We start from the raw sequence: 56,230 nt of genomic DNA, 5'->3' as shown, positions 1-56,230 counted from the left end.
GGCAACGGTTCCGGACCCGGTTCTGCAAGCTGGACGACGGGCACGCCGCCGAGCGGGTGGTCCGCCGGGTCTTCCTCGACGAGCGGGCCTGAGCGGTCCGCGTCGGCGTCGGATCGGCGACGTGCAGCGATCCGGCGAGGTCGATGCGCCGTAACAGGTCTGCCACGAGACGAACATGGCACGTTTACCCGATGTGCTGATCCCGTGATCCTGGTCACAGTCAACTCCGGGTTCCGCCGACGAGCTGGGGGAGGAGACGGTGACCACCGTCGCGCTCAAGGATGTGACCAAGGTGTTCCCGGACGGGACAGTCGCGGTCGACACCATCAATCTCGACGTCAACGACGGCGAGTTCATGGTGCTGCTCGGCCCGTCGGGCTGCGGCAAATCCACCGTGCTGCGGATGGTGGCCGGCCTGGAGGATCCCACCACCGGCGCGGTGATGCTCGACGGCGAACTGGCCAACGACCTGTCACCCCGGGAGCGGAAGATCGCCATGGTCTTCCAGGACTTCGCGCTCTACCCGCACATGACGGTCGGCGACAACATCGCCTTCCCGCTCCGACTGGCCGGGGTGGAGCCGACGCCCCGCGGCGAGCGGGTCGCCGACGTGGCCAGTGCGTTGGGCATCGGCGACGTGCTCGGCCGGAAACCGAGCCAGCTCTCCGGCGGCCAGCGGCAGCGGGTGGCGATGGGGCGGGCGATAGTGCGCCGCCCCGGGGTGTTCCTGATGGACGAGCCGCTCTCCAACCTGGACAGCGGGCTCCGTGCGGAGCTGCGGGCGGAGATCTCCGGTCTCACCCGGGAGCTCGGCGTCACCACCATCTACGTCACCCACGACCAGGCCGAGGCGCTCACCATGGCCGACCGGGTCGCCATCATGCGCAAGGGCGTACTCCAGGACGTGGGCACCCCCACCGAGGTGTACGGCCGGCCGGCCACCCTCTACGTCGCCGCGTTCCTCGGCAGCCCGCGGATGAACCTGCTGGAGGCCTCGGTCTACGTCCACCTCGACCGGTACGTGACGCTGAACCTCGGCGAGCAGGCGCTCTACCTGCCCTGGGACGACATCCGCAGCCGGGCCGTGGCGCACTACCACGGCGCGCGGATCGTGGTGGGGCTGCGGGCCGACGCGCTCACCCCGGTCGCCCCGGATACCCCGGGCGACGTGCTCCAGGGGCGCATCCGCTACCTGGAGCACCACGGGCACGAGTCGCTGGCCTTCCTGGACATCGGCGCCACCGCGATCATGGTGGACGAGATGGGCGGACCGGTGGAGACCGGCGAGAACGGCCAGCGCGGCCTGCGCCGGTTCGGTCAGGTCATGCAGCGGCTGGCCGGCCGGGCCGCCGAGGCGCCGGTCTCCGCGCCCACCAGCGGCGGCAACCGGACCAGCGTGCTCAACGACCCGGGGCGGCACCACCGCCGCCCGGCCGAGCTGGCGGTCCGGCTCGCCCCGTACCCGGCCGTGTCGGCGGGGCACCCGCTGGCCGTCCAGGTCCGGATGGACGCCCTGCACTTGTTCGACGAGCGCGGCGACCGGATCGACGTCCGCTGGCGGTGAGCGTGACGCCTGGCCAGCCGGGTCTTGCCCGGGAAGTTACCGACGAGTAGCGTCTGGGCATGTCCATCGACTCTCGCCAGGTGGCCGCCGGTCTGCTGGAGGCCGTGCCGTTCGCCCGCACACTCGGAATCGAATTCGTCGAGGTCGCGCCCGAGGCGGAGGGCGGGGTCCGCGCCGTCGTCCGGCTCCCCGACTCGCCGGCCACCCACAACCACGTCGGCGGCCCGCACGCCGGGGCGATGTTCACCCTCGGGGAGACCGCCTCCGGCGCCGTGGTGCTCGCCGCATTCGGTCAGCTGCTGGACCGGGCGGTGCCGCTGGCCGTCCGCGCGGAGATCGCGTACCGGAAGGTGGCCATGGGTCCGGTGCTCGCCACCGCCCGGCTCGGTCGCCCGCCGGCCGAGGTGATCGCCGAGCTGGACGCCGGCACGCGGCCCGAGTTCCCGGTCGAGGTCGAGGTGAGCACCGAGGACGGGACCGTCACGTCCGTGCTGACCGTGGTCTGGACCCTGCGCCCGAACCGCTGACCCGCCCGCCGAATCGGGTTTGCCCGGCCGGTCCACTGGATAGATTCGTACCGTGCTGGGCCTACCTGCTCATGTGACCGCCTGTCTCTTCGATCTGGACGGTGTGCTGACGCAGACCGCCAAGGTGCACAACGCCGCCTGGACCGAGACCTTCGACGCTTTCCTGCGGGACCGCGCGGCGGCCACCGGCGAGCCGTTCCGCCCGTTCGACCCGGGACCGGACTACAACCGGTACGTGGACGGCAAGCCGCGCGCCGACGGGGTGCGTTCCTTCCTGGCGTCCCGCGGGATCACCCTCCCCGAGGGCACGCCGGACGACCCGCCCGAGGCGGACACGGTGCATGGGGTGGGCAACCGCAAGAACGTCATCCTGCTCAAGCGGATCCACACCGACGGCGTTGAGGTCTATCCCGGCTCGGTGGCCTACCTGGAGGCGGCGGCCGCCGCCGGGCTGCGCCGGGCCGTGGTCTCGGCGAGCGCCAACTGCCGGGCCGTGGTCGCCGCCGCCGGGCTGGACCGGCTGCTGGAGGCCCGGGTCGACGGGGTGGTCGCCCGGGAGCGGGGGCTGCGTGGCAAGCCGCACCCGGACACCTTCCTCGCCGGCGCCGAACTGCTCGGGGTCGCCCCGGCGAACGCCGCCGTCTTCGAGGACGCGCTGGCCGGGGTGGCCGCCGGCCGGGCCGGCGACTTCGGGTACGTGGTCGGCGTCGACCGGGTCGGCCAGGCCGACGAGCTGCGCGCCCACGGCGCCGACGTGGTGGTCACCGACCTCGCCGAGCTGCTGAAGGAGCCAGCGGCATGATCCGCGAACGCGCCTATCCGGTCGAACCCTGGCACGTCCGCGAGGTCCGCCTCGACATGGACGTGCTGGCCCAGTCCGAGTCGGTCTTCGCCCTCTCCAACGGGCATGTCGGGCTGCGCGGCAACCTCGACGAGGGCGAGCCGCACGGCCTGCCCGGCACCTACCTCAACTCCTTCTATGAGCTGCGCCCGCTGCCGTACGCGGAGGCCGGCTTCGGCTTCCCCGAGTCGGGCCAGACCATCGTCAACGTCAGCAACGGCAAGCTGATCCGGCTGCTCGTCGACGACGAGCCGCTCGACGTCCGGTACGGCGAGCTCCTCTTCCACGAGCGGATCCTCGACCTGCGCGCCGGCACCCTGCACCGGGAGCTGCACTGGCGCTCCCCGGCCGGGCGGGAGGTCAAGGTCCGCAGCACCCGGCTGGTGTCGTTCACCCAGCGGTCGGTCGCCATGATCAGCTACGAGGTGGAGGCGGTCGACGGGCCGATCCGGCTGATCCTCCAGTCGGAGCTGGTCGCCAACGAGAACCTGCCGGCGCAGAGCCGCGACCCGCGGGTGGCCGCGGTGCTGGAGTCGCCGCTGCAGGCCGAGGAGGAACTGACCACCGACGACGGTGGCCTCCTCATCCACCGCACCAAGGTCAGCGGGCTCCGGGTCGCCGCCGCCATGGCGCACGACGTGCACGGCCCCGAGCGGACGACCGTCGAGTCCGAGGGGTACGAGGACTGGGTCCGGACCACCGTCGGCTGCGTGCTCAAGCCCGGCCAGACGCTCCGGGTGGTCAAGTACCTGACGTACGGCTGGTCCAGCCGGCGGTCCCTGCCGGCGCTGCGCGACCAGGTCGGCGCGGGCCTCGCGGCCGCCCGCCTGGACGGCTGGGACGGACTGCGCCGGGAGCAGCGGGAGTACCTCGACGAGTTCTGGGACGCCGCCGACGTCCGGGTGGAAGGCGACCCGGAGGTCCAGCAGGCCGTCCGCTTCGGGCTGTTCCACGTGCTCCAGGCCGGCGCCCGCGCCGAGCGGCGGCCGATCTCCGCGAAGGGGCTGACCGGCCCCGGCTACGACGGGCACGCGTTCTGGGACACCGAGATGTTCGTCCTGCCGGTGCTCACCTACACCCAGCCAAGCGCGGCCCGGGACGCGCTGTACTGGCGGCACTCCACCCTGGCCCAGGCGCACGAGCGGGCCCGGACCCTGAACCTGACGGGCGCCGCCTTCCCGTGGCGGACCATCGATGGCCCCGAGTCGTCGGCGTACTGGCCGGCGGGCACGGCCGCGTTCCACATCGCCGCCGACATCGCCGACGCGCTGCGGCGGTACGTCCTGGTCACCGGGGACGAAGGGCTGGAGCAGGAGATCGGCCTGGAGCTGCTGGTGGAGACCGCCCGGCTGTGGCGCTCGCTGGGGCACCACGACCGCAACGGCCAGTTCCACATCGACGGGGTGACCGGCCCCGACGAGTACACCGCGGTCAAGAACGACAACATCTACACCAACCTGATGGCCCAGCGGAACCTGCTGACCGCCGCCGAGTGCGCGATGCACTATCGGGACCAGGCGGCCGACCTCGGGGTGAGCGAGGAGGAGGCGGCCGCCTGGCGGGACGCCGCGCACGCCATGCACGTCCCGTACGACGACGACCTCGACGTGCACGAGCAGGTCGAGGGCTTCACCCGGTTGCAGGAGTGGGACTTCGAGCACACCCCGCCCGAGAAGTACCCGCTGCTGCTGCACTACCCGTACTTCGACCTGTACCGCAAACAGGTGATCAAGCAGGCCGACCTGGTGCTCGCCATGCACTGGCGGGGGGACGCCTTCACCGGCAAGCAGAAGCTGCGCAACTTCCTCTACTACGAGCGCCGCACCGTGCGGGACTCGTCGCTGTCGGCCTGCACCCAGGCGGTGATGGCGGCCGAGGTGGGTCACCCGGAGCTGGCCCACCGCTACCTGCGCGAGGCCGCCCTGATGGACCTGCACGACCTGAACGAGAACACCCGCGACGGCGTGCATATGGCCTCGCTGGCCGGCGCCTGGATCGCCCTGGTCGCCGGCTTCGGCGGCCTGCGCGACCACGACGGGACGCTCTCCTTCTCGCCGCGGCTCTCCAGCCGGCTCAGCCGACTCGAGTTCTCGCTCCAGTGGCGGTCGATGCACCTGCGAGTGGACGTCCGGCCGCACCAGACGACGTACTCGCTGCGGCACGGCGGGCCGGACGCCGTGCTGGAGCTGCGCCACCACGGCGAGGCGATCCGGATCACCCGAGACCGGCCGGTCACCGTGCCGGTGCCGGCGGCCCACGCGTCCGGTCCGCCGCCGGAGCAGCCGCCCGGCCGGGCGCCGCTGCTGCACCTGCCCGAGGACGCCAGCTGAGGGACGCGGCGCGTCCCGGCCCGGGCGGGCGGGGACGCGCCGGCGCGGTCAGAACTGGCGGCCGTTGGACGGGCGACCGCCCGCGTCCCGGGGCGCCACCGCCCGCGGGTCCTCCGGTGTCCGGGCCTCGGCCGCTTCGTCCCCGAAGTCCCGGGCGTGCTCGGCGTCCTTTTCCTGCCGTTCCAGCTCGGCGATCTGCTGCCGGGACCTGTCCTGCTGCTGGGCCATGACGATCCTCGCGATCCGTCGGGGCGCGGCTGCGCCGATCTACGGTCCCTCCGCGCCTTCCCGCTCGACCCGGCCGCAAACGGCTGCTCACCCCTCGAGGTGTCGCGCGAAGCTCAGCCGGAGGTGGTTCTTCGGGCGGGCGCCGACGATCGAGACCGCCCGGCAGGGCGACGCGCAGCTCAGCCTCGTCGTGGACCCGGTAGCCGTTGGCGCACCGGCGTGGTCGTACCAGTCCCTGGGTTGTCGTCGGCGTCAACGCAACAGGTGAAGACGAGTGCCATCGGGGTATGCGCGGTGATCGGCAAGGTGTGGAGGTCGGAGATGCGGACGCGCGAGGTGACTGTTCCGGTGGTAGAGGGCGGCCTGCCCGCCGACCTGATCGTGCCGGACCGGCCGGCCGGGGTGGTGCTCTTCGCCCATGGCAGCGGCAGTTCCCGGCACAGCCCGCGCAATGTGGCCGTGGCCCACGTGCTCAACGACCGGTCGCTGGCCACCGTGCTGGTCGACCTGCTCACCCCGGCGGAGGACGCGGTGGACGCCCGCACCGCCGAGCTGCGTTTCGACATCGGGATGCTGGCCGAGCGGCTGGCCGCGACCGTCGACTGGATGGCCACCGATCCGGACCTCGGCCCGCTGCCGGTCGGCCTCTTCGGCGCCAGCACCGGTGCCGCGGCCGCCCTGGTCGCTGCGGCCGCCCGTCCGGAGCGGGTCGGGGCGGTGGTCTCCCGGGGCGGCCGGCCGGACCTGGCCGGTGCCGCCCAGTCGACGGTCCGGGCGCCGACGTTGCTGCTGGTGGGTGGGTTGGACGAGCAGGTGATCGTGCTCAACGAGCAGGCGCAGGCGGCGCTGGGTGACGTGGCCGAGCTGCGGATCGTCCCGGGTGCCACCCACCTCTTCGAGGAGCCCGGCACCCTCGACCAGGTCGCCGACCACGCCGCCGAATGGTTCGCCACCCGGCTCGCCGTCCCCGCCTGACCCGCCGAGGTTGATCATGGTCTAGCACCGAGGTGGATCGCGGAACCTGCCCCAACTCCCTGACTCAGGCCGGGGTGGAGGGCGGCCCGGCGGCCGGCTCGCGGTGGCGTTGGACGGTGTCGATGATCCGCCAGGTGACGGCGGCGATCGGAACCGACACGAAGGCGCCGGCGATACCGGCGATCAGGGTGCCGGCGGTGACCACGATCAGGATGATCGCGGGGTGCAGCTGCACCTGACGCTTCATGATCAGCGGTTCCAGCAGGTTGCCCTCGATCTGCTGGACGGCGATCACCGCGGCCAGCGTGAGCAGCGCGGTGGTCGGGCCGTTCGCGGCGAGGGCGACGAGTACCGCCACCGCGCCGGCGACCGTCGCGCCGATGATCGGCACGAACCCGCCGAGGAAGGTGATCAGCGCCAGCGGCAGGGCGAGCGGCACCCCGAGCAGCACCAGCGCCAGGCCGATGCCGATCGCGTCGATCGCCGCGATGAGCATCGTGCCGCGGCTGTACGAGCCGAGCGTCCGCCAGCCGACCCGGCCGGCCTCCGCGGTGACCGCCCGGTTCGGGCCGGTCATCCGGCGCAGCACCCAGCGCCACATGGACCGGCTGTCCTTGAGCAGGAAGAAGAGCAGCACCAGCGCCAGCAGCACGGAACCGGCCACCTCGGCGGCGGTGCGCGCCCCGCCGACCGGGTCGGGGGCGCTGCCGCTCAGCCCGTCCCGGGTCTGCTGGACCAGCCGGTCCAGCTGGGCGTCGGTGATCGACAGGGTGGAGGTGACGAAGTCGCGGCTGCGTTCCAGGCCCTGGTCGAGCTGCTGGCTCAGCTCACCGAACTGGCTCGCGGTCAGGTTCCAGACCAGCACGCCCAGCCCGACCAGGACACCGAGCAGCAGCAGGATGGTGAGCAGGGCGGCGGGCGCCGCCGGCACCCGGAGCCGGCGCAGCAGGAGCAGCACCGGGTCGAGCAGCGCGGTCAGGAAGAGCGTCCCGGCCAGCGCGATGGCCAGCGGCGCCAGCAGCACCGCGACCTTCCCCAGCAGCCACAGCCCGGCGATCACCACCACCAGGCAGGCGCTCCACGTCACCGCGGTCCGGACCGGCCAGGGCAGGCCCGCCCAGGCCTGTCGGGGTCCCGCCGCGCGGGTGCGCTCCGCCGTCACCTCGGGCGTCCGCCCGGTACCGTCCTCAACCACGTTGGCCCTCCTCGATCGTGGCCGCTCGGTACCCGCCCGGCACGGATCCGACACCCCAACCCGGACCGCCCGCCGGCGGCCACGCCGGGTACCGAGCCGGCGCCGTCGTCGATGACGATCGTCCACGTGGTACGCCGCCGCAGGTCCGAAGTGAAGAGCAGCCCCGGCGGCATGGTGGGTCCCCTCCGGCGGGAGATCCCACGGTCCCCCGCCGGACCGGGGCACGGACGGTGTCCGGGTGCGTTTGCGCCCCCGGCCCGAGGGAAGGCATCAAGGCAACAAGGGAGATCCGCAGATGAGTGACTTCATGGATAAGGCCAAGGACTTCGCCGACCAGCACGACAAGCAGGTCGACCAGGGGTTGGAGAAAGCCGGCGACACGGCCGACCAGCGCACCGGCGGCAGGTACGACGAGCAGATCGACAAGGGCGTCGACATGGCGCAGCAGCGGACCGGCCAGGGCGACAGCGACCGCTGACGTCGCCGCGCTCCCGGGTCGCCGCACCGCCGGTGGCCCGGGAGCGGCGTCTCCGCCGCCGGAAATCCGGGCCGGCCTCTGGTCTGGATCGACCGATCCCGCCACGATCCGCAATCGGGGCATGACTCAACGTCGAGTCCCGCGGAGTCGACCCGCACCGCCCGGCGGTGCCGCGGACGAGAGCGAGCCAACCGGTGATCGACACCTCCGAGGCAACCATCCCGCAGCGCTATCCGTTCAGCGCCCCCGAACGACTCGACCTGGATCCGCGCTACGCGCGCCTGCGCCGCGAGCAGCCGCTCACCCGGGCCCAGCTGCCGTACGGCGAGCCGGCGTGGCTTGCCACCTGGCAGCAGCAGGAGACCGGGATCCTGGCCATGGACCCGCCGGACCACACACGGCCGCGCCGCCTGGTGGCCAAGGCGTTCTCCGCCCGCCGGGTGGAGGAGCTGCGTCCCTGGCGGACGAGCTGGACGGGCTGTCCCCGACCGTCGGCCGAGCGGATCGTGCCGGAGGGGTGACGGGTCCCACAACTCGGTCCTGACCACGACGAAGGGCCGGTCTCCCGCTTCGGGGAGACCGGCCCTCGGTCGTGTGCTCGTGGATCAGGAGCTGTAACCGCGGCCCGCGATCCAGTTGGCCAGCTCGGTCACGTCCATCCAGTACTCCGGCTCGCCCGGGTTGGCCGGGTCGGCGATCATCACGGTGTTGCCGTCGTCCTTGTACTCCACCACGTTCAGGTAGTGGCCGGGGTAGTTGTGCTCCACCCCGTCGACGTCGAGCGCGCCGCCGAGGATGTTGGCCACCACCGGACGATCCTGGTCGACCGCGGCCTTCACATCGGCCCGCAGCCGCTCCACCTGCTCCTTGGTGGCCACGTCGTCCCGGATCTCGGTGGTCTTGTACTTGCCGCCGGTGTACTCGTTGAGCACCCGGGTGATGTCGATGGCCGAGTCGGTGCCGTTCTCGGTCGTGCCGAGCTTCTTGGCCAGCTCGTCCTGGCTGACCGCCTTGCCCTCGGCCGAGAGCGCGATCCGGGTCGACGCCGGGCCGCAGTAGAAGTAGTTCGGCTGCGCCTCGTACTCGTAGCCGGCGCGGCGCTCGCCCTTGTCGGCGGCGCCCTTGCCGTTGCCCTTGTCGACGGTTACCGAGGTGACCGGCTTGGCCTGCGCCGGGGCGGCCTGCGCGGCCACGGCGGGACCGGCGATGACACCACCGGACATGATCAGACCGGCGGCGGAGAGCATGCTGTTACGGAAGATCGTGTTCATCTCGAAGCTCCATTCGGGGGTTGGCACCTCCGGGGTACGGAGACACAGCACCGGAGTGGCGCTCTGCTTGTCTGGGGAATCGGTGGGCCGGTGCTGCTCGGTCACACGGAGGATGTAACGACCGGGGCCCGGCCACGATTCCGCCGGCGATGTGACGCTGGTCCTCAGAGAACCGGACATTCAGGCGAAATTGTCGCGCCGGGGTGCAGCGCCCCCGATGCGTGTGTGCCTGATGAGCGGTATACCTGACCGGCATATTTATGACTGACAGTCATGTCGCTCGCCGCACACCTGCCCGTGGGGGGTACATGCCCGAACAGGCGATCAGCTGATCAGGCGCTGGCGGGCCGGTCGGCGGCGGGAAGGCTGCCCAGCAGGCGGGTCACCGCGATCTCGATGACCACCCGCTCCGGGTTGGGACGCGGCTGCCGGTACCGCTCGGCGTACCGGCGCTCGGCCTCGGCCACGGATGCCGCGTCGCGGCGGAGCACCGCCCGACCCTCCACGGTCAGCCACCACCGCCCGTCGACCTGGCAGACCGCCACCGGAACGCCGTCCGGGCCGGCCGCCGCCACGTGCCGGGCCTTGGCCGAGGTCCCCGAGGTGATCACCCGGGCCAGCCCGGCGTCCGCGTCGAAGGTGACCCCGACCGGTACGACGTGCGGGGTGCCGTCCGCGCGCAGGGTGGTCAGCGTGGCGAGGTGCCGCTCCCGGAAGAACGCGCCGACCCGTTCGTCCTGCGGGTCCAACCGGTGGTCGCCCGCCATGTCCCGTCCCCTGTCTGCCCGTCCGGACCGGCCGCCGGCCCAATCCCGATCATGACACGGGACGACGGAGCCGGCCTTGTTCCGGTGGAGACTCCGGCTGACCGGGCAGCCGCCGCTGCGCCGCTCGATGCTTGTGGGCCAGCCGGGTGAGGTAGATCAGGGCGCCGGCCAGGACGCCCATGTCGTCCAGGTAGATCGGATCGGGGAGCACGTCGACCGGGAGGATCGTGTAGATCAGCGCGCCGTAGAAGGCGACCTTGCCGCCGGCCCCTAGCGCGCCGAGCAGCCGGCGGGCACGCACCAGCCGGACGGCGAGCAGCACGGCCCCGACCAGCGTCGCCAGCGCGACGATGGCGACGAGCACGACCAGGATCCACATCTGGCGGGACACCAGGTCACGCTAACCCAGTCCGACCAACCCCGCGAGCGGCCCGGCCGGGTCGCCGCCGGCGTCAGTACGCCGCCGCGGCCGCCCGACCGCGGGCCACGGTCGCGGTCTCCCGGGTGGTCTCCGCCGCCGCCCGGGCCACCGGCGCGGACTCCCGGGTGGTGATCGCACCGCTCAGGTCCATGGTGGAGAGCAACGACTGCACCTCGGGTGCCCGGCCGGTCGCCGTGTACGCCTCGTCGCGGAGGCTGCGGGCGGAGGCGGCCGCCAGCTCGGCGGCCCGCCAGGCGGCCTGCTCCCGCTCCCGGGCGGCCCGCTGCCCGGTGAGCAGGTTCTCCCGGACCAGCCGCTTCAGCAGCAGCTCCTGCTCCACCGGGTGCCGGCTCGGGTCCCAGCCGCGGTGGCCCAGGATGTCGCTGAGCTGCTCCACCGTGATCTCCTGCCGCCACTGGCCGTCGAGCGCCGCCCGGTGCAGCCAGCGCTCCCGGTCCACGTACTCGGCGGGCGTCCGGGCGGTACGCGGCAGCGGCAGCGCGGCGGCGGCCGCCAACCGGCGGACGTCCTCCTCCGCCACCTCGTACGCCCGCCACGCCTCCTCGGCCTCCTCCTGGGCGGCCAGCCACCCGGCGCGTCGCCGCCCGGCGGTGGCCGCCGCGCCCTTCGCGGCCACCCCAACCTCCTGCGCGTAGCGGGCCCGTTCGCGAGCCTCCTCGGCCAGCTCGAAGCTGCTCGGCATCGCGGCCTCGCTGATCCGGTCGCCCAACACCGACCGGAAACGGTCCGGGCGCACGATCAGCGCGGCGACGGCGATCGTCGCCACGGCGAGCAGGGCCAGCCAGATCCCGGCGGCCTGGGGAACGTCCGGCAGGACGGTGGAGAAGACGGTCTGCATTACCAGCACCTCTGGTGGAACGGTTGGATCGGACGGTCGTGGCCCTGACGACGGGCGGAGGGTGTGCAAACGCGGCGCGACGGTGGCGCGGAACGATCCGCGGGACGTACCCGGTCGGGTCGGCGGGGTTCGCGGCGCGGCGGGGAATCGGCGGGCCCGCGCGGTGGCGGCCGGCCGGATCAGATGCGCGGGGGACCGCGCCGGCCGACGGCGTCCCGGCCGGGGTCGGCGCAGGCCGGGCCGGCCGCGGCGACCGGCCGGGTGGCGGACGTGCACCGGACCGACTCGGAGCGGGCCCCGGCCGGGCGCCCGCTCGGCGTGCCGGTCACCCGCTCGGCGGCGGTGACCCCGCTCAGGGCGACGGTGACCCGCTCGGCGGCGGAGCCGGGCCGCTGATCGGCGGACGCCAGGGCGACGGAAGCCGGGGAGACCCAGAACGCGGCCGGCCGACCGGACTCCCCAACCGGCCGGGGCAGCTCCGCGAAGGCGGGGCCGGCGGTCGTGCCGCCGAGCCCGACGACGAGCACCAGGGCCGTCACCGCCAGACGGGTCAGCTCCCGCAGGGTGCGCAGCGTCGCGGCCCAGAGGTGCGGGGCGAACGCTACGGGCAGCATCACCTCAACCTATCGGTCAGGTCCGTCTCATGCATCTCGACGATCTCCCGGTCGAGGTGACCCGTCCCACGGATGCGCTGACGTCCCCACCCTCACCCCAGGCCATCTCGTCCTCGGTCAGCCAGGTCAGCCGCTCGTCCGACTCTCCACATCGGGCTCGCCGCGCCCGTCGAGAACGCCGTTGCGGCGGCCGGGGTCAGGAGCCGGTGGCGGGTTCGGCGGCGAAGAGGGCGAGCAGGGCGCCGACCTGCTGGTCGGCCTCGGCTGGGTGTCGGAAGTGGCCGCTCGGGTTGACCGTGTACTCGTTGCGCCGCCCCACCCGGGTGCGGCTCAGGTAGCCGCCCGCCTCGAGGTCGGCCACGATGGCCTGTGCGGCCCGCTCGGTCACCCCCACCTCGTCGGCGACGTCGCGCAGCCGGGCGGTGGGGTTGCGCGCGATGGCCAGCAGCACGTGCCCGTGGTTGGTGAGAAACGTCCAGTTCCGGCTGCTCCCGTTCTGGCCTGCTGTCGTCGCCATGTGCGTCATCGTATGGCCCTTCGTTCGCGTTTCCGGCCCTGCCCTCGCCGGGGCGGCGTCGGGCCGTCCCGGCAGCGGTGGCGCGCCGGTCCCGTGGTCAAGTCTCGCTCAATGTATGAAATCCGTATCACGTAAATCTTGACGTATCTTTGGCTGCGTGTGACGGTTGGTGGCGAGGCGGCCTGCGCCGCCGGCCCGGCTGACCAGGTCGTTCCGCGCGAGGACGAGGTGAGGGAATTGACCCCGACCACTCCCGAGCAGGCGCTCGTCGAGCTGAACGCCGGAAACCGACGTTTCGTCACCGGCGTTCCGCGCCACCCCAACCAGGACGCCGGCCACCGCGCGGCGGTCGCCGACGGTCAGCACCCCTTCGCGGTGATCGTCGGCTGCTCCGACTCCCGCCTCGCCGCGGAGATCATCTTCGATCGCGGTCTGGGCGACCTCTTCGTGGTCCGGACCGCCGGCCACACGGTCGGTCCCGAGGTGCTCGGCAGCGTCGAGTACGCCGTTACGGTGCTCGGCACGCCGTTGGTGCTGGTGCTCGGGCACGACTCCTGCGGCGCAGTGCAGGCCGCCCGGGAGGCGGTCACCACCGGCCGGCTCCCCGCCGGGCACCTCGGCGCGTTGATCGACGCCGTGGTGCCCAGCCTGCGCCGGGCCGCGGCGCAGGGCGTAGAGGAGATCGACGGCATCGTGGACATCCACATCGCGCAGACCGTCGAGGCGCTGCTGGCCAATTCCGCCGTCCTGGCCAGCGAGGTGGCCGCCGGGCGGTGCGCGGTGGTCGGCATGTCGTACCAGCTCAGCGCCGGTCAGGTGCGGACGGTGACCACGGTCCCGGCGGGTGCGGTGACTCTGCCGCCGCCCGCGCAGCCCGGCCGCGCCGCGCGTGCCGCCGTCGGCGGCTGACCCCGACCACCCACGACAACGGCCGAAGGGCCGCCCCGCGGGTCGCGGGGCGGCCCCTCGGCCGGGGTACGTCGTCGGTCAGAGCAGCGACATGTGCACGTGGTCGGTGTGGTTGGAGGGCCCGCTGTAGGACTTCCAGCCGGTCGCCGGGAACCAGATCTGCCGGTTCCAGATCACGTAGTAGATGCCGAGCTGGTCCGCGTTGCGGATCAGGAAGGCGGCGACGTTGTTGCCGTACATCCGGGTGTCGTTGTTGTGCCAGGGGGCGAACCCGCTGTTCTGCAACGACCAGTCACAGGCCCGGCCCTTCGGGTGCTCCCACGGCCCGCCGGACCGGTAACAGCCGACGAAGCGGTTGAAGCCCGCCCGCTTGACCTCCTTGTACGCGTGCAGTGTGCGCGGCGTGATGCAGCCGGAGGTGGTGGGGTCGTTCTCGCTGCAGGACTCGGGCTTCCAGTCCCCGTCCGCGGTGCGACCGGGACCGATCCGGGCGACCGGTGAGGTGGCCGAGACCAGACCGCCAGTGAAGCCCTTCCCGCCGACCAGGGCGAGCGCCTTCTCCGTCTCGACCTTCTCCCGGGCCATCGCGTTCGTCAGCGTCTGCTGCGCGCGCACCTCGGCGTCGAGCGCCAGCTTGGCCTGCTCGGCGCGGGTCTTGATCGTGTTGACCTCGGCGAGTTTCTGCGCGTTGACCATGTTCAGCTCGTCGAGCGCGGCGGCCCGCCGGACGAACGAGTCCGGGGTGTTGCTCTCCAGCAGCATGGCGACCGCGCCGATCCGGCCGGTCCGGTACGACTGCGCCGCGATCTGGGTCACCTGTGGGCGCAGGGCGTCCAGTTGGCTCTGCGCCCCGCGTACCTCCGCGGCGCGCTGGAGCTGGCGTTGCTTCGACTTCGCCAGCTTGGTCTTCGCCTGGACGTAGTTGCGGTTGGCGGCCTCGATGGCGTCGGTGATGAGCGGCTTCTCGGCGTCCTCCTCGTGCCCCGAGGGGGTGGGAGGTGTCGTCGGCGCCGCGATCGCCGGGGCGGGGCCGACGACGATGGCGAACGCGGTGAGCACGGCCACCACGGGTGTCAACCAGCGGCGCAGAGGTGCCGTCACAGTGTTCCCTTCCATCGACCGCCGACCGAGTTAGCTGACGGGTTCGGGACGGAAGTGGCCCCTACCGCTCGCGCGGATTCACCCCATGTACCTGGTTCCCCGGCTCGCCGTGCGGCGATTGGGCGGCGGTACCGCAGGCGCCGCTGCGCGCCTTCGGCGGTGACCGGCAGCGAGGTTACCCGAGAGTGCTCCCGAGGATCTACGTCCGGAAGCCGACTAAAAGTGGTAATCCGGCGTGCCGCTCCGTGACCAGCATCGCGTTTGGCGCGGGCGGTCACGCTGCGCAGTTTCACCATGCGGTGTCCGTGCTCCTTTCCGGTCCGGCCCAGCCGTCGGGGGCGCCCGGTGCGGCGCCGGTGCGTCGTGCGCTGAGCGCCGCAAGCGCGGCGGCGGGTTCCGCGCGGGGACGGGACGCCGGCGCGGCGGACCCCGCCGCCGCGCCCCGACCGGCGGTGGTCACCAGGGCGGCCAGACCGGTGGTGAGGGGGACGGCGGCGATCAGCCCGATCGTGGCCACCGCGCTGCGGACGATCTCCTGCGCCATGAACTCGCTGGTGAGGATCTCGCTCACCGCTCGCGAGTCGGCGACGAGCAGGAGCAGCAACGGCAGCGAGGCGCCCGCGTACGCCAGCACGATGGTGTTGACCGTGGAGGCGATGTGCGCCCGGCCGACCCGGGTGGCCGCCCGGTACAGCTGCAACCGGGACAGCCCCGGGTTCGCGTGCGCCAGTTCGGTGACGGTGGCCGCCTGGGTGACCGTCACGTCGTCCAGCACGCCCAGCGAGCCGATGACGATGCCGGCCAGCAGCAGCCCGTGCAGGTCGACGTCGTGCTGGAACATCGACAGGGTGGTGGCGTCCTCGCTGCCGAACCCGGTCAGGTGGGTGGCCGCGGTGGCGAGCGTGCCGAGAATGCCGGTCAGCACCAGGCTGCCGAGGGTGCCGAGGACCGCCACCGAGGTCTGCGCGGTGATCCCGTGGGTCAGGTACAGCACCACGAACATGATCAGCGCCGAGCCGACGATCGCCACCAGCAGCGGCGGCTGGCCGGCGCCGATCCCCGGCAGCACGAAGCCGAGCAGGATCGCGAAGCTCGCGGCCAGGCCGCCCAGCGCGGCCAGCCCCCGCCAGCGGCCGAATGCGACGATGGCGACGGCGAAGAGCGCCGCCAGCCAGATCAGCGGCTTGCCCCGCTGGTGCTCGGCGATGTTGTAGCTCTTCGTGGCGGGATCGGCCGGATCCACCAACTCCACCAGGATGATCCGGTCGCCGACCTCGACCGTGGGCGCGCCGGGGCCGGCGGGGATCGGCGTCTCCACCTGGCGGCCGGCGTCCGGGCCCTGTTCGACCGCGACGCCGACCCTGCCGCAGGGCCCGGTCGAGCCGCCCGGGGTGCCCTCCGGCACCTCCGCCGCAGGCGGGCACGGCTCGGTCACCACCCGGCTCACCGTGCCGTGGTACCGCGGCACGTCCGCGGCCCGGTCCGGTGCCGGGGTGTCCCGGGGCCAGAGCACCAGGGCGGCGAGCACGGTGAGGACGAACAGCGGGACCACCGTCCCGACGAGGATCCGTCGTACCCGCGGCGGGGCGGACGGAGCGGGACCGCTGTGGTCGGCGCCCATGGTGTGTCTCCCAACGATGCTCACGGCGGAGTACGTGTCCCCGGGCCGGTCGGTTCACCGGACCGGCGGGGGGCGCCCGCGGCGCGGCGGTCGCCGCGGCCGTCGTCGGGAATGCTAGTCAGCCGCGCTTCATCAGCCGGCCGACGGCGGCCATCATCTCGCTGGCCATCTCGTCGGCCCGGCCCTCGGCGGCGCCCTCGTGCATGCAGTGCCGGGCGTGGCCGTCGAGCAGGCCGAGCGCCACCTTGTCGAGGGCGGCCTGGATGGCGGAGATCTGGGTGAGCACGTCGATGCAGTAGCGGTCGTCGTCGACCATCTTCTCGATGCCGCGGACCTGGCCCTCGATGCGGCGGAGCCGTGCGAGGAGCTGGTCCTTGCTGGCGGTGTAGCCCCGGGTCGGGGTCGTCGGTGCGGTCATGACGCCCAGGATAGCGTACCCCTCGGGGGTATGGTACGGTGCTGATCTGCTGATACCCCAAGGGGGTACCGGTAATGCGAGATAGCATGGGACCGGCGGAAGGGGAGTTGCGATGGTCACCACCACCTACCAGGTGCAGGGCATGACCTGCGGGCACTGCGTCAACTCGGTGAGCGCCGAGGTCGGCGCGATCCCGGGCGTCAGCGACGTCCAGGTCGACCTGGCCTCCGGCCGGGTCAGCGTCACCAGCGAGAGCCCGTTGGACACGGACACCGTCCGCGCCGCCATGGACGAGGCCGGCTACGACCTCGTCGGGGCGTGACGGGTCCGCGGACCCTAAGGAACCGAGGTATCACGATGAACACGGCGACGAAGCTGAGTGGCTTCGCCCTCGGCCTCGCGGCGGTGTTCGGCGCGGCGTACGGGGTCGGCCAGGTGGCCGGCCCTGACACCCCCGCCGTCGCGACCCGCCACGACGCCGCCAACGCCGGTCACGCCGACGGTGACCACGCGACCGGCGCCGCCCCCACCAGCCACCTGCCCGGCGGACTGCTCGTCTCCGACCGCGGCTACACGATGCAACCGGTCACCGAGCCCGCCGGGGAGTTCGCCTTCCGGATCACCGGCCCGGACGGCGCGCCGGTCACCCGCTACGACGTGGCGCACGACAAGCGGATGCACCTGATCGTCGCCCGCCGGGACCTCTCCGGCTTCCGGCACGTCCACCCGGAGCTGGCCGCCGACGGCACCTGGCGGGTCGCCTCGCCGCTCGCCGGCCCCGGCGTCTGGCGGGCGTTCGCCGACTTCACCCCGACCGGCGGGGAGCCGCTGACCCTAGGGGTCGACGTCACCGTCCCCGGCGCCCTTGAGGAGCGGCCGCTGCCGACGCCGGCCACCAGCGCCACCGTCGATGGCTACACCGTCACGCTCACCGGCACCCCGCAGCCCGGCCGTACCGCCCAGCTGACCCTGACCGTCAGCCGGGACGGGAAGCCGGTCACCGACCTTCAGCCCTACCTCGGGGCGTACGGGCACCTGGTGGCGCTGCGGCAGGGCGACCTGGCGTACCTGCACGTCCACCCGGACGGCGCACCCGGCGACGGGCGCACCGCGGCCGGGCCGGCGGTGACCTTCTTCGCCGAGGTGCCCTCGGCCGGCAGCTACCGCCTCTTCCTGGACTTCCGGCACGGCGGCGCCGTGCACACCGCCGAGTTCACCGTCGTGGCCGGCGACCCGGGCGTCCCCGCGACCACGGCCGCGCCGGCCGCCCCGGCCTCCCCGACCGCCGACGCCGGGCACGGCGCCCCCGGCCACGGGCACAATTGACAGGAGGTGCCGCGATGACATCGACCGCCAAGTCCCTACCGGTCGCCCCGAACCTGATCGAACTGGCGATCGGCGGCATGACCTGCGCGTCCTGTGCCGCCCGGATCGAGAAGAAGCTCAACCGGATGGACGGCGTGGAGGCCACGGTCAACTACGCCACCGAGAAGGCCACCGTCCGGTACGCCGACGCGGTCGCCCCCGCCGACCTGATCGCCACCGTGGAGAAGACCGGCTACACCGCCGTCGTGCCGCCCCCGCCGAAGCCGGGCGGGGCGGAGCCGGCCGGCGAGCCGGTGGACCAACTGCGCGGACTGCGTACCCGGCTGTGGGTGTCGGTGGCGCTGACCGTACCGGTGATCCTGCTCGCGATGGTGCCGGCCTGGCAGTTCGACTACTGGCAGTGGCTGTCGCTGACCCTGGCCGCCCCGGTCGTGGTCTACGGCGGGCTGCCGTTCCACCGGGCCGCCCTCATCAACCTGCGGCACGGCGCCGCCACCATGGACACCCTGGTCTCGCTGGGCACCCTGGCCGCGTTCGGCTGGTCGCTCTGGGCGCTCTTCCTCGGCGACGCCGGCATGCCCGGGATGACCCACCCGTTCCGCTTCGACATCACCCGCACCGACGGCGCCGGCAACATCTATCTGGAGGCGGCGGCCGGGGTGACCGTCTTCATCCTCGCCGGCCGCTACTTCGAGGCCCGCGCCAAGCGGACCGCCGGCGCCGCCCTGCGCGCCCTGCTGGAACTGGGTGCCAAGGACGTGGTGGTGCGCCGCGGCGGCCAGGAGATCCGCGTCCCGGTGGAACAGCTCGCGGTGGGGGACCGGTTCGTGGTCCGGCCCGGCGAGAAGATCGCCACCGACGGTGTCGTCGAGGAGGGCGCCTCCGCGGTCGACGCCAGCATGCTCACCGGCGAGTCGGTGCCGGTCGAGGTCCGACCAGGCGACACCGTGGTCGGCGCGACCGTGAACGCCGGTGGCCGGCTGGTCGTCCGGGCCACCCGGATCGGCGGGGACACCCAGCTCGCCCAGATGGCGAAGCTGGTCGAGGCGGCGCAGACCGGCAAGGCGGCCGTGCAGCGGCTCGCCGACCGGATCTCCGGGGTGTTCGTGCCGATCGTGATCGCCCTGGCCGTCGGGACGCTGGGCTGGTGGCTCGGCACCGGGGCGGGCACGACCGCCGCGTTCACCGCCGCGGTGGCCGTACTGATCATCGCCTGCCCGTGCGCCCTCGGCCTGGCGACGCCGACCGCGCTGCTGGTCGGCACCGGGCGCGGCGCCCAGCTCGGCATCCTGATCAAGGGTCCGGAGGTGCTGGAGTCGACCCGCCAGGTGGACACCGTGGTGCTGGACAAGACCGGCACCGTCACCACCGGAAAGATGACCCTGGTCGACGTGCTCCCCGCCGCCGGTCAGGACGCCGAGGAGCTGCTCCGGCTGGCCGGGGCGCTGGAGGCCGCCAGCGAGCACCCGATCGCCCGGGCCGTCGCCGCCGGCGCCGCCGAGGCGGGGGCGCTGCCCACGGTGACCCGGTTCGGCAACGTCGAGGGGCTCGGCGTGACCGGGTCGGTCGACGGCCGCGAGGTGGTGGTCGGGCGGCTCCGGCTGTTGCGGGAGCGGGGTCTGGACGTACCGGAGGAGGTCGTGCGGACGGTGACCGACGCGGAGGCCGCCGGACGGACGGCGGTCCTCGCGGGCTGGGACGGTCGGGCCCGTGGGGTCCTCGCGGTGGCCGACGTGGTCAAGCCGACCAGCCAGACGGCGGTCGCCCGGCTGCGCGGGCTGGGACTCACCCCGGTGCTGCTGACCGGGGACAACGCCACGGTCGCGAAGGCGGTGGCCGCCGAGGTCGGCATCGACCAGGTGATCGCCGAGGTGCTGCCGGCCGACAAGGTGGACGTGGTCCGGCGGCTCCAGGCCGAGGGGCGGACGGTGGCGATGGTCGGTGACGGCATCAACGACGCCGCCGCGCTGGCCCAGGCCGACCTGGGGCTGGCCATGGGGACCGGCACGGACGTGGCGATCGAGGCGTCCGACCTGACCCTGGTCCGGGGTGACCTGACCGCCGCCGTGGACGCCATCCGGCTCTCCCGGCGGACTCTCGGGATCATCAAGGGCAACCTGTTCTGGGCCTTCGCCTACAACGTGGCCGCCCTGCCGCTGGCCGCCGCGGGCCTGCTCAACCCGATGATCGCCGGGGCCGCGATGGCCTTCTCCTCGGTCTTCGTGGTGGCCAACAGCCTGCGGCTGCGCCGCTTCCGCCCGGTCGGCTGATGCCGGCGCCGGGGGCTCACTTCCTCACCGTCGGGTCAGCGCCGTTGGTGACGGAGGGTTGAGCAACCGGACGTGGGGGTACTTCGAGGGCGTAGCGAAAACCGCTGAGTGGAGGTTCGCATGGGTATCGACGACAAGATCGACAACGCGTCCGAAAACACCGCCGGCAAGGTCAAGGAAGGCGTCGGCCGGGCCACCGACGACGAGCGCCTCGAGGCCGAGGGTCGCAACGAGCAGGCCAACGCCAACCTCAAGCAGGCCGGCGAGAAGATCAAGGACGCCTTCAAGAGCTGACGTACCGCTCTCGCACGCCGGGCCGGCAACCGCCGGCCCGGCGTGCTGCGCGCCCCCGGTCGACGTCCCGGCCGGGGCGCGGCCTGCCGAGGCGCCACCTCGCTGGCAGGATGGTCTGTCGCCGCTCGATCTGTTGGGGCGCGGGCGGCAGCACGACAGTGAGCCCCATCACCGAGGGCCGTCCGTGGACGGCCGCCGACCGTACGGGGAGAACGATGTCCGGTACCACCGCGATCCGTACCGCCACCCTGGTGACGTTGACCGCGCTCGCCGCGGGCTGCCAGTCCACGGGGGAGGAGAGCGCCGCGCCGGCCGGCACCACGGCCGCCGCGCCCAGCGCCTCCGCCCCGGCCGCCGGGACCCCCGCCACCGCCGCGCCCTCCCCGGTGACGGCGGCGAACACCGCGACGGTGTGCGCCGGCGTCGACAAGCTGATCATCGCGAGCAGTCGGAAGATCGCCGACGACTCGGCGGCTGCGACCCGCCGCGAACTCACCCCGGAGCAGGTCAACGCGCAGCTCAAGGGCAACCTCACCGACCTGGCCGACGACGTACGCGGGCAGGCCACCCGGGCGCAGGACCCTGAGATCAAGGCCCTCATCGCGGCCACCGCCGACCGGATCGACGCGGGTGCCAGGTCCGCCACCCCGGTGAAGTGGCTGACCTCGACCTTCGTCGGCATCCCGCGGCACCTCACCGACGAGTGCCACGCCTGACCGTCCGTCCACTCCGATCAGCGCGGCACCCGCGCGCGAACTCATCGGTCGGCGGCCAGCCGGGCGGCGCGTACCTCCAGATAGCGCCGCTCCGGCAGGCTGGTGGTGCCCCGGGCGGCGGCCAGGTACGCCGTCCGCGCCGCCGCCCCGTCGCCGGCCAACTCCAACAGGTGGGCGCGGACGGCGGCGAGGCGGTGGTGTCCGGCCGTCCGCTCGTCGGCGTCCAGCGGCGCCAGCAGGGCGAGCCCGGCGCGCGGACCGTCCACCATGGCCACCGCGGCGGCCTGGTTGAGGGTGACCATCGGGTTCGGCGCGATCCGGGCCAGCAGCCGGTAGAGGGCGACGATCTGCGGCCAGTCGGTCTCCGCCGCCGAGGGCGCCTCGGCGTGCACCGCGGCGATCGCCGCCTGCACCTGGTACGGCCCGGGGGGCGACCAGGTCAGGGCCTCGGTCACCAGGGCGATCCCCTCCTCGATCGCGGCCCGGTCCCAGCGGCTCCGGTCCTGCTCGGCCAGCGGGACCAGCTCACCCGTGGGACCGGTCCGGGCGGCCCGGTGCGCGTCGGTGAGCAGCATCAGCGCGAGCAGTCCGCCGACCTCGCCGTCGTCGGGGAGCAGCCGCCGCAGCTCCCGGGCCAGCCGGATCGCCTCCCCGGTCAGCTCCGCCCGGTGCAGGTCGGGCCCGCTGGAGGCGGTGTAACCCTCGTTGAAGACCAGATAGAGCACGTGCAGGACGGCACCCAGCCGGTCGTCGCGGTCCGCCGCCGACGGCAGGACGAAGCGGGCGCCGGTCGCCTCGATCCGCCGCTTGGCCCGGCGGATCCGCTGACTCATGGTCGCCTCCGGCACCAGGTACGCCCGGGCGATCTGCGCGGTGCTCAGGCCGCCGACCGCGCGCAGCGTCAACGCCACCTGCGCCGGGACGGTGAGCGCCGGATGGCAGCAGAGGAAGAGCAGCGTCAGCGTGTCGTCCCCGGCCGGCGGCTGTTCGTCGGCGGGCGGCGCCACCGCCGCGTACCCGGGCTCGCGGAGCGCCACCGCGACCTCGCGGTCCCGGCGGGCCCGTTCGCTGCGCCACGCGTCGGTGAGCCGCCGGGTCGCCACGGTGACCAGCCAGGAGCGCGGGTGCTCCGGCAGGCCCTGCTCGGGCCACTGCACGGCGGCGGCGAGCAGCGCCTCCTGCACGGCGTCCTCGCAGGCGTAGAACTGGCCGTGCCGCCGGACGAGGACGGCGAGGACCTGCGGCGCCAGGGTGCGCAGCAGGTCCCCGACGGCATGGTCGGCAGCGGTCACATCTCCGTCCCGGCCTCGTCCATGACCGGCCGCACCTCCAGCACCCCGACGCCCCGCCGGACGTCCGGCCAGCTCGCGGCGATCTCGGCGGCGCGCTCCGGGCTCTCGCAGTCGACCATCAGGTAGCCGGCGAACTGCTCCTTGCTCTCCATGAACGGGCCGTCGGTGATCTCGGCGCGACCGCCGACGGCCCGGACCGTCCGGGTCTGCGACGGGTCGGCGAGCGCCTGCCCGCCGACCAGCTCACCGGACTCGGTCAGCTCCTTCATGATCTCGTCGACCTCGCCGAAGATGGCGTTCCGCTCCGGCTCGGAGAGCTCCTCCACGAAGCCGGGACGGTTCCAGATCAGCAGCATGTACTTCACGGTGCACTCCTCGGGTACGGGCCACAGGTGTGGGCGCCACTCGGTGAGGGGTCGGAGCCGAGGCGCCGTACCCGACATCATCGCCCGAGGAAATCAGGAGAGCTGTCAGGGCCGCCCGCGTACCGACCGGCGGGCCGGGGCGCCGGCGTCGAGCGAGGCCCGGTCGGCGGCCGAGGTCCCGGAGTTCCAGCCCTCGGCGTCCCGCACCTGAAGGCGGTGCCGGGTGACCCCGGGGAAGAGGGTGTCCAGCCGTTCCCGGACGGCGTCCGAGCGGGCCGCGAGCACCGGCAGCAGCCGGTCGTCGCCGCGCTCCTCGGCCGCCTCCCGGTTCGCCGTCTCGGTGGCCGCCCGCAGTCGCTCGCCGATCCGTAGCGCGAAGGCGTTCAGGAACGACTCGTCGTAGCCCTTGGTGCGCCGGCTGCCGGTCTTCGTCCGCCGCTCGCCCCGGCCGCGCAGCATCGCGCCGGTGGCCTGCACCAGCAGCGAGGTGTGCAGCAACTCGACCGCCGCCAGCTCCGCCGGGAAGCCGAGCACGGTGGCGAAGCCGAGGTCGTCGGACCAGATCGACTCGCACCGGTTGGCCGCCGCCACCTCCTGGATGAGCAGCGCCTTCGCCGCCGCGTACGGGGCGTCGGTGCTCAACCGGACCCCGCCCGGCTGGTCCGGCCGTTCGGCGGTCGCGTCGAGCAGGGCGGCGTCGATGCTGTGCCGGGCCATCAGCTCCTGGGCCTTGCCGGTCAGCGCCTCCGCCTCGGCCGGGAAGGTGGTCGACTCGGCCTTGGCCAGCAGCGCCCGCACCCGGTCCAGCATCCGCGACCCGGACACCGGGGCGGCCACCCGCGCAGTGGCGGCCGGACCACCCGGCGGTGGGCGGAGCACCGCGATCGGGGGGAGTCCCTCGACCAGGCCGAGGGCGTCGACCGCGTCGCGCAGCGCGCTGATCCGGTCGACGCCCGCCCGGGCCGCCCACCGGTTCAACCAGTCGACGTCGGTGTCCCACCCGGCGTCCAGCTCGGCCACCTGCTCGTCGAACCACTGCGGAACGGGCCCGGGCAGGGCGGCGCGCTGGGCCGCGACCGCCTCCCGGACCAGCCGGGCGGCGTGCGGGTCGAGCCGTCGGACGGCGATCCGGTCCAGGTCGGCCGGCTGCCAGCCGCGCCGCCAGAGGCGGCCGGCGCCGCGGACCAGCCGGGCGAGCAGAGCGGCGTCGACCGCGGGGCCGTCGCCGACCACCAGCCGGTCCAGCGCGCGTTCCGCCGCGCGTACGTCGGTGCCGCGCGCCCCCACGAGGGCGTCAGCGACCAGGTTGTCGGCGTCCGGCACGGCTTTGGCCCCTTCTCCACGGTCGTTCCGGTGCGGCCGACCCCGGGTGGCGAGGTGCGCACCCGCCCCGAACGGTACCGGCGCCCCGGGCGCCGCGACCCGTGAGCGACCTCACCATCACAGGGTCCGCCGGGATTCCGGCCCGGTCGGTCAACCGACCGGGCCCGCTGTCCGTACTCCTGGGCGGATCAGGGCCGGCGCGACGGACGGAGATCGATGTGGGCGGGCGTACCACGCGGGACGGCGGCCTGCACCGCCGGCTCCGGGCGTTCCGCGCCGGCTCGATGACCCTGCTGGCGGTGGTGGTGGCGGTCGGGCTGGCCACCGCTGGCGCGTACGCCGCCCGGCGCGGCGGCCCCGAGCTGCTGGCCACGGCCGGTGCCCGCCCCGCAGGCCCGGCCCCGGCGCGCCCGGCGGCGTCGACGCCCGCGCCGGCCGTGCCGGCGGCGGGCCGGGTCGCCCACCCGCCCGAGCCGGCCATCAGCTACCCACCCCGGGGTACGGGGAGCTTCCGCACCGCCACCGCCCTCGGCGCGGTGGCGGGCCGCGGCGGCCGGCTGCTCCGCTACCGGGTCGCGGTCGAGGAGGGCATCGACGAGGTGGACGTGGAACGCTTCGGCCGGGAGGTCGCGGTGATCCTCGCCGATCCGCGGGGCTGGACCGGCGGCGGCGAGTGGCGGTTGCAGCGGGTGGGCCCGGACACCCGGGCCGACTTCGCCGTGCTGCTGGCCACCCCGGTGACCCGGGGCGAACTCTGCGCGGACCCGACCGACCACTACACCTCGTGCCGCAACGGCGATCAGGTGGTGATCAACGTCGGCCGGTGGGCCCGCGGCGTCCCGCAGTTCGACGATCTGGGCAGTTATCGGCAGTACCTGCTCAACCACGAGGTCGGTCACCGCCTGGGCCGGGGCCACGAGCTGTGTCCCCCGGCCGGCGGGCCCGCGCCGGTGATGGAGCAGCAGACGCTCGGCCTGCACGGCTGCACGCCGAACGCCTGGCCCCGGGTGGCCGGCGCCCTGCACACCGGCCCGTCCGGCCAGTACGACGACCCGATCCCCGCCGAGGGCTGACCGGGTCGCCGGGCGGCGGGTGAATACTGGGCGGGTGGAGAGCGTCCGACCCCGCCTGCTGCTGGTCGAGGACGACCGTGCCCTGACCGGGCTGCTGGTCGACCTCCTCGACGAGGAGGGGTACGCCGTCGACGTGGCCGCCGACGGACACAGCGGCCTGCACCACGCGCTGACCCGCGACTACCAGCTCCTGGTGGTGGACCGGGGGCTGCCCGCCCTGGACGGGCTGTCGCTGGTCACCCGGCTGCGCGCCCAGGGGGTCACCTGCCCCGTCCTGATGCTCACCGCCCGGGGTACCGTGCAGGACCGGGTGGAGGGGTTGGACGCCGGGGCCGAGGACTACCTCGCCAAGCCGTTCGACGTGGCCGAGCTGCTGGCCCGGCTCCGCGCGCTGCGCCGTCGCCACCCGGACGCGGCGGGTTGGCTGCCGCTGGGCCGGCGCCGGCTGGACGTGGCCAACCGCCGGGTGCTCGACGGGCCCGCGGAGATCCCGCTCTCGGCCCGCGAGTTCGCCGTCCTGCACGCCCTGGCCGGCCGGCCGACGAAGGTCTTCACCCGCGCCGAGCTGCTCAGCGCCGCGTTCGACTACGCCGACGCGCCGGGCACCGTGGACGCCTGCGTCCACCACCTGCGCCGCAAGCTGGGCCGGGACACCGTCCGGACCGTGCACGGGCTGGGCTACCGGCTCGGCGCGAGCTGAGCGAGGCGGGGAGCGGCGTGGACGAGGCCCGGCTGGCGCACGCCCGCCGCCGCAGCGTCGCCCAGACGGCGGGCGCCATCGGTTTGGTGCTGCTGCTGGTCGGCGCGCTGACGTTCGTGCTGACCAGCCGACAGGAGTCCCGGGCCCTGGACGCCGGGATGGCCCAGGTGCTGGCGATGGCCGAGGACGTGGACGACCCGCCGCCGGGGCAGTTCCTGGCCCGGCAGCGGCCCGGCGTGGACGCCGGGCCCGAGGTGACCCCGAGCGCGTCGCCGGAGCTGGCGCGCGCGCTCGACGATGCGGTGCGGGGGCGTCCGGGCCGGTTCGACACCAGCGCCGGTGACGACCGGCCGATCCGGGTGTTGGTCGCCCGCCGGGCGGACGGCAGTCGGTGGGCGGTCGCCGCCGACCTGGGGCCGCTGCGCCGGCAGCGGGGGGAGCTGGCCGTCGCGTTGCTCCTGGCCGAGCTTGCCGGGCTGGCCGGCGCGCTGGTGGCCGCCGCGCTGCTGGCCCGCCGGGCCGTCGCGCCGCTGGCGACCGCGCTGACCCTGCAACGCCGCTTCGTCGCTGACGCGTCGCACGAACTGCGCACCCCGCTGACCGCGCTGCACACCCGGGCGCAGCTGCTGGCCCGGCGGGCCCGGACCCGGCCGGCGGAGGCCCTGACCAGCCAGCTCGACCAGCTCGTCGCGGACACCCGGGCGCTCGGTGAGGTGGTCGAGGACCTGCTGGTCTCCGCCGCCGCCGAGCACCAGCCGCTGCCCGACACGGTGGTCGACCTCGCCGAGGTCGCCCGCGAGGTGGTGGCCAGCATGACCGACCACGCCCGGAGCCGGGAGGTGGAGCTGCTGGTGGCGGCCCCCGACCCGGCGCCGGTGCGGGGCGCCCGGACGGCGCTGCGCCGGGCGTTGACCGCCCTGGTCGACAACGCCGTGGGCCACGTGCCGGCCGGGGGCCGGGTGCGGGTGAGCGTGGACCGGCAGGACGGGCGGGTGGCCGCGGCGGTGGCCGACGACGGGGTGGGGCTCGACCCGGCCGAGGCCGACCGGCTCTTCGACCGGTTCTCGCACGGCGGGTCGGGGGCGGGGCGTCGCTTCGGGCTGGGGCTGGCGCTGGTGCAGCACGTCGCGCGGGCGCACCGGGGCGCCGTCGAGGTCGCCGGCGCGCCGGGGCAGGGTGCGACGTTCACCCTGGTGCTGCCGGCGGCCTGACCCCGGCCGCGCATCCCGGGGCCGCCGCGGGCCGGTGGCCGGTGCAAGAACTTCGCAAGAAACGGTGGGCACTGTGGGGCCGGAGAATGAACCCCGACCGCCGAGGAGAGATCGTGCCCGACACCGTCAACGGACTGCCCGTGCACCCGCTCGTGGTGCACGCCGTCGTCGTCCTGCTGCCGCTGGCCGCGCTCGGCGTGGTCGCGCTGGCCGTCCGTCCGTCGTGGCGGGGCCGCTTCGGCGTGCTCGTCGTGGTGATCGCCGCGCTGGCCGCTGCCGCGATCCCGCTGGCCACGGACAGCGGCGAGAGCCTGGAGCGCCGGGTCGGCGACCCCGGCCGGCACGCCGAACTGGGCGACACGCTGATCTGGTTCGCGCTGCCGCTGCTGGTCGCCGCGGTCGCCCTGGTCTGGCTGCACCGCCGGGCCGGCCGCCCGGCCGACGGCGGAGCGGAGACGACCCGTCCGGTGCGCCCGGGGACGGTGGGCGTGGTGGTCGCGGTGCTGGCGGTGGCCGTCGCGGCGGCGAACCTGGTGCAGGTCTACCGGGTCGGCGACTCCGGTGCGAAGGCGGTCTGGGGCGACACCCCGGCGCAGACCGCCGCCGGCGGCGGGGACGGCGACTGACCCGCCCCGCACCGGCCCTGCGCCGCGCGTCCGACGGTGGTGAGATGGACCGCGGACACGTGGCGCGGGGCAGGGGTGTAGGCCCCCGGGAGAGGGGACGGCCGATGAGTCGGGTCGTGGTCACCGGAGGCAGCGGGAAACTCGGCCGCGCGGTCGTGGACGAGCTGCTCGCCCACTCGTACGACGTGGTGAACCTGGACCTGGTCGCGCCGGCCCCGCCGCGCTGCCCGTTCACCCGGATCGACCTGACCGACCAGGGGCAGGTGCTGGAGGCGTTCACCGGCATCGACGAGCGCTACTCGGGGGTGGACGCGGTGGTGCACCTGGCCGCCATCCCGGGGCCGGGCGTGGCCGGGAACGCGGTGACCTTCCGCAACAACATCACCGCCAGCTACCACGTGTTCTCCGCCGCCCGCGCGGTCGGCATCACCAACGTGGTCTGGGCGTCCAGCGAGACGCTGCTCGGCCTGCCGTTCGAGACCCCGCCGCCGTACCTGCCGGTGGACGAGGAGTATCCGGCCCGGCCGGAGACGTCGTACGCGCTGGCGAAGCATCTGGAGGAGCAGATGGTCGCCCAGTTCTGCCGCTGGGAGCCCCGGCTCAAGGCGATCGGGCTGCGCTTCTCCAACGTGATGGAGCCCGTCGACTACGCCGCCTTCCCGGGGTACGACGCCGATCCCCGGCTGCGCTCGTGGAACGCCTGGGGCTACATCGACGCGCGGGACGGCGCGCAGGCGGTCCGGCTGGCGCTGGATCACGAGGCGACCGGGATGGACGTCTTCATCATCGCCAACGCCGACACGGTGATGAGCCGTCCGAGCGCCGAGCTCGCCGCCGAGGTCTTCCCGGACGTGCCGCTGCGGCGGGAGCTGACCGGCAACGAGACGCTGCTCTCCATCGACAAGGCCCGTCGGGTGCTCGGCTACGAGCCGAAGCACGGCTGGCGTTGAGGAGGAGGTCCGGGTGGAGTACGTGAAGTTCGGGTCCACCGGCCTGGAGGTGTCCCGGCTCTGCCTGGGCTGCATGAGCTACGGCGATCCGGCCCGCGGCCCGCACCCGTGGTCGCTGCCGGAGGAGCAGAGCCGGCCGTTCATCCGGCAGGCGTTGGAGCTGGGCGTCACCTTCTTCGACACCGTGAACGTCTACTCCGACGGCACCAGCGAGGAGATCGTCGGCCGGGCGCTGAAGGACTTCGCCCGCCGCGACGACGTGGTCATCGCGACCAAGGTGCACGGTCGGATGGGGCCCGGGCCGAACCGGGGTGGGCTGTCCCGCAAGCACATCATGAGCGAGATCGACGCCAGCCTGCGCCGGCTCGGCACCGACTACGTGGACCTCTACCAGATCCACCGGCTGGACCCGGGCACGCCGATCGAGGAGACCCTGGAGGCGCTGCACGACCTGGTCCGCGCCGGCAAGGTCCGCTACCTCGGCGCTTCCTCGATGTACGCCTGGCAGTTCGCGAAGGCGCTCTGGGCGGCCGAGCGGCACGGCTGGACCCGCTTCGTCTCGATGCAGAACCACTACAACCTGCTCTACCGCGAGGAGGAGCGGGAGATGCTGCCGCTCTGCGCGGACCAGGGTGTCGCGGTGATCCCGTGGAGCCCGCTGGCCCGCGGGCGGCTGACCCGGGACTGGGGTGAGCGCACCGAGCGGGCGGAGACCGACGAGTTCGGCCGGGGGTTCTACGCGCGCACCGAGGAGCCGGACCGGCGGGTCGTCGAGGCGGTGGCCCGGATCGCCGAGGCGCGGGGCGTGCCCCGGGCGCAGGTGGCGCTGGCCTGGGTGGCGCGCCACCCGGCGGTGATCGCGCCGATCGTCGGCGCGACGAAGCCGCACCACCTGACCGACGCGGTGGCCGCGCTGGAGCTGGAGTTGACCGAGGACGAGGTGGCGCCGCTGGAGGCGCCCTACGTCCCGCACCCGGTGGCCGGCTTTTAGCCGGTCGTCGGGCCGGGCGGCGGCTCGGGCCCGGGGTCCGGCGGCCCGGTCCAGCGGACCAGCAGCACGGTCGCGTCGTCGGAGAGCTTGTCGTCCTGGTACCCGAGGATCGCGTGCACCAGCCGGCGGGCGGTCTCCGGCAGCGGCAGGTCGTCGGCGAGGGCCCGCAGGGTGAAGTCGACCAGCCGGTCCATCCCGAACGGTTCGCCGTCGGCCGACCGGGCCTCGCTGATGCCGTCGGTGTAGAAGAGCACGTCGTCGCCGGGTTCCAGGGCCTCCTCGATGACCACGGGGGGCCGCTGGTCACCGAGGGTGACCGGCAGGGCGGTGGGGGTGGGCAGCACCGTGGCGACCTTGCCCCGGCGGATCACCAGTCCGCTGGGGTGCCCCGCGGAGATCACCCGCAGGTGGCCGGTGCGCTGGTCGAGCTCGGCGAGCACGCCGGTGATCAGGCCGCGCCGGTCGTGTTCGCGGACCGCGGTGTCGATGTGGTGGTAGGTGTCGACCAGGTCGAAGCCGGCGCGGCGGGCGTTGCGGTAGGCGGCGAGCGCCAGGCTGGCCAGGATCACCGCCCGCATCCCGCCCGCCGACCCGTGGCCGACGGCGTCGAAGAGGGCGAGGTGGGCGGTGTCGCCGTTGACCGCGTAGTCGAAGGCGTCGCCGCCGACGTCGTAGCTGGGTTCCAGGATGCCGCTGATCACCATGCTGCCCGTGGAGAAGGTCAGTGGTGGCAGTTGGGCGCGGAGCATCTCGGCGGCCAGTCGCATCGGCGCCCGGCGGCGGATCCGCTCGACGGTGTCGCTGTAGAGCGACCGGGTGACCAGCAGGTCGGCGATCAGCGAGGCGGCGGCCTGGTACGCCGGCATCCGGTCGGTCGGCACCGGGGCCGGCGCGAGCACCTCGGCCACGCCGAGGCGTTCCAGGCCGTCCAGCAGCGGCAGCCAGAGCCGGGTGGCCGTCGTCGTCCGGTCCTCGCCCGCCGCGTCGGTCCGGCCCTCGCTCGGGTACGCCCGCAGCAGGCTGAACGCGCGGCCGGGAAGCGTGCCGTCGATGGTGATCGCCTCGCGCGGCGGTGAGTCGGCGGCGAGCATCGGCAGCAGTTCGCGCTGCTCGTGGTCGACCAGATACAGGATCATGTCGGTCCCGCCGAGCTGCGCGGCGGCCCGCCGGGCCAGGATCGGCAGGTCCTCCGGGCGGGCCTGGTGGGAGTGCCGGAGCAGGTCGTGCAGCGCTTCCCGCTCGCTCATGCCGTGTCCTTCCTGCCGTGCGATCCGTCCCCCAGGCCTTCCCCGTCGGCGGGGGCGGCAACGGCCGGCGGGTCAGCGGGGGAAGGAGGCCCAGATGTTCTTGGTGTGTTCGGCCGCGTACCAGCCGACGGCGAGGGAGGTCGCCTGGGCCAGCAGCAGCCCGCGACCGCCCGAGTCGAGGGGGCGGGTCTCGGCCAGTTCGGGCACGGTGGTCAGGTCGTGATCGGCGACGTCGAGGATGAAGCAGTCGTCGGCGGCGAGCAGCGTGACGATGGTCGGGGGGATGCCGTGTCGCAGCGCGTTGCTCGCCAGCTCGGTGGCGACCAGCACGACGAGGCCGGGCCCCTCGTCGAGTTCCTCCCCCTGGGCCAGGCCGTAGCGGGTCAGCGCCGCGCACAGCGAGGCCCGTAGCTCGCGCAGTTCCGCGGCGGTGTCGAGGTCCCACCTCTCGAGTTCGGTGGCCTGCGGCGGTGGCGGCGAGATGCGCAGCTGTCCCATGATCCTGCTCTACCCTGCGTAGCCACCAGCTAAGCGGGTGGGCGCTGACACATCATGTTCGCGGAAGAAAGAGGTGAGTCGAGGGCTTCCGGCCCCCTCGGCCAGAGCCCGCTCAGCCGGGGCCCGCTGACCTCCCGGCCGCGGCAGATCACCCCCGACAGCAGGGTCAGTTCGGTGGCCACCCGCACAGGTTATGCAGTGGCCGCGCCCGCGCCCGGCACCCGCATCCGCAGCGAGGACGCGGCGGGGCGCGACAGTCGGACGGGACCGTGGGCCGGTCACGATCCGGTTGCCGGGCGGTGCGGGTCGGCCCCCTGGTGAGATACCGTCGCCCTGTGATCGTCGAGGAGCACTGGTGGAACGGGGACGCGACGGTACGCGGCCGTCGTGATGTGTACATCCGCACAGATGGGCAGCGGTGGGAGGTTCAGGCGCAGATCGGTGGCGCTCTCGGCCGGTCGAAAGTGCAGGAGTGCCCCAGCCGTGGTTCGGCGAGCATCCTGGCCGGGGCGTGGCGCGGCGGCGACCCGTCCTGGCGCGAACTGCGCCGCTGACCGCGTCGCCGCACGCCGCCTGACGTCGGCCGGCCGCTGATGTCGTCGGCGGCTCCCGGTCAGGCAGCCGGCAGGCTGTGGGTGCCCGCGTGCGGGAAGTGCAATCGGATGCTGCTGCTGCGCTCCCCGGAGTGCAAGGTCACCACGTCGGCGAGCTGTCGGGCCAGCCAGAGACCGCGCCCGCCGACCCGGTCCGCGCTGCCTGGCCGGTGGAAGCCGGCCGCCGGGGGAATCCGCCGACCGCCCGAGTCGTCGACCTGGACGATGAGCATGTCCCGGTGGTGCCAGCCCCGGAGGCGTACCGGGAGCGCGCCGTGGACCAGGCCGTTCGTGGCCACCTCGGTGACCGCGACGACGACGTCACCCGTCGCGTCGGCGTCGAACGATCTCCCCTCGGCCCATCCGCGCAGCGCGCCGCGGAGCGGGGTGAGCTGATCGAGGTCCACCAGGCCGATGTCGAGGTCCACCACCGTCGGCGCCGCTTCGAGCGGGATCTCGCTGCGCGCCCGGAGGTAGTCGGCCGACGCGACGTGGCCGGCGTTGGGCTGGCAGCCGCTCTCGGTGAGTTCATGGTTGTGCAGGTCCCGCACGCTCTTGATGAGAACGGTGGGGTGGCGCCGACTGTCCCAGAGGCAGGTGACCGCGCAGCCGTACTCGGCGTACTCGTCGCCGCACGCCGACTCGTACGACAGGTGGGCGGTGGCACGGTCCACCGGGGCGTCCGGCCCGGGGTCGGCGGACACGTCGGGTTCGGTGATGACGTGGACGCGGCTGCCTGCGGCGTGCTGGCTGGCGAGATACCGGCGGAGCCGCTCGTAGGCGAAGCCGAGCCGGAGGTGGAAGCTGGCTCGTTCGCCCCATTCGAGCCGGTCGGCCAGTGCACCCAGGGCATCGCGGACGACCCGTTCGACGTGCGCGCCGACCAGCAGGTAGACCCGTTCGTGCGCCGCGATCGACCGCCGCAGCGCGGGGACGAGCCGGGAACGCAGGGTGTCGTCCGAGTCGACGATCAGGGCGGCGTGCACGAAGGGCCGCGCGACGGGTGAGGCGTGGCTCGTCATGGGGTCTGCCCGGGCGCCGTCGTGCCGCGCAAGCCGGCGGTGCCGACCCACCTCGTGCCGTCGGCGCGGCCGAGGGGAGTGGGTACGCGGGCCGGAGGCCGGTCCACCATGTGACACCACGCCTTCCGGGAAGAAGGGACAAAGCCCGGGGCGGTACGGCGTCGGTGTGGGTGTCGAAGAGCGGTGATGCCCTATGGGAGCCCCGTGAGACGAGCCTAGCGCGGTCCCCCGACCCCCGCTCAGCTCCACGGTCATCGTTTCGGGGCCTCGACGGGGCTGCTCTCGTTCGTCGATGTGCTGCAGCGGGTGTCGGATAACGTGGTAGCCCTGGTGTGCCGGGAAGTCTGGTCGGCGATGGATGACGCGACCCCTGTCGACGAGGAGACCCCGTGACCGACGCCGCCCGGCGCCGTGCCAGCCTGTTCGCCCGCCGCTCCTGGGGCGAGACCAGCCGCATCTCCGCCATCCTCCGCAAGGAGACGGTCGGCGGGGTGCTGCTGCTCATCGGCGCGGTGCTTGCCCTGGCATGGTCGAACTCCCCCTGGTCGGACGGCTACCAGTCGTTACGCGACCTCCGCTTCGGTCCGGCGTCGCTGCATCTGGACCTCAGCATGGCCAGCTGGGCCGCCGACGGCCTGCTGGCGATCTTCTTCTTCGTCGCCGGGCTGGAGCTGAAGCGCGAGTTCGTCGCCGGCGACCTGCGGGACCCGCGCCGGGCGGCGGTGCCGGTGGCGGCGGCGGCGGGCGGAGTGCTCGTACCGGCCGGGCTCTACCTGCTGATCGCGGGCGCTGACGGTGCGAAGGGGTGGGCGATCCCCACCGCGACGGACATCGCCTTCGCCCTCGCCGTGCTCGCCGTGGTGGGTCGCTTCCTACCGTCGGCGCTGCGTACCTTCCTGCTCACCCTGGCGGTCGTCGACGACCTGCTCGCGATCGTGATCATCGCCGTCTTCTACACCGCGCACCTGTCGGTCGTCCCGCTGCTGGGCGCGCTGGTCCCACTCGCGATCTTCGCCGTGCTGGTGCAGCGGCGGGTCCGGTCCTGGTGGCTACTACTGCCCCTGGCGGCGGTGACCTGGGCGTTGGTGCACGCGTCCGGGGTGCACGCCACCGTGGCCGGGGTCCTGCTGGCCTTCACCGTCCCGGTGATCCGCAGCGACGCCGCGGGCGGTCCTGACGCCGGCCGGGGGCTGGCCGAGCACTTCGAGCACCGGTTCCGGCCGATTTCCGCCGGCATCGCGGTGCCGGTCTTCGCGTTCCTCTCCGCCGGTGTCACCATCGGCGGTGTCGCCGGCCTGGCCACCGCGCTGACCGACCGGGTCGCGCTCGGCATCGTCCTCGGCCTGATCGTCGGCAAACCGGTCGGCATCATGGCCGCCACCTGGCTGGTCTCCCGCTTCACCCGCGCGGATCTGGACGAGGGTCTCAACTGGCTCGACGTGCTCGGCCTGGCCCTGCTCGGCGGCATCGGGTTCACCGTGTCGCTGCTGATCGGCGAGTTGGCCTTCGGTCTGGGCAGTGAACGGGACGGTCACGTCAAGGTCGCCGTGCTCACCGGGTCGCTGCTCGCCGCGACGGTGGCCACGGTCATCCTGCGCGCCCGCGGCCGCCTCTACCGCCGGGTGTACGAGGCGGAGACCGTGGACCACGACCGGGACGGCGTGCCGGACATCTACCAGCCGGGGCCGGACCGGCCGACCGGCTGACCCGGCCCTCCCGCGCCGCGTCCCGTTCCGGCGGCGGTCAGCCCTCCCGGCGGTGGCCGAGGTCCGCCCAGAGACGTTCCTCCGCCGGCGACATCGGCAGGTGGGCCGCGAGCCGCTCGGGGTGCCCCGATGCCGGGGCGGTGGCCGCCGGGGTCGTACCGCCCGGGCCCGGCGTGGCGGCGTGCGGCGGCAGGATCAGGCCGGTGTAGCTGGCACCGCAGTGTTGCAGGCCCAGCCACAGGGTCCGGGACACCGTCCGGAGCCATCGCACGTAACCAGCCGGCACCGACCTCACCACCCACACCCATTCTGCCCGCATCGCCCCGACGCCTGATGGTGTCGGTGCTGCCATGGTCGGTGCACCGGCTCGAGGAACGCTCGACGTGGACGGGTGGCCGGAATCGGCGCCGCCCGCCATGTCCGGGCGGTGCGGCCCGCCGCCTGCCCGCCCGGCACCGCCCACCGCCTACCGCCCGCCGGCACGGCAACCGCCCGCCCGAACCCCCCGCCACTCCGGCAGCGAGCGGGGCGACACCCTGGTCATCGGTCACCACCTCTTCGCCACCGACCAGGATCCGGCCCGGACCGAGCAGGCCTGGCAGAACGAGGGACATCCCGGAACGGCTTCGGAGGCGGCTGCCGGCGGGCCGTCAAAGCGATGTCAAGAATCCTTCGCCGGGCGTAGCGAACGCGTGAAAGCCATCGACGGCGGTTGCCGGCCGGGACTGGTATATGGCCCAAGGCGGGCCTGAGGTGCGAGCCCTCGCTGTCGCCGGAGGCGTGCCGTGGGTGTCGATCGAGATCAGGGAACCAGGACGTACGGGGAGCCGACGCCGACCGGGATCAGCGTCGCGGTCGGCTGGGCGGGGATGGTCGGGACGGTGCTGTTGGGTGCCGCCGTGTTCCCGCCGGTGGACCTCCCGGCCCGGGCGCTCCTCGTCGCCGTCGCCGCCGGGGCGTACGCGGCATTGGTGGCTGACCAGCGGGCGGTCGCCGCGGTGACGGCTTTGGCGATGGCCACGTTCGTCGCGGTCCTCGGCGCCGGTTACCGGCACCTGCGCGCGATGGCCCCGACCCATGGCCAGGATGCAGATTGGTACCCCTCCGTGGTCAGGTCCCGTACCAGCGTGGTGGCGCCGCCGGACGACGCGCCGGGCGGTCCCGGTGCGGCGTGAGCCCGCCGAAGCCGCCCAGGACGGGACGACCGGTGCGGCCGGCGCCGGCCTGTCGATCGCCGTGGAGCTGGTGACCGGGCGTGGCCAGGACTGGTGGCCACGCCCCGGTCGCGTCTTCGCGGCCAGCTCGGCGCACACCTTCGCCGACCTCGCGACCTGGGCGAGGACTGGACCCACCTGTGCACCGCCCGTCGCGCCGACGACCGTCGGCTGCAGCCCGCGCGGAAGCCGTACCCGCTGCCGGTCGCGTGCTGTGACCGCCTTCACCCGACAAGGGGCCTGCGTGAAAAGCGCGTCAAATATCGACGGTTCCCCGTGATGGTCGTGTTATAGCCCCTGTCCGTTCCGGGGGTGTGGCGTTTTGATTGCCCGGCGCGACCGGAAGGCGGTCGTGACGAACGAGTCCGCGATGAGGAGTCAGCTGTGTCTGACGTGGTGTTCGTGCTGGTGACGGTGGCGCTGTTCGCGGCGCTCGCCCTGGTGGTACGGGCGGTGGAGAAGCTGTGAGTGCCGTCAACGCCGTCGGCCTGGTGCTGGCGATCGGCCTGGGTGTGTTCCTGGTGGTCGCCCTGCTGTTCCCGGAGCGCTTCTGATGACCATGACAACAGCCGGCGTCATCTTCATCCTGTCCCTGATCGCGGCGCTCGTCGCGGTCTACAAACCCTTCGGCGACCACATGTACCGGGTGGTCTCCGGCACCCGGCAGTCCCGGGTGGAGCGGGGGATCTACCGGCTGGTCGGGGTGAACCCGGCCGCCGAGCAGTCCTGGGGCGTGTACGCCCGCAGCGTGCTGGCCTTCTCTGCCGTCTCGATCCTGTTCCTGTACGCGTTCCAGCGCCTGCAGAACCACCTCTGGCTGTCGCTCTGCTTCGACCCGGTGGTGCCGCACGGCGCCTGGAACACCGCGGTGTCGTTCGTGACCAACACGAACTGGCAGTCGTACTCGGGTGAGTCGACGATGGGCCACCTGGTGCAGATGGCCGGCCTGGCGGTGCAGAACTTCGTCTCCGCCGCCGTCGGCATCGCCGTCGCGGTCGCGCTGGTCCGTGGCTTCGCCCGTAGCCGCACCGGCGAGCTGGGCAACTTCTGGGTCGACCTGATCCGGACCACCCTGCGGATCCTGCTGCCGATCGCGGTGCTCGCCACGCTCGCCCTGATGATCGGCGGCGCGGTGCAGAACCTCTCGGGCGGCACCGACGTGACCACCCTGACCGGCGGCGCCCAGACCGTCACCGGTGGCCCTGTCGCCAGCCAAGAGGCGATCAAGGAGCTCGGCACCAACGGCGGTGGCTTCTACAACGTCAACAGCGCCCACCCGTTCGAGAACCCGACCACCTGGACCAACTGGCTGGAGATCTTCCTGCTCCTGCTGATCCCGTTCAGCCTGCCCCGGGTCTTCGGCCGGATGGTCGGGCAGAACCGGCAGGGCTACGCGATCGCGGCCGTGATGGGGATCCTGGCGTTCGTCAGCGTCGCCCTGACCAACGTCTTCGAGCTCGCCGGGCACGGGACCGTGCCGCAGGCGGTGGGCGCGGCCCTGGAGGGCAAGGAGGTGCGGTTCGACGTATCAAACTCGGCCACCTTCGCCGCCGCCACCACGTTGACCTCGACCGGTGCGGTGAACTCGTTCCACGACTCGTTCACCTCGCTCGGCGGCATGATGACGATGGTCAACATGATGCTCGGCGAGGTCGCGCCCGGCGGCACCGGTTCCGGCCTCTACGGTCTGCTCATCCTGGCGGTGATCACCGTCTTCGTCGCCGGCCTGATGGTCGGCCGCACCCCGGAGTACCTGGGCAAGAAGATCGGATCGCGGGAGATCAAGTTCGCCTCGCTGTACTTCCTGATCACCCCGGCGCTGGTGCTGGTCGGCACCGCGGCCGCGTTCGCGACCGGCAACAACTCGACGGCGCTCAACGTCGGACCGCACGGGCTGTCCGAGGTGCTCTACGCGTTCACCTCGGCGAGCAACAACAACGGCTCCGCCTTCGCCGGCATCACGGTCAACACGACGTGGTGGGACACCGCGCTCGGGCTGTGCATGCTGCTCGGCCGGTTCCTGCCCATCATCTTCGTGCTCGCGCTGGCCGGCTCGCTGGCCCGCCAGGCACCCACCCCCGCCTCCGAGGGCACCCTGCCGACCCACCGACCGCTGTTCATCGGAATGGTCGTCGGCGTCACGGTGATCCTCGTCGCGCTGACCTTCCTGCCCGCACTCGCTCTCGGCCCGCTGGCCGAAGGACTGTGACCACCATGAGGAACAAGGACATGTCCGTCACGCCAGTGACATCCGGGACCGAAGAACAGCCGACCGCCGGCACTCCGGCCACCCACGGCGACCGGGTCGGCGGGGGCCTGCTCGACCCCAAACAGCTCATCAGGTCGCTGCCGGACGCGCTGCGCAAGCTCGACCCGCGCACCCTGTGGCGCAACCCGGTGATGCTGATCGTCGAGATCGGCGCCGCGTTCACCACCGTCCTGGCGGTGACCGAACCGTCGGTGTTCGCCTGGGCGATCACCGTCTGGCTCTGGCTGACCGTCCTCTTCGCCAACCTGGCCGAGGCGGTCGCCGAGGGCCGGGGCAAGGCGCAGGCCGCCGCCCTGCGCCAGGCGAAGAGGGACACCATCGCGACCCGGCTGATCGGCTGGACGCCCGGCGCCGCGGCGAACACCTACCGTGACGAGGCCGTGCCGGCCCCCGCGCTGAAGCAGGGCGACGTCGTCCTGGTCGAGGCGGGCGGGATCATCCCGGGCGACGGCGACGTGGTCGAGGGCATCGCCAGCGTGGACGAGTCCGCCATCACCGGCGAGTCCGCGCCGGTGATCCGCGAGTCGGGCGGCGACCGCAGCGCGGTCACCGGCGGTACGAAGGTGCTCTCCGACCGGATCGTCGTCAAGATCACCCAGAAGCCGGGGGAGAGCTTCATCGACCGGATGATCGCCCTCGTCGAGGGCGCGAACCGACAGAAGACGCCGAACGAGATCGCGCTGAACATCCTGCTCGCCGCGCTCACCGTCATCTTCCTGCTGGCCGTGGTCACTCTCCAGCCGCTGGCGATCTTCTCCAAGGGGTACCAGGCGGCCGCGCCGGACAGCGGCGCGATCACCGACGCGGGCGTCACCGGCGTCGTCCTGGTGTCGCTGCTGGTCTGCCTGATCCCCACCACGATCGGCGCGCTGCTCTCTGCCATCGGCATCGCTGGCATGGACCGGCTGGTGCAGCGCAACGTCCTGGCGATGAGCGGCCGGGCCGTCGAGGCCGCCGGCGACGTCAACACCCTGCTGCTCGACAAGACCGGCACGATCACCCTGGGCAACCGGCAGGCCGCCGAGTTCCTGCCCGTCGAGGGCGTGACCGCCGAGCAGGTCGCCGACGCGGCCCAGCTGTCCAGCCTCGCCGACGAGACCCCCGAGGGGCGCTCCGTCGTCGTCCTCGCGAAGAACGCCTTCGGGCTGCGGGAGCGCGAGCCCGGCCTGATCCCGCACGCCACGTTCGTGCCGTTCACCGCGCAGACCCGGATGAGCGGGGTGGACCTCACCCCGGACGCCAGCGTCGACGGCGGGGCCACCGGGCCGATGCGCCAGATCCGTAAGGGCGCCGCGACCGCGGTCATGAAGTGGGTCCGGGAGAACGGCGGTCGCCCGACCGAGCAGGTCGGCCAGCTCGTCGACGAGATCAGCGGCATCGGCGGCACCCCGCTGGTGGTCGCCGAGCACCTCGACGGGGAGCCGGCCCGCACCCTGGGCGTCATCCACCTCAAGGACGTCGTCAAGACCGGCATGCGGGAGCGGTTCGACGAGATGCGCCGGATGGGCATCCGGACCGTGATGATCACCGGCGACAACCCGCGTACGGCGAAGGCGATCGCCGACGAGGCCGGCGTGGACGACTTCCTCGCCGAGGCCACCCCGGAGGACAAGCTCGCCCTGATCCGCAAGGAGCAGGAGGGCGGTCGACTGGTCGCGATGACCGGCGACGGCACCAACGACGCCCCCGCCCTAGCCCAGGCCGACGTCGGTGTCGCCATGAACACCGGCACGTCGGCCGCCAAGGAGGCCGGCAACATGGTCGACCTCGACTCCGACCCGACCAAGCTGATCGAGATCGTGGAGATCGGCAAGCAGTTGCTGATCACCCGGGGAGCCTTGACGACCTTCTCCATCGCCAACGACATCGCCAAGTACTTCGCGATCATCCCGGCCATGTTCGCCGGCCTGTACCCGAGCCTGGACACGCTCAACGTTATGCGGCTGGCCAGCCCCGAGTCGGCGATCCTCTCCGCGGTGATCTTCAACGCCCTGGTGATCATCGCGCTCATCCCGCTCGCCCTGCGGGGCGTGCGCTACCGACCCGCCGCCGCGTCGAAGCTGCTCAGCCGCAACCTGCTGGTCTACGGCCTCGGCGGCATCATCGTGCCGTTCATCGGCATCAAGCTCATCGACCTGCTCATCCAGTTCATCCCAGGGATCTCGTGATGCGCCTACCCACCTGGCTCGCCCAACACCTCGCCGCCCTGCGCACGCTGCTCGTCTTCACCGTGCTGCTCGGCCTGGCCTACCCGCTCGCCCTGGTCGCCGTCGGCCGGCTGCCCGGCCTGCACGACAAGGCGGACGGCTCGCTGCTCACCGCTAACGGCAAGACCGTCGGCAGCGCACTGATCGGGCAGTCCTTCACCGACGCCGACGGCAACCCCGTCCCGCGCTACTTCCAGTCCCGCCCGTCCGCCGCCGGCGACGGCTACGACCCGACCTCGACCGCGGCCAGCAACCTCGGCCCGGAGAGCGTCGTCGACACCATCGCGACCGATCCGGCCGAGTCGACCCCGAGCCTGCTCACCCAGGTCTGCGCCCGCAGCAAGGCCGTCGGGGAGCTCGAGGGCGTCGACGGCCGGCGACCGTACTGCACGCCCGACGGGGTCGGGGCCGTGCTCGCGGTGTTCCGCGCCGACGGCCTCACCGGCCGGATCACCCGAGTGGTCAGCGTCAACCAGACCGCCCCGGCCACGCCGTTCGTCGCCTCGTACCAGGGCGTGCCGGTCGAGCTGGCCAAGGCGGGCGAGGACTACGTGGCGGCCGGCGGGGTGATCACCCCGATGCGCGGTGACGCCCCCGCCGACTCGGCGGTGCCGTCCGACGCGGTGACCGCCAGCGGCAGCGGCCTCGACCCGCAGATCTCCCCGCCGTACGCGAAGTTGCAGGTCAACCGGGTCGCGCGCGAGCGGGGCGCGGACCCGGCGGCGGTCCGTCGCCTGATCGACCAGCACACCACCGGACGGTCGCTGGGCTTCATGGGCGAACCGGGCGTGAACGTCCTGGAGCTCAACGTCGCCCTCGACCGGCAGTTCCCGGCTCGCTGATCCACCGCGATGGGCGAGGCCGGACCCGACCGGCCTCGCCCATGCCTCCGGCCCCCACGCCACGACACCGACCCCGGTCGGTGTCGTGGCGGCTCCCGAGCAGGAAGGATGTTCTGCGTGCCACGAGGAGAACTCCGGATCTACCTGGGTGCCGCCCCCGGCGTCGGCAAGACGTACGCGATGCTGGAGGAGGCGCGGCGGCGGGCCGAACGCGGCACCGACGTGGTGGTCGGCCTGGTCGAGACCCACGGCCGCGCGCACACCGACGCGATGATCGGCGACCTGGAGGTCGTGCCGCGGCGTGAGATCACCTACCGCGGCACCGGATTCACCGAGATGGACCTGGACGCCCTGCTGGACCGCCGGCCCGAGGTCGCCGTCGTCGACGAACTGGCCCACACCAACGTCCCCGGCTCCCGGCACGAGAAGCGCTGGCAGGACATCCAGGAGCTCCTCGACGCCGGCATCAGCGTCCTCTCCACCGTCAACGTCCAACACCTGGAATCGGTCAACGACGTCGTCGCCCAGATCACCGGCACCACCCAGCGGGAGACCGTCCCCGACGAGATCGTCCGCGCCGCCGGACAGGTGGAACTGGTCGACATGACGCCGGAGGCGCTGCGCCGCCGGATGGCCCACGGCAACATCTACCGGCCCGACAAGATCGACGCGGCCCTGGGCAACTACTTCCGGGTCGGCAACCTCACCGCGCTGCGTGAGCTGGCGCTGCTCTGGCTCGCCGACAAGGTCGACGAGCAGCTCGACCGGTACCGCGCCCAGCAGGGCATCTCCGCCACCTGGGAAGCCCGCGAGCGGGTCGTCGTCGCGCTCACCGGCGGGCCGGAGGGCGAGACGCTGATAAGGCGTGCGGCCCGGATCGCCGCCCGCAGCAAGGGCGCCGACCTGCTCGCCGTGTACGTCGCCCGCAGCGACGGGCTGGCCGACGCCGACCCCGCCCAACTCGCCCGGCAGCGGATGCTGGTGGAAAGCCTCGGCGGCACCTACCACCAGGTCCTCGGCACCGACGTACCCGTCGCACTGCTCGACTTCGCCCGCGGCGTCAACGCCACCCAGCTCGTGCTCGGCGCCAGCCGGCGCGGCCGCTTCGCGCAACTGCTCTCGCGCGGCGTCGGGATGACCACCACCGCGCTGTCCGGGCCGATCGACGTCCACCTGGTGACCCACCCCCAGGCGGGTCGCGGCCGGCGGACCAGCGGAGTGCCGGCGGCGCTGTCCCGGCGCCGCCGGCTGCTCGGCTTCGCGCTCGCCGGTCTCGGCATGCCGCTGCTCACCCTGCTGCTGCTGGCACTGCCCGATCTCAGCCTCACCAACGACATCCTGCTCTTCCTCACCGGCGTCGTCGGCGTGGCGCTGGTCGGCGGCCTCTGGCCGGCGCTGGTCGCCGCGCTCGGCGGGTCGCTGCTGCTGAACTGGTTCTTCACCCCGCCCTTCCACACGCTGACCATCGCCGAGGCGGACAACCTGCTCGCCCTCGGCGTCTTCGTCGGCGTCGCCGTCGCGGTCAGCTGGGTCGTCGACGTCGCCGCGCGCCGGACCCGGGAGGCCGCGCGCGCCTCCGCCGACGCGCAGACCCTGGCCACCGTCGCCGGCGGCGTGCTGCGCGGCGAACGTCCGCTGCCGGCCCTGCTCGACCGGCTCCGGGAAACCTTCGGACTGCGCGCGGTCAGCGTCCTGGAACTCGCCGCCGACGCCGAGGGACGACCCGACCGCGCCCGCGACGAGGGCGCCTGGCGGTTGGTGGCCAGCGTCGGTGACCGGCCGGCGTGCAGCCCGAGTGCGGGGGAGACCGCGGTACCGGTGGACGACCGGCTCACCGTGGTGCTCAGCGGCCGGCGGCTGGAGGCCGCCGACCGGCGCATCGTCGAGGCCTTCGCCGCCCAGGCCGCCGTCGCCCTCAGGCAGGAGCGCCTCGCCGAGGAAGCCGCCACCGCCCGGCCGCTCGCCGAGGCCGACCGGATGCGCACCGCGCTGCTCGCCGCGGTCAGCCACGACCTGCGTACGCCCCTGGCATCGGCGAAGGCCGCGGTGAGCAGCCTGCGCAGCCCCGACATCGAGTTCGACGCCGACGACCGTGAGGAACTGCTGGCCACCGCCGACGAGTCCCTCGACCGGCTCGGCCGGCTGGTGGCGAACCTGCTCGACATGAGTCGCCTGCAGGCCGGCGCGCTGGGCGTCACCCGCGCCGCGATCGGACTGGAGGACGCCGTACCCCGGGCCCTGGACGAACTCGGCCCGGCCGCGGCCGACGTCAGCACCGACATCCCCGCCGACCTGCCCGCCGCCACCGCCGATCCGGGCCTGCTGGAACGGGTGCTGGTCAACCTCGTCGCGAACGCGCTGCGCTTCAGCCCGCCCGGGCAACCGCCCACGGTCACCGCCAGCGCGCACGCCGGGCAGGTCGAGCTGCGGGTCATCGACACCGGGCCCGGGATCCCCGAAGACCAGTGGGAGCACGTCTTCCTGCCGTTCCAGCGCTTCGGTGACCGGGACAACCAGACCGGCGTCGGCCTCGGTCTCGCCCTGTCCCGCGGTCTCGCGGAGGCGATGGGTGGCAGCATCACCCCGGAAACCACGCCGGGTGGTGGCCTCACCATGGTCCTGCGGCTGCCGGCGGCCACCGACACCGCGACGGAAGGACCGCAGGAATGACCCGCATCCTCGTCGTCGACGACGAACCGCAGATCCTGCGCGCCCTGCGGATCAATCTGCGCGCCCGCGGCTACGACGTCCAGGTCGCCGAGACCGGCACCGCGGCGCTCAAGGCCGCCGCCTCGCATCCGCCGGACCTCGTGGTGCTCGACCTCGGGCTGCCCGACCTCGACGGCGTCGACGTCATCCGCGGCCTGCGCGGCTGGACCACCGTGCCGATCATCGTGCTCTCCGGCCGGGCCGGCAGCGAGGACAAGGTCGCCGCGCTGGACGCCGGGGCCGACGACTACGTCACCAAGCCCTTCGGCGTCGACGAACTCCTCGCCCGTGTCCGGGCGGTGACCCGCCGCCTCACCGCCACGCCGGCCGACGCCGCCTCCGTGGTCGCTCCACGGGTCGGTCGCCACACGATCAACCTCGCCGACCGGACCGTCACCCGCGACGACGGTGCCGAGGTCAAGCTCACCCCCACCCAGTGGGCGATGCTGGAGAAGCTGCTGCGCCACCCGGGCAAGCTCATCAGCCAGCGCCAGCTGCTGCACGACGTGTGGGGCCCGGAGTACCAGCAGGAGACCAACTACCTGCGCCAGTACATGGCCCAACTGCGGCGCAAGCTCGAGGACGACCCCGCCCGCCCCCGCCACCTCATCACCGAACCGGGCATGGGCTACCGGTACCGACCCTGACCGCCAGGAAGCATGCAGGTCTCGCTGGATGGCTTTCGTCGCGGGACCGGGCGGGGAACTCGACTGGATGTGGGCGGCGTTCGACACCCACCTGATGGGGCGCGTCAACTTCCAGGGACAGGCGGCACAACGGCCACATTCGACGGGCGAGATCGCGACGCCGATGAACGACGCCAGCACGATCGCATTTTCTGGTTCGCTGGACCGCGTGGGTTGGCGGAACGCGCGGCTGGCCACCGCTGATCCCGCCACCGAGATCGCATGGCTCAAGCAGCAGCCAGGGCGGACATCGCTGTCTCCGGCAGAGTGAGGTTTGCGCGGTCGCTGGTGCGCCAGGGCCTCATCGACGAGTACGACCTCATCGTCCATCCGGTCGCGCTCGGTACCGGTCTGCGGCTGTTCGAGTTCCCCACCCCACTCGCCATCGACACCGACCAGATGATCAGTCGCTTGTCGCGGGTGGAGTGCGTCGAGTAGATTTTCCGGCACGCCGTCGAGCTGGGAGGAGGTCAGAACAATGTCCGATGTTCTGCGCCCCCTCCGCGCCCCGGCGTCCACGCGGATCTGACCCCGGGGCGCTCGCTTTCCGGAGGATCAACCTATGACCGATCTGGTCATCCGTCCGCTCGTCGCGGGCGAGGAAAATCTGTTCGAGTCCATGCCCGATCCGCTGCCCCAACTGCGCCAGGTCGGTTACGCCGACGGGATCGCCGGCGGCGGTTACCGGGCCGAGAACACCTGGGTCGCCCTCCGAGCCGGCCGCGTGGTCGGCCGGGCGGCCTGGGTCCTGCCGCCGGGCGCCGTCGGCGCCCCCTGGCTGGAACGGTTCGACCTGGACGCCGAGCCGGAGGTGGGCGCCGCGCTGCTGCGCGCCGCCCACGAGGCGCTCGGCGGCCCCCGGTTGTACTACGCGGCCATGCCGGCGCACTGGCGGCGCCGGCCGGAGGTGCTGGCCGTGATGAAGGCGCCGATGGCGGCGGCCCGGCTCTCCGGGCTGGTCGAGCGCGGGGAGCGGCTGAGATGCTCCTGGACGGGCACGCCGCTGCCGGCGGCCTCCGGCCGGTTCACCTTCCGCCCGGCGGCCGACGCGGCGGAGATCAACGCCATGGTCGCCCGGATCGCCGAGCCGGAGGTGCTGACCGGCATGGAGGTGGCGCGGGCGGTCGGCGGGGTGGACCTGGCAACCGACCCGCTGGCCTGGCTGACCGGCCCGGCCGGGGACTGGCGCGTCGCGTTGGACGCCGGGGAGCCGGTGGGCCTGGTCGGAACCGCCGGGCAGGCCTGCTACCCGCTCATCGCCTACCTCGGCCTGCTCGACGAGGCCGTCCGGGGTGAACTGCTAGCAGAGGCGGTCCGGGTGCTGGCCGCCGGCGGCGCCCGGGAGGTGGTCGCCGACGTGGACGCCCACCGGGTAGCGGTGGTGGCGGAACTGGAACGGACCGGGTTCCGGCAGTTGCGGTCCCGGGTCGTCTTCGAACCCGCCGCCAGTCCGCCGTCCGGCTCGGCCCTCACGCCCGGCTCGGCGCTCGCTGCCGGGTCCGTGGCCAACCGGGCCCACCCTTGCTCCGGCCCCAATCGCTGATCGGACATGCCGCCGCCCGGTCGCACATGCGGCGACCGGGCGGCGGAACCGTAAAAGGATCAGGCGTTGTGGGCGGAGCGGCTGCCGGCCTTGGCCAGGCCCCGGCTGACCAGGTATCCGGTGCCGGCGGTTCAGGCGTGGTCGTCGGAGAGCTGGCTGCGCAGCTTGGCCAGCGCTCGGGTGATGAGCCGGGAGACGTGCATCTGCGAGACGCCGATCTGGTCGGCGATCTGGGCCTGGGTGAGGTCGCCGTGGAAGCGCATGCTGAGGATCCTGCGCTCGCGTTCCGGCAGCGTGGCGAGTGCCGGGCCGAGGGCGACGCGGATCTCCACCAGGTCGAGGTCGTGATCGACGGCGCCGAGGGTGTCGCCGAGTTCCATGTTGCCGTCAGCGCCGGTCGGGGTCGACAGCGAGGTGGCCCGGTAGGCGCGGGCTCCTTCCAGTCCTTCCAGGACCGCCTCCTCCGACACGTCGAGGTAGGTCGCGATGTCGGCCACGGTCGGCGATCGGCCCAACGTGTGGCTGAGGGTGCTGTTCGCCTCGCTGATCGACAGGCGGAGTTCCTGCAGGCGGCGGGGCACCCGGATGGCCCAGGTGCGGTCGCGGAAATACCGTTTGATCTCGCCGATGATGGTCGGGATGGCGTACCCGGTGAAGTCGACGCCCCGGGTGGGGTCGAAGTGGTCGACGGCCTTGATGAGCCCGACCGCGGCGATCTGGGCCAGGTCCTCGTCGGGTGCGCCGCGTCCCGAGTAGCGGCGCGCCAGGTGGCGGGCGAGCGGCAACCACGCCTCGATGGTGCGTTCCCGCAGCGCCGGCCGGCGGGGGTCGTCTGCGGGGGCTGCGGCCATCGCGGCCAGGAGGCCGTTCGCGCTGTCGGCGCTCTGCGCGCTGGTCCGCTGGCCGAAGCGCGTGCTGGTCGTCGGTTCGAAGGTGGTGACCATGGGATGGTCCTTCCCGCACGTGCCCGTCGATCGGGTCGACCGGAAGATCTCCGAACCGGCTGCCGCCGGGAGCGCACGTACGGGCAGGTGCGCTGTCGCAAAGGCCACGACCACGGGCCTTGCCACCGCGTCATGTCGTTCAGTTGATGGTGCGAACGTTACCCGAAAGATTGAATGATTACTAGCCGAAAGTATGAACCGGCGCAGCATGGGGCCGAGCTGGTCGGCGATGGCGGGTTATCCCCCAATCCGCCCTGACGCGCTCCTGCGATCGCTGACACTAAGGGTGGCGCGGCGCGAGTCAGCCGACAGTTGGCCGGTCAGGAAGGAGTGCACCCGTGATGTCGGGACCGATGAGTCGACGGATCAAGGGCCTGCTCAGCAGCTCCCAGGGGCGTGACCTGATGCAGGGTGGCCGCCGCCATGCGGCCAAACCCGACACCCGGCACAAGCTTCAACAGCTCATGGCCGGCGTGGCCGGCTGGTCGAGCCGGCGCCGTTGAGACAGCCGATGGAGAAGGACAGGCGGGAGCAATCATCGTGAGCGACACCAGCCTGGGCGTCGACCGCCATCGCGGCAGCGACTACGCCGATCTGTCCCGGCAGGTCCGCGCAGCGGGTCTGCTCGAGCGGCGGCGGGGCTACTACGCGGTGCGGATCGGCCTCGTCGTCGGTTCCTTCGCCGGACTGTGGGCCCTGTTCGTCCGGTTGGGTGAATCGTGGTGGCAGCTCGGCGTCGCGGTGGCCCTCGCGGTGGTCTTCGCGCAGGCCGGGTTCATCGGTCACGACGCCGGGCACCGGCAGATAGCCCGCTCGCGCCGGGCGAACGACCTGATCGGCATCGTGCACGGCAACCTCCTGACCGGGTTCAGCTACGGCTGGTGGGTCGACAAGCACAACCGGCACCACGCCCACCCGAACACCGAAGGCAAGGACCCCGACATCACCGTGGCGCCCCTGTCCTTCACCACCGGCCAGGCCCGGCGACGGCGCGGCCTCGGCGCACTGATGGTCCGCTACCAGGCGTACCTGTTCTTCCCGTTGCTCCTGCTGGAAGGCCTGCACCTGCACGTCAACAGCGTGCGAACCGTCTTCGGCCCGCGTCGCATCGCGCGTCGACCCGCCGAAGCCGGACTGCTGGCCCTGCACCTGGGCGGCTACCTCGCCGCTGTGTTCCTGGTCCTGAGGCCGCCGCAGGCGGTCGCGTTCATCCTCGTCAACCAGGGTGTCCTCGGCCTCTACCTCGGCTGCTCCTTCGCCCCGAACCACAAGGGCATGCCGATCCTCGGTGCCGACGACAACGTCGACTATCTGCGGCGGCAGGTCCTCACCTCCCGCAACGTCCGTGGCGGGCTGTTCCTCGACATCGTGCTCGGTGGTCTGAACTATCAGATCGAACATCACCTGTTTCCGAGCATGCCGTCTCCCAAGCTGCGCCATGCCCGGCCATTGATTCGGCGATTCTGCGCCGAGCACGACATCGACTACCACGAAACCACCCTGGGTCGCTCCTGGGCGGAGGCGCTGCGCCACCTGAACGACATCGGCTCCCGTGAACCGCGGACGGACGATGCGATGCGCTGAGCCGCTCTGCCGCGTCGAAGAAGGCGCCCGGGGCGCCCCTCCACGGGGCGAGCCGGTTGCGTGCCGCCGTCGGGCGGTGTCGTCTCCAGTGGCGGGCGACCCGCTGGATCAGTCGCGCCGCTCCGGTTCGTCGCCCGCGGTTCCCGTCGGCCGCTGCGATGGGCGCGCCGGGTCCGCCGCGAACGGATGGCGTAGCCGCCGCATCGCCTCCTCGCTGCCGTCGAAAGTCACGCCCGGGTCGTCGATCCCGTCGGCGGCCGGCGTGGCGAGAAACAACGCTGGTCGATCATTGCCGTTCGATGTCATGCAGCAGTCCCATTTTCGGCAGATGAGTGCATCGGGTCGCGGGCAGTTCTTGCCGCGCAATCTCATAACAGGCCGGCGCTCGCACTGGCGCCCGATGGCGGTGTCTCGATCGCGGGCGACCGCCCGGCGACACCTACACACCGCACCATACCCGGCGCGGCCGTCCGTCATGCGCCGCCGCTGCTGACCGCCCCCGATGCGCACTCCCACCGCGCACGCCTGTCCCATCGCAAGCACACTCCGTGACCGGCTCCGTCCGGCGCCGCACCGCTGGCGCGGGCGTCGATCTGCGAGCGTCGCCTGCGCGTAGGATGGTGGCGTGACAATGGTGACGACCAGGCAGTGCCGAGTGGCGGTGACCCGCACGCCGGCGGTGCATGCCGCACCGGGCGCGCCGTGGGCGCGCTTGAACCACCCGCAGTGATCAGCCCGACCGGCGTCACCACCGAACACACGCCCACGCGTCCCGCGGCATCCGAGAACACCGCGTCGGCGCTGCCCGCGCAGATCCTCGATCCGGCCCGGCTGGTGGCGGTGCGGCGTACCGGGTTGCTGGACACCGGGCCGGAGGAGCCGTTCGACCGGTTGTCCCGGCTCGCCGCGACCCTGCTGGACACCCCGTTCGCGTTCGTCACGATCGTCGATGACACCCGCTCGTTCTGGAAGAGCTGCATCGGGGTCGACTCCACCGATCCCGCCGAGCGGCAGAACACCGTCGAGCAGTCGTTCTGCCAGTACGTCATCGGCACCGACCGGGAATTGATCGTCAGCGACGCCCGCACCGACCCGCGTACCCACGACAACCCGTCGATCGAGCTGATGGGAGTCGCCGCGTGGGCCGGCTTCCCCGTGCGCTCCCCGGAGGGTCTGGTGCTGGGGACCTTCTGCGTCGTCGACACCGAACCCCGCGACTGGACGGCACGGGACGTCGAGGTGTTGGAAACGTTGTCCCACGCAGCGGCCGGTGAGGTCGCGCTGCGCGTGGCCCTCGAGGACGCCGAGGCCGTGGCCCGCCGCGCCGAGGCGGCCGCGGTGCAGGCCGCCACCCTGGCCACCACGTTGCAGGAGAGCCTGCTGCCAGCGACGCTGCCGCTGATCCCGGGATTGGAGGCCGCCGCCCGGTACCGGCGTGGCGCCGGCGGCGACGAGGTGCTCGGCGACTTCTACGACGTCTTCCCCTCCACCCGTGGCAGCTGGGCGGCCGTCGTCGGCGACGTCTCCGGCAAGGGCCCGAAGGCCGCCAAGACCACCGCCCTGGCCCGGTACACGCTGCGGGCCGCCGCCGCCCGGTGTGCCACCCCGAGCGCCAACCTCACCACCCTCAACGCCGCACTGCGGGAGTGGTACACCGACGACAGCCAGTACCTCACCGCCATCTACGCCACTCTGCGCTCCCACCGCGACGGCATCACCGTCCGGGTCAGCTGCGGCGGCCACGACCCGGCGCTGATCCGCCGCGCCGACGGCACCGTGGAGACCCTCGGCCGGCACGGCCTCATCCTCGGCTGGCTGCCCGACCCCCCGCTGCGGGACCAACGCACCCTGCTGCGCCGCGGCGACAGCCTGCTCATGTACACCGACGGCGTCACCGAAGCCCGACGCCCGCCGGACCGCGCGATGTTCGGCATCGAACGGCTGCGGCAGGCGGTCGCCGCCGCACCGGATGCCAGAGCGGCGCAGCTCGCCGCTACCGTCGAAGCCGCCGTGCTCGACTTCAGCGCCGGCCACGTCAGCGACGACACCGCGATCCTGGTCCTGCACGTGCCAGCTGGCCACACATCGCCGTCTCCAGCTGGGTGAGAGCCATCAGCGACCGGCGGAAATCTGCTTCGCGGGTCGCTCATCTTGACCTTTACGCCGTGGTGGCAACTGCCGCAGGGCCGGCTGAAGCGGGTCCGGTGGTGCCGGCCGTGACGGTCAGTCCCGGCGCCGCCGCGACCACCACGGCCGCGCCGACCCGGTAGGTGGGGCCGGCTTCCTGGGCCCTTGCCCGCGTCCGTAGCTCTTCCTGGCACCTCTCTGGCTTGCCGCTGAGCCTACGAACGACCAGCCAGGAAATCTATGCCCAAACAACTAGACATCCTCGGTCGCGCGGGATAACCTACTTCAAGTTGAGAGCAGAGAGCTACAAAGACGCGGACGGACCGCCCGGCCGTGAGGTCACGACGGGCGCGGGAACGGGAGAAGGTTTCCACCGTTCCCAACGAACGGAATGAGAAGCACGCCAGCCCCGAAGTGATTCGCGACGGGGCACCGCAGGTGGGGCCAAGGCATCGCAGGGGCTCCAGCTGATGTTCGCCGCACGTGTGCGGGGCCATGAAGTCGCGTGGGCTCCGACACCGGTGGACCGCACGTCAGCAAGGGAAAGAGAACGAAGAGGAAAGGGAGGGCCATACGCCGTTGGATCGCCCGCCGTCAGCCGTCAATCCAGGCTGGGCGGACACCGCAGTTTCCATCGAACGAGAGGTGGTCTCCGGTCACGCATATGCGATCCTCGCACCCGAAGCCTTCACATCTGGCCGGTGCGGATACGACAAGCCGACGCTCCTGTCGGCAGATGGTGTTCTGACCCGTAACCCTGGGCCCCGGCGCGCAAGCGCCGGGGCCCTCGACGTGGAGGTGACATGGGGCAACACTCCGACGACATGTTCGGCGACGAGGACTACCCCGCCTACACCATCGGCCAGGCCGCGGAGATGCTCGGCACCTCGCAGGACTTCCTGCGCCGACTGGACGAGGCGAAACTGATCGACCCGCACCGCTCCACCGGCGGGCACCGCCGCTACTCCCGCTACCAGCTGCGCCTGGCCGCCCGAGCCCGGGAGATGGTCGACCAGGGCACCGCCCTGGAGGCCGCCTGCCGGATCATCATCCTCGAAGACCAGCTCGAAGAGGCCCTTCGACAGAACGAAAAGCAGCAGCATGGGACGCAGCAACACGACTGACCGCCCCGCCCTCGAGTGAGGTCGTCGGCGTACCGCTGGTGTCGGTGGATCGGCGGCCGGTCAGAGCGGGCCCATCGTCCCCGCCTCGTCCGTGGCGTCCGTACTCGTGGATAGGTGCCGGAGCGCTCGTCCTGCTCGCTCGCCGCGAAGGGGCGCGGCCGGACGGCCGCACCCCCTACTTCGCTGCCTGCTTCGGCGGCTGACCGATCAGACAGGCGACGGCCCGCTGGACAGCCCTGCACCGAGCCGATTGGTGGGGCGGGTCTGGATCCTAAGGTGGCGGGGTCGGCCGGTGGGGCCGGAATTGATGTCGAGCGGTGATTTCCGGCGTTCCTCCGTACCGCAAGGGGGCACTGCCTCCTACGGTGACTTCCGGCACGCCCGCGAGTGGACGTTGCCGGGGGCCGACCCGGTAGCGCGATTCAGGCGTTACAGGGGGTTGTCTCGATGCACGTTCGGAGCCGCGCAGTCGCGGGTCTGGTTGCCGGGGCTGTGGTGTTGATCGGCCTACCGGCGGCTGCGGGCACGGTGGCGAACAAATCCGCCATCAATGTCGCGAGCACTACCACTCGCACGGTCGTGAACGCAGTCGACGGCGAGGCTGTGCGCACCGCCGCCCGAACGGTCGCGATCGCGGCCCAACCGGTGCCGGGGCACACCAAGCTGGTGCCGAGCACGCCGCGCACCGACGTGCCGAGGATCACCAACGGCGAGATCACGGACATCGCGCTGGTCGGAAACCGGGTCTTCATCGCCGGTTCCTTCACGTCGATCGCCAACGTCGGCGCGACGCCGCTCGCGCAGCGGTCGCTGGCGTCGTACAACATCGACACGGGCAGGATCGACACGGGCTTCCGGCCGACGTTCGACGGATCCGTCGAGGCCGTCGAGGCCTCGCCGGACGGTTCGTCGCTCTATGTCGCGGGTTCGTTCAACACGGTGGGCGGTGTCGCGAAGCGCAAGATCGTACGGCTCAACCCGGTCAGCGGTGCTCCGATCGCAGCGTTCACCGCAACCGCGGACGCACGCGCAACCGCTCTGGCCGTGAGCAACACCGCGGTGTACGTGGGTGGCCAGTTCTCGAAGGTGAACGGCGTGAGTCGCAGCGGCCTGGTCGCGCTCAACCCGACCACTGGCGCGGTGGACAGCGGATTCAACCTGCCGCTGACCGGCGGCATCGGCGTCGGCGGCATGCTCACCGTGCAGCAGCTCAAGCTGACGCACGACGACAGCAAGCTGCTCGTCGTCCACACTGGTCGCCAGATCGCCGGCCAGGACCGCTACGGCGTCGGTCTCATCAACACCGCCACCAAGGCCCTCCTGCCGTGGCGCACCCGCCTGTGGGAGGACAACCTCTCCTTCGTCGGCGGCATCCAACGGATCTTCGCCGGTGACATCGCGCCGAACGACTCCTACTTCGTCGTCACCAGCGGCTCGGGCGGCGACCGCCCGCCGATCAACGACACGGCGATCGCCTTCCCGGTGACCGGCAACGACAACGTCGAGCCGATCTGGGTGTCACGTCACTTCGACAGCGTCTACTCGGTCGCCATCACCGAAACGGCCGTGTACGTCGGCGGCCACTTCAGTTGGCACGAATCGCCGACCTCCAACGTCCCGTGGCCGGGCCTGGACAACGTCGGGTACGGCACGGGCCAGGGCCTGAGCGGTTACGGCCTCGGCGACCAGGTGGTCCGCCGTGACCACCTCGGCGCGCTCGATCCGAAGACCGGCACGGCGCTCGAGTGGAACCCGGGCTCCAACTCGTACGAGGGCGAGAAGGCCATGCTGGCCACCTCGCGAGGTCTCTTCGTCGGTGGCGACGGCAACACCAAGGGCGGCAAGACGGTCGGGCGGGTCGGGTTCTTCGACCTCACCCGGGCGCCGGCGTCCTCGCCGGTCGACACGACGATCGTCACGCCCATCGAGGGAGCGGTCAAACCCGCCAACGCATCGTTCGTGCTCGACGGTAAGGCGACCGCCCCGGCCGGCGTCACCCGAGTCCAGGTCGAGATCCAGAACCGGAACTCCAAGCAGTACCTGCAGGACGACCTCGCGACGTGGGGGGCCGCCAACAGCATCAACGCCACAGTCGCAGCGGTGAACACTCCCTCGACCTCGTGGTCCCTCTCGGTGTCGCTGCCCTCGGGCGAATACCAGGTCCAGGCGAAGACGTTCGGGCGCGACGGCGCGAGCGATGCCACTAAGGCCGTCAAGAAGATCGAGACCTTCCGGTTCGACGACCTGCCGCCCGCGACGAGGATCACCGCGCCGACCGCCGGCCTGCTCACCACCAAGAGCTTCATCGCCACCGGCACCGCCAGCGACGACAAGGGCGTCAGCGCGATGACGTACTCGTTCCGCACCCCGGACAACCGGTACCTCCAGGACGACGGGACCGCCGCTCCGGTCTACAACACGTTCCGTGGCGAGCCGGACGTCATCGGCGCGGTGTCGACCACCTGGCAGGTCGAGGTGACCCTCCCCATCGAGGGCGACTGGAAGATGACCGCCACCGCCATCGACACCGCCGGTCAGAGTGACCTGCGCGGCGACACCCGGGACTGGATCATCTCGGCGACGGGTGTCCCGCCGACGGTGGCCATCAGCAGCCCCGCGCCGATGACACCGCCCACCGCCGCCGCACCGATCACCGTCGCACCCGGCGGCGCGATCACGTTCTCCGGGACCGCCAGCGACGATGTCGCCCTGAAGTCGGTGGAGATCTATCTGCGCAACAACACCACGCGCGAGGCGCTGGCCGCCGACGGCACGTGGGGCGCCGACTCGATCGCGGCCTACTACCGGATCTCACCGACGAACCTCAACGCCGCGTCGTACAACTGGTCCTACACCACCGTGCCGCTCACGCCCGGCGTCTACGACTTCCGGGTACGGGCCACCGACAACCTGGGCCTGACGACGGCGAGCGCCAACCTGGGCCGGCTCACCGTCACCGCCCAGGTGCCCGGTGACGCGTTCCCGAACGGTCTGTTGGGCTTCACCGGTGTCGACCAGAACGTCGAGCAACTGCACCTCGACCTGGCCGGTACGGCGACCGACGACAAGGGCGTGCAGGGCGTGCGGGTGGCGCTGCGCGACCTGGACACCGGCCGGTACGTGCAGCCGAACGGCACCATGGCGGCGAGCTTCGCCACGGTGAACGCCACGCTCGCCTCGCCCGGTGCGACGAGCACCACGTTCACCTTGCCGATCGACCTGCCGACCAAGGGTGAGTACAGCGTCGAGGCGTGGGCCGTCGACACGGCGGGCCAGCAGGACGGTTCGACCTCCGGCGCCACCGCTCGATACCTCGTGTATCCGGGCGACCTCGATCCACGGCTGGAACCGAGCCTCACCCCGCAGGACGGCCAAGTCTACACCGACTCGAGGATCGTGGTCACCGGACGAGCCGTGGACGACGTCGGGATGCTTCGAGTGGAGATCCAGATCGTCAACAGCGCGGGTCAGGGGATGAACTCCTCCGGTGCCTTCGGCTCGCCGACCGTCTGGATCCCGGCCTTCCTCACCAGCCAGGGTTCGCCGGGGTCGAACTTCGCATACACGTCGCCGGTGATCCCGGCGGGTGCCTACACCGTTTCGATCAGAGCGGTCGACAACTACGGGCAGCTGCAACAGCCGCCGAAGACCATCTCAACGACCGTCAACTGAGCGTCGAGGGGCGGTGGCCGGGCCACTCTGGCCTGGCCGCCGCCCCGAACCGTCACCGGGGGATCAGATACGGACGCAGGAGCTGTTCCGGCCATCTGCTCTGCGCTGAGGAACTCCATGATTGCCTCGCCGGCGGCGAGGTGCGCCGTCGATCCCGGCCGCCCGCTCAGCTCGATGCGGCCGCGGCGATGCCGGCCAGGGCGACCACCGCGCAGGTGGTCCAGGTCGCGATCCGTCGGCGTCGCCGCGCGACCACCTTGGCCCGCACGCCACGCAGCCGCGCAGAGCGGCGCCGAGTGGGCCCTCGGCGCCCGTTGTCCGAAAAAATCAGGCCGCGCGACATAGAGGCCGCGCAAATAGGTGGTGGTTCATGGGCGTCGTGTGGGTCGGGTGTCCCACCGGTAGCGGCTCCATGCCTGCCGGATCAGGCTACGTAGGGTGATGATGGCATCGGCGAGGTCGAAGAAGGC

58 protein-coding genes, 1 pseudogene and 1 riboswitch (1 of these 60 cut by a window edge) are annotated in these 56,230 nt (G+C 72.7%); of the genes and pseudogenes, 38 read left to right on the top strand and 21 right to left on the bottom strand.

Annotated elements, in window-relative coordinates; translation table 11 throughout:
• From SLP03_RS11565 to SLP03_RS11545, 5 genes are all read left to right on the top strand, one after another.
• Positions 1-92 carry the end of a bifunctional glycosyltransferase family 2 protein/CDP-glycerol:glycerophosphate glycerophosphotransferase gene (locus SLP03_RS11565; RefSeq protein ID WP_319460552.1) on the top strand. Its footprint begins 2,098 nt before the window's first position, so 92 of the gene's 2,190 nt are visible here — the last part of the coding sequence; its start codon lies beyond the left edge, outside the window; its stop codon occupies positions 90-92.
• Positions 93-259: 167 nt separating this feature from the next.
• On the top strand, positions 260-1,564 hold the full coding sequence (locus SLP03_RS11560) for an ABC transporter ATP-binding protein (protein ID WP_319460551.1): 1,305 nt from the start codon (positions 260-262) through the stop codon (positions 1,562-1,564).
• A 59-nt stretch (positions 1,565-1,623) separates the two neighbouring features.
• Positions 1,624-2,091 carry a DUF4442 domain-containing protein gene (locus SLP03_RS11555; protein WP_319460550.1) on the top strand — a complete coding sequence of 156 codons (468 nt, stop codon included), beginning with the start codon at positions 1,624-1,626 and terminating at the stop codon, positions 2,089-2,091.
• 52 nt (positions 2,092-2,143) lie between these two features.
• Positions 2,144-2,893, top strand: a complete 750-nt coding sequence (locus SLP03_RS11550; RefSeq protein ID WP_319460549.1) for a beta-phosphoglucomutase family hydrolase — start codon at positions 2,144-2,146, stop codon at positions 2,891-2,893.
• Complete coding sequence (locus tag SLP03_RS11545; RefSeq protein WP_319460548.1) at positions 2,890-5,262, top strand: glycoside hydrolase family 65 protein; 2,373 nt, start codon at positions 2,890-2,892, stop codon at positions 5,260-5,262. Before SLP03_RS11550 ends, SLP03_RS11545 begins: the two co-directional genes overlap by 4 nt.
• Positions 5,263-5,310: 48 nt before the next feature.
• On the opposite strand, the gene SLP03_RS11540 is transcribed toward SLP03_RS11545, so the two are convergent.
• Entirely contained in the window at positions 5,311-5,490 is a 180-nt protein-coding gene (locus tag SLP03_RS11540; RefSeq protein ID WP_319460547.1) for a hypothetical protein, read from the bottom strand.
• A 321-nt stretch (positions 5,491-5,811) separates the two neighbouring features.
• On the opposite strand from SLP03_RS11540, the gene SLP03_RS11535 reads away from it, so the two are divergent.
• Complete coding sequence (locus SLP03_RS11535; protein WP_319460546.1) at positions 5,812-6,465, top strand: dienelactone hydrolase family protein; 654 nt, start codon at positions 5,812-5,814, stop codon at positions 6,463-6,465.
• A 64-nt stretch (positions 6,466-6,529) separates the two neighbouring features.
• Here SLP03_RS11535 and SLP03_RS11530 read toward each other — a convergent pair whose 3' ends face one another.
• Positions 6,530-7,660: an AI-2E family transporter gene (locus SLP03_RS11530; RefSeq protein ID WP_319460545.1), complete on the bottom strand. Its 1,131-nt coding sequence runs from the start codon at positions 7,658-7,660 to the stop codon at positions 6,530-6,532.
• Positions 7,661-7,955: 295 nt separating this feature from the next.
• Here SLP03_RS11530 and SLP03_RS11525 point away from each other — a divergent pair, with 295 nt between their 5' ends.
• Together SLP03_RS11525 and SLP03_RS11520 are read left to right on the top strand one after the other, a co-directional pair.
• The gene (locus tag SLP03_RS11525) at positions 7,956-8,138 is read left to right on the top strand and encodes an antitoxin (RefSeq protein WP_319460544.1); all 183 of its coding nucleotides are present in this window, start codon (positions 7,956-7,958) and stop codon (positions 8,136-8,138) included.
• A gap of 194 nt (positions 8,139-8,332) precedes the next feature.
• Positions 8,333-8,659 carry a hypothetical protein gene (locus SLP03_RS11520; protein WP_319460543.1) on the top strand — a complete coding sequence of 109 codons (327 nt, stop codon included), beginning with the start codon at positions 8,333-8,335 and terminating at the stop codon, positions 8,657-8,659.
• Between the two features lie 84 nt (positions 8,660-8,743).
• Here SLP03_RS11520 and SLP03_RS11515 read toward each other — a convergent pair whose 3' ends face one another.
• The 6 genes from SLP03_RS11515 to SLP03_RS11490 form a co-directional block, all read right to left on the bottom strand.
• Positions 8,744-9,409 carry a C39 family peptidase gene (locus tag SLP03_RS11515; RefSeq protein WP_319460583.1) on the bottom strand — a complete coding sequence of 222 codons (666 nt, stop codon included), beginning with the start codon at positions 9,407-9,409 and terminating at the stop codon, positions 8,744-8,746.
• A gap of 332 nt (positions 9,410-9,741) precedes the next feature.
• Entirely contained in the window at positions 9,742-10,176 is a 435-nt protein-coding gene (locus tag SLP03_RS11510; RefSeq protein WP_319460542.1) for a pyridoxamine 5'-phosphate oxidase family protein, read from the bottom strand.
• A 49-nt stretch (positions 10,177-10,225) separates the two neighbouring features.
• Positions 10,226-10,567 (bottom strand): YkvA family protein, encoded by a 342-nt coding sequence (locus SLP03_RS11505; RefSeq protein WP_319460541.1) that lies wholly within the window; start codon positions 10,565-10,567, stop codon positions 10,226-10,228.
• A 61-nt stretch (positions 10,568-10,628) separates the two neighbouring features.
• Complete coding sequence (locus SLP03_RS11500) at positions 10,629-11,456, bottom strand: hypothetical protein (protein ID WP_319460540.1); 828 nt, start codon at positions 11,454-11,456, stop codon at positions 10,629-10,631.
• 179 nt (positions 11,457-11,635) lie between these two features.
• Complete coding sequence (locus SLP03_RS11495; RefSeq protein ID WP_319460539.1) at positions 11,636-12,070, bottom strand: hypothetical protein; 435 nt, start codon at positions 12,068-12,070, stop codon at positions 11,636-11,638.
• Between the two features lie 196 nt (positions 12,071-12,266).
• A complete protein-coding gene (locus SLP03_RS11490; protein ID WP_319460538.1) occupies positions 12,267-12,596 on the bottom strand; it encodes a helix-turn-helix domain-containing protein in 330 nt (109 codons plus the stop codon).
• 228 nt (positions 12,597-12,824) lie between these two features.
• Between SLP03_RS11490 and SLP03_RS11485 the strand changes: the two genes are divergently transcribed.
• Positions 12,825-13,496: a carbonic anhydrase gene (locus tag SLP03_RS11485; protein ID WP_319460582.1), complete on the top strand. Its 672-nt coding sequence runs from the start codon at positions 12,825-12,827 to the stop codon at positions 13,494-13,496.
• Positions 13,497-13,574: 78 nt separating this feature from the next.
• Here the strand turns inward: SLP03_RS11485 and SLP03_RS11480 are convergent, their stop codons facing one another.
• The 3 genes from SLP03_RS11480 to SLP03_RS11470 form a co-directional block, all read right to left on the bottom strand.
• A complete protein-coding gene (locus SLP03_RS11480; protein WP_319460537.1) occupies positions 13,575-14,597 on the bottom strand; it encodes a hypothetical protein in 1,023 nt (340 codons plus the stop codon).
• A 3-nt stretch (positions 14,598-14,600) separates the two neighbouring features.
• Positions 14,601-14,732: riboswitch (cyclic di-AMP (ydaO/yuaA leader) on the bottom strand.
• Between the two features lie 154 nt (positions 14,733-14,886).
• Complete coding sequence (locus SLP03_RS11475; protein WP_319460536.1) at positions 14,887-16,218, bottom strand: YibE/F family protein; 1,332 nt, start codon at positions 16,216-16,218, stop codon at positions 14,887-14,889.
• Between the two features lie 118 nt (positions 16,219-16,336).
• Positions 16,337-16,636 (bottom strand): metal-sensitive transcriptional regulator, encoded by a 300-nt coding sequence (locus SLP03_RS11470; RefSeq protein WP_130331164.1) that lies wholly within the window; start codon positions 16,634-16,636, stop codon positions 16,337-16,339.
• A gap of 112 nt (positions 16,637-16,748) precedes the next feature.
• On the opposite strand from SLP03_RS11470, the gene SLP03_RS11465 reads away from it, so the two are divergent.
• The 5 genes from SLP03_RS11465 (at position 16,749) to SLP03_RS11445 (ending at position 21,242) form a co-directional block, all read left to right on the top strand.
• The gene (locus SLP03_RS11465) at positions 16,749-16,958 is read left to right on the top strand and encodes a copper ion binding protein (RefSeq protein WP_319460535.1); all 210 of its coding nucleotides are present in this window, start codon (positions 16,749-16,751) and stop codon (positions 16,956-16,958) included.
• Positions 16,959-16,993: 35 nt separating this feature from the next.
• On the top strand, positions 16,994-17,962 hold the full coding sequence (locus tag SLP03_RS11460) for a hypothetical protein (protein ID WP_319460534.1): 969 nt from the start codon (positions 16,994-16,996) through the stop codon (positions 17,960-17,962).
• 14 nt (positions 17,963-17,976) lie between these two features.
• Complete coding sequence (locus SLP03_RS11455) at positions 17,977-20,232, top strand: heavy metal translocating P-type ATPase (protein ID WP_319460533.1); 2,256 nt, start codon at positions 17,977-17,979, stop codon at positions 20,230-20,232.
• Between the two features lie 120 nt (positions 20,233-20,352).
• Positions 20,353-20,526, top strand: a complete 174-nt coding sequence (locus tag SLP03_RS11450) for a CsbD family protein (RefSeq protein ID WP_089011428.1) — start codon at positions 20,353-20,355, stop codon at positions 20,524-20,526.
• Positions 20,527-20,741: 215 nt separating this feature from the next.
• A complete protein-coding gene (locus SLP03_RS11445) occupies positions 20,742-21,242 on the top strand; it encodes a hypothetical protein (RefSeq protein WP_319460532.1) in 501 nt (166 codons plus the stop codon).
• Positions 21,243-21,283: 41 nt separating this feature from the next.
• Here SLP03_RS11445 and SLP03_RS11440 read toward each other — a convergent pair whose 3' ends face one another.
• From SLP03_RS11440 to SLP03_RS11430, 3 genes are all read right to left on the bottom strand, one after another.
• Positions 21,284-22,534, bottom strand: a complete 1,251-nt coding sequence (locus tag SLP03_RS11440; protein WP_319460531.1) for an RNA polymerase sigma factor — start codon at positions 22,532-22,534, stop codon at positions 21,284-21,286.
• On the bottom strand, positions 22,531-22,890 hold the full coding sequence (locus tag SLP03_RS11435; protein WP_319460581.1) for a YciI family protein: 360 nt from the start codon (positions 22,888-22,890) through the stop codon (positions 22,531-22,533). Before SLP03_RS11435 ends, SLP03_RS11440 begins: the two co-directional genes overlap by 4 nt.
• A gap of 114 nt (positions 22,891-23,004) precedes the next feature.
• Positions 23,005-24,222 carry a DUF2786 domain-containing protein gene (locus SLP03_RS11430; RefSeq protein ID WP_319460530.1) on the bottom strand — a complete coding sequence of 406 codons (1,218 nt, stop codon included), beginning with the start codon at positions 24,220-24,222 and terminating at the stop codon, positions 23,005-23,007.
• A 218-nt stretch (positions 24,223-24,440) separates the two neighbouring features.
• On the opposite strand from SLP03_RS11430, the gene SLP03_RS11425 reads away from it, so the two are divergent.
• From SLP03_RS11425 to SLP03_RS11400, 6 genes are all read left to right on the top strand, one after another.
• A complete protein-coding gene (locus SLP03_RS11425) occupies positions 24,441-25,295 on the top strand; it encodes a DUF3152 domain-containing protein (RefSeq protein WP_319460529.1) in 855 nt (284 codons plus the stop codon).
• A 34-nt stretch (positions 25,296-25,329) separates the two neighbouring features.
• Positions 25,330-25,995: a response regulator transcription factor gene (locus SLP03_RS11420; RefSeq protein ID WP_319460528.1), complete on the top strand. Its 666-nt coding sequence runs from the start codon at positions 25,330-25,332 to the stop codon at positions 25,993-25,995.
• Positions 25,996-26,012: 17 nt separating this feature from the next.
• On the top strand, positions 26,013-27,206 hold the full coding sequence (locus SLP03_RS11415; protein WP_319460527.1) for a HAMP domain-containing sensor histidine kinase: 1,194 nt from the start codon (positions 26,013-26,015) through the stop codon (positions 27,204-27,206).
• A 113-nt stretch (positions 27,207-27,319) separates the two neighbouring features.
• Positions 27,320-27,832 carry a DUF2231 domain-containing protein gene (locus tag SLP03_RS11410; protein WP_319460526.1) on the top strand — a complete coding sequence of 171 codons (513 nt, stop codon included), beginning with the start codon at positions 27,320-27,322 and terminating at the stop codon, positions 27,830-27,832.
• 104 nt (positions 27,833-27,936) lie between these two features.
• Entirely contained in the window at positions 27,937-28,782 is an 846-nt protein-coding gene (locus SLP03_RS11405) for an NAD(P)-dependent oxidoreductase (protein WP_319460525.1), read from the top strand.
• Between the two features lie 13 nt (positions 28,783-28,795).
• Complete coding sequence (locus tag SLP03_RS11400) at positions 28,796-29,773, top strand: aldo/keto reductase (RefSeq protein WP_319460524.1); 978 nt, start codon at positions 28,796-28,798, stop codon at positions 29,771-29,773.
• On the opposite strand, the gene SLP03_RS11395 is transcribed toward SLP03_RS11400, so the two are convergent.
• Complete coding sequence (locus tag SLP03_RS11395; protein WP_319460523.1) at positions 29,770-31,020, bottom strand: PP2C family protein-serine/threonine phosphatase; 1,251 nt, start codon at positions 31,018-31,020, stop codon at positions 29,770-29,772. The genes SLP03_RS11400 and SLP03_RS11395 overlap by 4 nt on opposite strands.
• A 72-nt stretch (positions 31,021-31,092) precedes the next feature.
• Positions 31,093-31,518, bottom strand: a complete 426-nt coding sequence (locus SLP03_RS11390) for an ATP-binding protein (protein WP_319460522.1) — start codon at positions 31,516-31,518, stop codon at positions 31,093-31,095.
• Positions 31,519-31,853: 335 nt separating this feature from the next.
• Between SLP03_RS11390 and SLP03_RS11385 the strand changes: the two genes are divergently transcribed.
• Positions 31,854-32,072 (top strand): hypothetical protein, encoded by a 219-nt coding sequence (locus tag SLP03_RS11385; RefSeq protein WP_319460521.1) that lies wholly within the window; start codon positions 31,854-31,856, stop codon positions 32,070-32,072.
• 59 nt (positions 32,073-32,131) lie between these two features.
• On the opposite strand, the gene SLP03_RS11380 is transcribed toward SLP03_RS11385, so the two are convergent.
• Positions 32,132-33,133 carry an ATP-binding protein gene (locus SLP03_RS11380; protein ID WP_319460520.1) on the bottom strand — a complete coding sequence of 334 codons (1,002 nt, stop codon included), beginning with the start codon at positions 33,131-33,133 and terminating at the stop codon, positions 32,132-32,134.
• Positions 33,134-33,522: 389 nt separating this feature from the next.
• Here SLP03_RS11380 and nhaA point away from each other — a divergent pair, with 389 nt between their 5' ends.
• Positions 33,523-34,839, top strand: a complete 1,317-nt coding sequence (nhaA, locus tag SLP03_RS11375) for a Na+/H+ antiporter NhaA (protein WP_319460519.1) — start codon at positions 33,523-33,525, stop codon at positions 34,837-34,839.
• A gap of 37 nt (positions 34,840-34,876) precedes the next feature.
• On the opposite strand, the gene SLP03_RS11370 is transcribed toward nhaA, so the two are convergent.
• Complete coding sequence (locus SLP03_RS11370) at positions 34,877-35,092, bottom strand: DUF6059 family protein (protein WP_319460518.1); 216 nt, start codon at positions 35,090-35,092, stop codon at positions 34,877-34,879.
• A 532-nt stretch (positions 35,093-35,624) separates the two neighbouring features.
• On the opposite strand from SLP03_RS11370, the gene SLP03_RS11365 reads away from it, so the two are divergent.
• The 11 genes from SLP03_RS11365 (at position 35,625) to SLP03_RS11315 (ending at position 46,309) form a co-directional block, all read left to right on the top strand.
• A complete protein-coding gene (locus SLP03_RS11365; protein WP_319460517.1) occupies positions 35,625-36,014 on the top strand; it encodes a hypothetical protein in 390 nt (129 codons plus the stop codon).
• A gap of 351 nt (positions 36,015-36,365) precedes the next feature.
• Positions 36,366-36,521, top strand: coding sequence for a hypothetical protein (locus tag SLP03_RS11360; protein WP_172875764.1), 156 nt, complete (start codon positions 36,366-36,368; stop codon positions 36,519-36,521).
• Positions 36,518-36,607, top strand: a complete 90-nt coding sequence (gene kdpF, locus SLP03_RS11355) for a K(+)-transporting ATPase subunit F (RefSeq protein ID WP_036343797.1) — start codon at positions 36,518-36,520, stop codon at positions 36,605-36,607. Before SLP03_RS11360 ends, kdpF begins: the two co-directional genes overlap by 4 nt.
• On the top strand, positions 36,607-38,262 hold the full coding sequence (gene kdpA / locus SLP03_RS11350) for a potassium-transporting ATPase subunit KdpA (protein ID WP_319460516.1): 1,656 nt from the start codon (positions 36,607-36,609) through the stop codon (positions 38,260-38,262). The genes kdpF and kdpA overlap by 1 nt, the downstream gene beginning before the upstream one ends.
• Positions 38,263-38,282: 20 nt before the next feature.
• Positions 38,283-40,490, top strand: a complete 2,208-nt coding sequence (gene kdpB / locus SLP03_RS11345) for a potassium-transporting ATPase subunit KdpB (RefSeq protein WP_319460515.1) — start codon at positions 38,283-38,285, stop codon at positions 40,488-40,490.
• Positions 40,490-41,371, top strand: a complete 882-nt coding sequence (locus SLP03_RS11340) for a potassium-transporting ATPase subunit C (RefSeq protein WP_319460514.1) — start codon at positions 40,490-40,492, stop codon at positions 41,369-41,371. Before kdpB ends, SLP03_RS11340 begins: the two co-directional genes overlap by 1 nt.
• Before the next feature lie 117 nt (positions 41,372-41,488).
• Positions 41,489-44,041, top strand: a complete 2,553-nt coding sequence (locus SLP03_RS11335) for a DUF4118 domain-containing protein (RefSeq protein ID WP_319460513.1) — start codon at positions 41,489-41,491, stop codon at positions 44,039-44,041.
• Complete coding sequence (locus SLP03_RS11330; RefSeq protein WP_319460512.1) at positions 44,038-44,727, top strand: response regulator; 690 nt, start codon at positions 44,038-44,040, stop codon at positions 44,725-44,727. The genes SLP03_RS11335 and SLP03_RS11330 overlap by 4 nt, the downstream gene beginning before the upstream one ends.
• Positions 44,728-44,755: 28 nt before the next feature.
• Positions 44,756-45,037 carry a hypothetical protein gene (locus SLP03_RS11325; RefSeq protein ID WP_319460511.1) on the top strand — a complete coding sequence of 94 codons (282 nt, stop codon included), beginning with the start codon at positions 44,756-44,758 and terminating at the stop codon, positions 45,035-45,037.
• Between the two features lie 17 nt (positions 45,038-45,054).
• Positions 45,055-45,204, top strand: a complete 150-nt coding sequence (locus SLP03_RS11320; protein WP_319460510.1) for a hypothetical protein — start codon at positions 45,055-45,057, stop codon at positions 45,202-45,204.
• Positions 45,205-45,328: 124 nt separating this feature from the next.
• Positions 45,329-46,309 (top strand): acetyltransferase, encoded by a 981-nt coding sequence (locus tag SLP03_RS11315; RefSeq protein ID WP_319460509.1) that lies wholly within the window; start codon positions 45,329-45,331, stop codon positions 46,307-46,309.
• A gap of 131 nt (positions 46,310-46,440) precedes the next feature.
• Here the strand turns inward: SLP03_RS11315 and SLP03_RS11310 are convergent, their stop codons facing one another.
• Positions 46,441-47,253 (bottom strand): RNA polymerase sigma factor SigF, encoded by an 813-nt coding sequence (locus SLP03_RS11310; protein ID WP_319460508.1) that lies wholly within the window; start codon positions 47,251-47,253, stop codon positions 46,441-46,443.
• A gap of 341 nt (positions 47,254-47,594) precedes the next feature.
• On the opposite strand from SLP03_RS11310, the gene SLP03_RS11305 reads away from it, so the two are divergent.
• Positions 47,595-47,756, top strand: coding sequence for a hypothetical protein (locus SLP03_RS11305; protein ID WP_319460507.1), 162 nt, complete (start codon positions 47,595-47,597; stop codon positions 47,754-47,756).
• A 34-nt stretch (positions 47,757-47,790) separates the two neighbouring features.
• A complete protein-coding gene (locus SLP03_RS11300; protein WP_413644502.1) occupies positions 47,791-48,837 on the top strand; it encodes a fatty acid desaturase family protein in 1,047 nt (348 codons plus the stop codon).
• Between the two features lie 108 nt (positions 48,838-48,945).
• Here SLP03_RS11300 and SLP03_RS11295 read toward each other — a convergent pair whose 3' ends face one another.
• A complete protein-coding gene (locus SLP03_RS11295; protein ID WP_319460505.1) occupies positions 48,946-49,143 on the bottom strand; it encodes a hypothetical protein in 198 nt (65 codons plus the stop codon).
• A 420-nt stretch (positions 49,144-49,563) separates the two neighbouring features.
• Between SLP03_RS11295 and SLP03_RS11290 the strand changes: the two genes are divergently transcribed.
• From SLP03_RS11290 to SLP03_RS11280, 3 genes are all read left to right on the top strand, one after another.
• Positions 49,564-50,943, top strand: coding sequence for a GAF domain-containing SpoIIE family protein phosphatase (locus SLP03_RS11290; protein WP_319460504.1), 1,380 nt, complete (start codon positions 49,564-49,566; stop codon positions 50,941-50,943).
• A gap of 824 nt (positions 50,944-51,767) precedes the next feature.
• On the top strand, positions 51,768-52,088 hold the full coding sequence (locus SLP03_RS11285) for a helix-turn-helix domain-containing protein (protein WP_319460503.1): 321 nt from the start codon (positions 51,768-51,770) through the stop codon (positions 52,086-52,088).
• 579 nt (positions 52,089-52,667) lie between these two features.
• Positions 52,668-55,760, top strand: a complete 3,093-nt coding sequence (locus SLP03_RS11280; protein WP_319460502.1) for an Ig-like domain-containing protein — start codon at positions 52,668-52,670, stop codon at positions 55,758-55,760.
• A gap of 368 nt (positions 55,761-56,128) precedes the next feature.
• On the opposite strand, the pseudogene SLP03_RS11275 reads toward SLP03_RS11280, so the two are convergent.
• Positions 56,129-56,230: pseudogene (locus tag SLP03_RS11275) on the bottom strand (IS5/IS1182 family transposase); the annotation flags it as partial.

This window comes from Micromonospora sp. RTP1Z1 (genome assembly GCF_033804685.1).
Classification (GTDB): Bacteria; Actinomycetota; Actinomycetes; order Mycobacteriales; family Micromonosporaceae; genus Micromonospora.
Note: the sequence above shows the minus strand (reverse complement) of the source record. Positions and strands in the feature narration are given on the sequence as shown.

Coding starts and splice junctions, on each gene's coding strand:
- SLP03_RS11555 (WP_319460550.1), top strand. CDS start 1,624: ATGTCCATCGACTCTCGCCAGGTGGCCGCCGGTCTGCTGGAGGCCGTG.
- SLP03_RS11545 (WP_319460548.1), top strand. CDS start 2,890: ATGATCCGCGAACGCGCCTATCCGGTCGAACCCTGGCACGTCCGCGAG.
- SLP03_RS11540 (WP_319460547.1), bottom strand. CDS start 5,490: ATGGCCCAGCAGCAGGACAGGTCCCGGCAGCAGATCGCCGAGCTGGAA.
- SLP03_RS11535 (WP_319460546.1), top strand. CDS start 5,812: ATGCGGACGCGCGAGGTGACTGTTCCGGTGGTAGAGGGCGGCCTGCCC.
- SLP03_RS11525 (WP_319460544.1), top strand. CDS start 7,956: ATGAGTGACTTCATGGATAAGGCCAAGGACTTCGCCGACCAGCACGAC.
- SLP03_RS11515 (WP_319460583.1), bottom strand. CDS start 9,409: ATGAACACGATCTTCCGTAACAGCATGCTCTCCGCCGCCGGTCTGATC.
- SLP03_RS11510 (WP_319460542.1), bottom strand. CDS start 10,176: ATGGCGGGCGACCACCGGTTGGACCCGCAGGACGAACGGGTCGGCGCG.
- SLP03_RS11500 (WP_319460540.1), bottom strand. CDS start 11,456: ATGCAGACCGTCTTCTCCACCGTCCTGCCGGACGTTCCCCAGGCCGCC.
- SLP03_RS11495 (WP_319460539.1), bottom strand. CDS start 12,070: ATGCTGCCCGTAGCGTTCGCCCCGCACCTCTGGGCCGCGACGCTGCGC.
- SLP03_RS11490 (WP_319460538.1), bottom strand. CDS start 12,596: ATGACGCACATGGCGACGACAGCAGGCCAGAACGGGAGCAGCCGGAAC.
- SLP03_RS11475 (WP_319460536.1), bottom strand. CDS start 16,218: ATGGGCGCCGACCACAGCGGTCCCGCTCCGTCCGCCCCGCCGCGGGTA.
- SLP03_RS11470 (WP_130331164.1), bottom strand. CDS start 16,636: ATGACCGCACCGACGACCCCGACCCGGGGCTACACCGCCAGCAAGGAC.
- SLP03_RS11465 (WP_319460535.1), top strand. CDS start 16,749: ATGGTCACCACCACCTACCAGGTGCAGGGCATGACCTGCGGGCACTGC.
- SLP03_RS11460 (WP_319460534.1), top strand. CDS start 16,994: ATGAACACGGCGACGAAGCTGAGTGGCTTCGCCCTCGGCCTCGCGGCG.
- SLP03_RS11455 (WP_319460533.1), top strand. CDS start 17,977: ATGACATCGACCGCCAAGTCCCTACCGGTCGCCCCGAACCTGATCGAA.
- SLP03_RS11450 (WP_089011428.1), top strand. CDS start 20,353: ATGGGTATCGACGACAAGATCGACAACGCGTCCGAAAACACCGCCGGC.
- SLP03_RS11445 (WP_319460532.1), top strand. CDS start 20,742: ATGTCCGGTACCACCGCGATCCGTACCGCCACCCTGGTGACGTTGACC.
- SLP03_RS11435 (WP_319460581.1), bottom strand. CDS start 22,890: ATGCTGCTGATCTGGAACCGTCCCGGCTTCGTGGAGGAGCTCTCCGAG.
- SLP03_RS11405 (WP_319460525.1), top strand. CDS start 27,937: ATGAGTCGGGTCGTGGTCACCGGAGGCAGCGGGAAACTCGGCCGCGCG.
- SLP03_RS11395 (WP_319460523.1), bottom strand. CDS start 31,020: ATGAGCGAGCGGGAAGCGCTGCACGACCTGCTCCGGCACTCCCACCAG.
- SLP03_RS11390 (WP_319460522.1), bottom strand. CDS start 31,518: ATGGGACAGCTGCGCATCTCGCCGCCACCGCCGCAGGCCACCGAACTC.
- SLP03_RS11380 (WP_319460520.1), bottom strand. CDS start 33,133: ATGACGAGCCACGCCTCACCCGTCGCGCGGCCCTTCGTGCACGCCGCC.
- kdpA (WP_319460516.1), top strand. CDS start 36,607: ATGACCATGACAACAGCCGGCGTCATCTTCATCCTGTCCCTGATCGCG.
- kdpB (WP_319460515.1), top strand. CDS start 38,283: ATGTCCGTCACGCCAGTGACATCCGGGACCGAAGAACAGCCGACCGCC.
- SLP03_RS11340 (WP_319460514.1), top strand. CDS start 40,490: ATGCGCCTACCCACCTGGCTCGCCCAACACCTCGCCGCCCTGCGCACG.
- SLP03_RS11330 (WP_319460512.1), top strand. CDS start 44,038: ATGACCCGCATCCTCGTCGTCGACGACGAACCGCAGATCCTGCGCGCC.
- SLP03_RS11325 (WP_319460511.1), top strand. CDS start 44,756: ATGGCTTTCGTCGCGGGACCGGGCGGGGAACTCGACTGGATGTGGGCG.
- SLP03_RS11315 (WP_319460509.1), top strand. CDS start 45,329: ATGACCGATCTGGTCATCCGTCCGCTCGTCGCGGGCGAGGAAAATCTG.
- SLP03_RS11310 (WP_319460508.1), bottom strand. CDS start 47,253: ATGGTCACCACCTTCGAACCGACGACCAGCACGCGCTTCGGCCAGCGG.
- SLP03_RS11305 (WP_319460507.1), top strand. CDS start 47,595: ATGTCGGGACCGATGAGTCGACGGATCAAGGGCCTGCTCAGCAGCTCC.
- SLP03_RS11295 (WP_319460505.1), bottom strand. CDS start 49,143: ATGACATCGAACGGCAATGATCGACCAGCGTTGTTTCTCGCCACGCCG.
- SLP03_RS11285 (WP_319460503.1), top strand. CDS start 51,768: ATGGGGCAACACTCCGACGACATGTTCGGCGACGAGGACTACCCCGCC.